General features: G+C 65.9%; 48 protein-coding genes. 17 read left to right on the top strand and 31 right to left on the bottom strand.

Annotated features, from left to right (window positions below; all coding sequences use genetic code 11):
- Positions 1-148 precede the first annotated feature (148 nt).
- From J2Y55_RS10135 to J2Y55_RS10115, 5 genes are all read right to left on the bottom strand, one after another.
- Positions 149-1,423, bottom strand: a complete 1,275-nt coding sequence (locus J2Y55_RS10135; RefSeq protein ID WP_310151644.1) for an acyl-CoA dehydrogenase family protein — start codon at positions 1,421-1,423, stop codon at positions 149-151.
- 12 nt (positions 1,424-1,435) lie between these two features.
- Positions 1,436-2,479: a phosphotransferase family protein gene (locus tag J2Y55_RS10130; protein ID WP_310151642.1), complete on the bottom strand. Its 1,044-nt coding sequence runs from the start codon at positions 2,477-2,479 to the stop codon at positions 1,436-1,438.
- A 62-nt stretch (positions 2,480-2,541) separates the two neighbouring features.
- Positions 2,542-4,107, bottom strand: coding sequence for a GMC family oxidoreductase (locus J2Y55_RS10125; protein ID WP_310151639.1), 1,566 nt, complete (start codon positions 4,105-4,107; stop codon positions 2,542-2,544).
- Between the two features lie 140 nt (positions 4,108-4,247).
- Complete coding sequence (locus J2Y55_RS10120) at positions 4,248-5,597, bottom strand: methyl-accepting chemotaxis protein (RefSeq protein WP_310151636.1); 1,350 nt, start codon at positions 5,595-5,597, stop codon at positions 4,248-4,250.
- A gap of 165 nt (positions 5,598-5,762) precedes the next feature.
- Positions 5,763-6,689, bottom strand: a complete 927-nt coding sequence (locus J2Y55_RS10115) for a LysR family transcriptional regulator (RefSeq protein WP_310151633.1) — start codon at positions 6,687-6,689, stop codon at positions 5,763-5,765.
- Positions 6,690-6,783: 94 nt separating this feature from the next.
- Here J2Y55_RS10115 and J2Y55_RS10110 point away from each other — a divergent pair, with 94 nt between their 5' ends.
- Positions 6,784-7,581, top strand: a complete 798-nt coding sequence (locus J2Y55_RS10110) for an NAD(P)H-dependent oxidoreductase (protein WP_310151630.1) — start codon at positions 6,784-6,786, stop codon at positions 7,579-7,581.
- A gap of 36 nt (positions 7,582-7,617) precedes the next feature.
- Here J2Y55_RS10110 and J2Y55_RS10105 read toward each other — a convergent pair whose 3' ends face one another.
- Entirely contained in the window at positions 7,618-8,856 is a 1,239-nt protein-coding gene (locus J2Y55_RS10105) for an aspartate kinase (protein WP_310151627.1), read from the bottom strand.
- A gap of 149 nt (positions 8,857-9,005) precedes the next feature.
- Between J2Y55_RS10105 and ubiG the strand changes: the two genes are divergently transcribed.
- On the top strand, positions 9,006-9,761 hold the full coding sequence (gene ubiG / locus J2Y55_RS10100) for a bifunctional 2-polyprenyl-6-hydroxyphenol methylase/3-demethylubiquinol 3-O-methyltransferase UbiG (protein ID WP_310151624.1): 756 nt from the start codon (positions 9,006-9,008) through the stop codon (positions 9,759-9,761).
- A 172-nt stretch (positions 9,762-9,933) separates the two neighbouring features.
- On the opposite strand, the gene J2Y55_RS10095 is transcribed toward ubiG, so the two are convergent.
- Complete coding sequence (locus J2Y55_RS10095) at positions 9,934-10,242, bottom strand: hypothetical protein (protein WP_310151622.1); 309 nt, start codon at positions 10,240-10,242, stop codon at positions 9,934-9,936.
- Positions 10,243-10,548: 306 nt separating this feature from the next.
- On the opposite strand from J2Y55_RS10095, the gene ccrA reads away from it, so the two are divergent.
- The 3 genes from ccrA (at position 10,549) to J2Y55_RS10080 (ending at position 14,894) form a co-directional block, all read left to right on the top strand.
- Positions 10,549-11,811, top strand: coding sequence for a crotonyl-CoA carboxylase/reductase (gene ccrA / locus J2Y55_RS10090; protein ID WP_310151617.1), 1,263 nt, complete (start codon positions 10,549-10,551; stop codon positions 11,809-11,811).
- Positions 11,812-12,153: 342 nt separating this feature from the next.
- On the top strand, positions 12,154-13,038 hold the full coding sequence (locus J2Y55_RS10085) for a DMT family transporter (RefSeq protein ID WP_310151614.1): 885 nt from the start codon (positions 12,154-12,156) through the stop codon (positions 13,036-13,038).
- 167 nt (positions 13,039-13,205) lie between these two features.
- On the top strand, positions 13,206-14,894 hold the full coding sequence (locus J2Y55_RS10080; RefSeq protein ID WP_404978874.1) for an acyl-CoA dehydrogenase family protein: 1,689 nt from the start codon (positions 13,206-13,208) through the stop codon (positions 14,892-14,894).
- Between the two features lie 57 nt (positions 14,895-14,951).
- Here the strand turns inward: J2Y55_RS10080 and J2Y55_RS10075 are convergent, their stop codons facing one another.
- Together J2Y55_RS10075 and J2Y55_RS10070 are read right to left on the bottom strand one after the other, a co-directional pair.
- Entirely contained in the window at positions 14,952-15,629 is a 678-nt protein-coding gene (locus J2Y55_RS10075; RefSeq protein ID WP_310151610.1) for a tetratricopeptide repeat protein, read from the bottom strand.
- Positions 15,630-15,718: 89 nt separating this feature from the next.
- Positions 15,719-16,726, bottom strand: a complete 1,008-nt coding sequence (locus J2Y55_RS10070; RefSeq protein WP_310151607.1) for a bile acid:sodium symporter family protein — start codon at positions 16,724-16,726, stop codon at positions 15,719-15,721.
- Between the two features lie 107 nt (positions 16,727-16,833).
- On the opposite strand from J2Y55_RS10070, the gene J2Y55_RS10065 reads away from it, so the two are divergent.
- Positions 16,834-17,733, top strand: coding sequence for a LysR family transcriptional regulator (locus tag J2Y55_RS10065; protein WP_310151604.1), 900 nt, complete (start codon positions 16,834-16,836; stop codon positions 17,731-17,733).
- 29 nt (positions 17,734-17,762) lie between these two features.
- On the opposite strand, the gene J2Y55_RS10060 is transcribed toward J2Y55_RS10065, so the two are convergent.
- The 4 genes from J2Y55_RS10060 to J2Y55_RS10045 all read right to left on the bottom strand — a co-directional run bounded on the left by J2Y55_RS10060 (position 17,763) and on the right by J2Y55_RS10045 (position 22,503).
- Positions 17,763-18,308, bottom strand: coding sequence for a cytochrome b (locus tag J2Y55_RS10060; RefSeq protein ID WP_310151601.1), 546 nt, complete (start codon positions 18,306-18,308; stop codon positions 17,763-17,765).
- A gap of 114 nt (positions 18,309-18,422) precedes the next feature.
- On the bottom strand, positions 18,423-19,736 hold the full coding sequence (locus J2Y55_RS10055) for a GDSL-type esterase/lipase family protein (protein ID WP_310151598.1): 1,314 nt from the start codon (positions 19,734-19,736) through the stop codon (positions 18,423-18,425).
- A 179-nt stretch (positions 19,737-19,915) separates the two neighbouring features.
- Positions 19,916-20,527: a hypothetical protein gene (locus tag J2Y55_RS10050; protein WP_310151595.1), complete on the bottom strand. Its 612-nt coding sequence runs from the start codon at positions 20,525-20,527 to the stop codon at positions 19,916-19,918.
- 2 nt (positions 20,528-20,529) lie between these two features.
- Positions 20,530-22,503: a bifunctional 2',3'-cyclic-nucleotide 2'-phosphodiesterase/3'-nucleotidase gene (locus J2Y55_RS10045; protein ID WP_310151592.1), complete on the bottom strand. Its 1,974-nt coding sequence runs from the start codon at positions 22,501-22,503 to the stop codon at positions 20,530-20,532.
- 114 nt (positions 22,504-22,617) lie between these two features.
- Here J2Y55_RS10045 and J2Y55_RS10040 point away from each other — a divergent pair, with 114 nt between their 5' ends.
- A complete protein-coding gene (locus J2Y55_RS10040; protein WP_310152031.1) occupies positions 22,618-23,244 on the top strand; it encodes a glutathione S-transferase family protein in 627 nt (208 codons plus the stop codon).
- Between the two features lie 5 nt (positions 23,245-23,249).
- On the opposite strand, the gene J2Y55_RS10035 is transcribed toward J2Y55_RS10040, so the two are convergent.
- The 3 genes from J2Y55_RS10035 to J2Y55_RS10025 form a co-directional block, all read right to left on the bottom strand.
- Positions 23,250-24,110, bottom strand: coding sequence for an HTD2 family dehydratase (locus tag J2Y55_RS10035; RefSeq protein ID WP_310151589.1), 861 nt, complete (start codon positions 24,108-24,110; stop codon positions 23,250-23,252).
- 195 nt (positions 24,111-24,305) lie between these two features.
- Positions 24,306-25,460, bottom strand: coding sequence for an acyl-CoA dehydrogenase family protein (locus tag J2Y55_RS10030; protein WP_310151586.1), 1,155 nt, complete (start codon positions 25,458-25,460; stop codon positions 24,306-24,308).
- Positions 25,461-25,491: 31 nt separating this feature from the next.
- Complete coding sequence (locus J2Y55_RS10025; protein WP_310151583.1) at positions 25,492-26,637, bottom strand: CaiB/BaiF CoA transferase family protein; 1,146 nt, start codon at positions 26,635-26,637, stop codon at positions 25,492-25,494.
- Positions 26,638-27,017: 380 nt separating this feature from the next.
- Between J2Y55_RS10025 and J2Y55_RS10020 the strand changes: the two genes are divergently transcribed.
- From J2Y55_RS10020 to J2Y55_RS09990, 7 genes are all read left to right on the top strand, one after another.
- On the top strand, positions 27,018-28,322 hold the full coding sequence (locus tag J2Y55_RS10020; RefSeq protein WP_310151580.1) for an ABC transporter substrate-binding protein: 1,305 nt from the start codon (positions 27,018-27,020) through the stop codon (positions 28,320-28,322).
- Between the two features lie 156 nt (positions 28,323-28,478).
- Positions 28,479-29,372: a branched-chain amino acid ABC transporter permease gene (locus J2Y55_RS10015; protein WP_310151577.1), complete on the top strand. Its 894-nt coding sequence runs from the start codon at positions 28,479-28,481 to the stop codon at positions 29,370-29,372.
- Complete coding sequence (locus J2Y55_RS10010) at positions 29,372-30,319, top strand: branched-chain amino acid ABC transporter permease (protein ID WP_310151573.1); 948 nt, start codon at positions 29,372-29,374, stop codon at positions 30,317-30,319. Before J2Y55_RS10015 ends, J2Y55_RS10010 begins: the two co-directional genes overlap by 1 nt.
- Positions 30,316-31,065, top strand: a complete 750-nt coding sequence (locus J2Y55_RS10005; RefSeq protein ID WP_310151569.1) for an ABC transporter ATP-binding protein — start codon at positions 30,316-30,318, stop codon at positions 31,063-31,065. The genes J2Y55_RS10010 and J2Y55_RS10005 overlap by 4 nt, the downstream gene beginning before the upstream one ends.
- Before the next feature lie 3 nt (positions 31,066-31,068).
- Positions 31,069-31,770: an ABC transporter ATP-binding protein gene (locus J2Y55_RS10000; RefSeq protein ID WP_310151566.1), complete on the top strand. Its 702-nt coding sequence runs from the start codon at positions 31,069-31,071 to the stop codon at positions 31,768-31,770.
- A 159-nt stretch (positions 31,771-31,929) separates the two neighbouring features.
- A complete protein-coding gene (locus J2Y55_RS09995; RefSeq protein ID WP_310151562.1) occupies positions 31,930-33,363 on the top strand; it encodes an aldehyde dehydrogenase family protein in 1,434 nt (477 codons plus the stop codon).
- A gap of 217 nt (positions 33,364-33,580) precedes the next feature.
- On the top strand, positions 33,581-34,306 hold the full coding sequence (locus J2Y55_RS09990; RefSeq protein ID WP_310151559.1) for a class I SAM-dependent methyltransferase: 726 nt from the start codon (positions 33,581-33,583) through the stop codon (positions 34,304-34,306).
- Here the strand turns inward: J2Y55_RS09990 and J2Y55_RS09985 are convergent.
- Both J2Y55_RS09985 and J2Y55_RS09980 read right to left on the bottom strand, forming a co-directional pair.
- Positions 34,293-35,417: a zinc-dependent alcohol dehydrogenase family protein gene (locus J2Y55_RS09985; protein ID WP_310151556.1), complete on the bottom strand. Its 1,125-nt coding sequence runs from the start codon at positions 35,415-35,417 to the stop codon at positions 34,293-34,295. The genes J2Y55_RS09990 and J2Y55_RS09985 overlap by 14 nt on opposite strands.
- A 197-nt stretch (positions 35,418-35,614) precedes the next feature.
- On the bottom strand, positions 35,615-36,577 hold the full coding sequence (locus J2Y55_RS09980; RefSeq protein WP_310151553.1) for a LysR family transcriptional regulator: 963 nt from the start codon (positions 36,575-36,577) through the stop codon (positions 35,615-35,617).
- Between the two features lie 450 nt (positions 36,578-37,027).
- Between J2Y55_RS09980 and J2Y55_RS09975 the strand changes: the two genes are divergently transcribed.
- Positions 37,028-38,044, top strand: coding sequence for an MBL fold metallo-hydrolase (locus J2Y55_RS09975; protein WP_404978881.1), 1,017 nt, complete (start codon positions 37,028-37,030; stop codon positions 38,042-38,044).
- Between the two features lie 168 nt (positions 38,045-38,212).
- On the opposite strand, the gene J2Y55_RS09970 is transcribed toward J2Y55_RS09975, so the two are convergent.
- The 13 genes from J2Y55_RS09970 to J2Y55_RS09910 form a co-directional block, all read right to left on the bottom strand.
- Positions 38,213-40,090: a bifunctional sugar phosphate isomerase/epimerase/4-hydroxyphenylpyruvate dioxygenase family protein gene (locus tag J2Y55_RS09970; RefSeq protein ID WP_310151546.1), complete on the bottom strand. Its 1,878-nt coding sequence runs from the start codon at positions 40,088-40,090 to the stop codon at positions 38,213-38,215.
- The gene (locus J2Y55_RS09965; RefSeq protein WP_310151542.1) at positions 40,087-41,148 is read right to left on the bottom strand and encodes a Gfo/Idh/MocA family protein; all 1,062 of its coding nucleotides are present in this window, start codon (positions 41,146-41,148) and stop codon (positions 40,087-40,089) included. The genes J2Y55_RS09970 and J2Y55_RS09965 overlap by 4 nt, the downstream gene beginning before the upstream one ends.
- Positions 41,145-41,882, bottom strand: coding sequence for an ABC transporter ATP-binding protein (locus J2Y55_RS09960; protein ID WP_310151538.1), 738 nt, complete (start codon positions 41,880-41,882; stop codon positions 41,145-41,147). The genes J2Y55_RS09965 and J2Y55_RS09960 overlap by 4 nt, the downstream gene beginning before the upstream one ends.
- A gap of 10 nt (positions 41,883-41,892) precedes the next feature.
- Positions 41,893-42,690: an ABC transporter ATP-binding protein gene (locus J2Y55_RS09955; RefSeq protein WP_310151534.1), complete on the bottom strand. Its 798-nt coding sequence runs from the start codon at positions 42,688-42,690 to the stop codon at positions 41,893-41,895.
- Entirely contained in the window at positions 42,690-43,715 is a 1,026-nt protein-coding gene (locus J2Y55_RS09950; protein WP_310151531.1) for a branched-chain amino acid ABC transporter permease, read from the bottom strand. Before J2Y55_RS09950 ends, J2Y55_RS09955 begins: the two co-directional genes overlap by 1 nt.
- Positions 43,712-44,590, bottom strand: a complete 879-nt coding sequence (locus tag J2Y55_RS09945) for a branched-chain amino acid ABC transporter permease (protein WP_310151529.1) — start codon at positions 44,588-44,590, stop codon at positions 43,712-43,714. Before J2Y55_RS09945 ends, J2Y55_RS09950 begins: the two co-directional genes overlap by 4 nt.
- A 187-nt stretch (positions 44,591-44,777) precedes the next feature.
- Positions 44,778-45,914, bottom strand: coding sequence for an ABC transporter substrate-binding protein (locus tag J2Y55_RS09940; RefSeq protein ID WP_310151526.1), 1,137 nt, complete (start codon positions 45,912-45,914; stop codon positions 44,778-44,780).
- Positions 45,915-45,975: 61 nt separating this feature from the next.
- On the bottom strand, positions 45,976-46,860 hold the full coding sequence (locus tag J2Y55_RS09935; RefSeq protein ID WP_310151523.1) for a shikimate dehydrogenase: 885 nt from the start codon (positions 46,858-46,860) through the stop codon (positions 45,976-45,978).
- A gap of 99 nt (positions 46,861-46,959) precedes the next feature.
- Complete coding sequence (locus tag J2Y55_RS09930; protein ID WP_310151521.1) at positions 46,960-47,904, bottom strand: LysR family transcriptional regulator; 945 nt, start codon at positions 47,902-47,904, stop codon at positions 46,960-46,962.
- Positions 47,905-48,150: 246 nt separating this feature from the next.
- Positions 48,151-49,128 (bottom strand): Csu type fimbrial protein, encoded by a 978-nt coding sequence (locus J2Y55_RS09925; RefSeq protein WP_310151519.1) that lies wholly within the window; start codon positions 49,126-49,128, stop codon positions 48,151-48,153.
- Complete coding sequence (locus tag J2Y55_RS09920) at positions 49,119-51,548, bottom strand: fimbria/pilus outer membrane usher protein (RefSeq protein WP_310151515.1); 2,430 nt, start codon at positions 51,546-51,548, stop codon at positions 49,119-49,121. The genes J2Y55_RS09925 and J2Y55_RS09920 overlap by 10 nt, the downstream gene beginning before the upstream one ends.
- Before the next feature lie 10 nt (positions 51,549-51,558).
- Positions 51,559-52,278 carry a fimbrial biogenesis chaperone gene (locus tag J2Y55_RS09915; protein ID WP_310151512.1) on the bottom strand — a complete coding sequence of 240 codons (720 nt, stop codon included), beginning with the start codon at positions 52,276-52,278 and terminating at the stop codon, positions 51,559-51,561.
- 131 nt (positions 52,279-52,409) lie between these two features.
- Positions 52,410-52,895 carry a Csu type fimbrial protein gene (locus tag J2Y55_RS09910; protein ID WP_310151510.1) on the bottom strand — a complete coding sequence of 162 codons (486 nt, stop codon included), beginning with the start codon at positions 52,893-52,895 and terminating at the stop codon, positions 52,410-52,412.
- A gap of 652 nt (positions 52,896-53,547) precedes the next feature.
- Between J2Y55_RS09910 and J2Y55_RS09905 the strand changes: the two genes are divergently transcribed.
- Together J2Y55_RS09905 and J2Y55_RS09900 are read left to right on the top strand one after the other, a co-directional pair.
- A complete protein-coding gene (locus tag J2Y55_RS09905) occupies positions 53,548-54,822 on the top strand; it encodes a hypothetical protein (RefSeq protein ID WP_310151508.1) in 1,275 nt (424 codons plus the stop codon).
- A 414-nt stretch (positions 54,823-55,236) separates the two neighbouring features.
- Positions 55,237-56,544 (top strand): ABC transporter substrate-binding protein, encoded by a 1,308-nt coding sequence (locus tag J2Y55_RS09900; protein ID WP_404978880.1) that lies wholly within the window; start codon positions 55,237-55,239, stop codon positions 56,542-56,544.
- Positions 56,545-56,598: the final 54 nt, after the last annotated feature.

Here is a 56,598-nt window from a genome sequence, read left to right as displayed (position 1 = left end):
TGGAACCTCCAGCCCTCATCCTGAGGAGCCGCGTAAGCGGCGTCTCGAAGGATGCTCCAGATGGTTCAGGAGTTTCCTGGGGCATCCTTCAAGACGCGGGCTACGCCCGCTCCTCAGGATGAGGGCTCGGGAGGTTTCCCAGCGGGCTCTAGGAGGCGGCCGGCTTCTGATAGGGCGTCTTGACGCCCTGCTCGGCGAAGGTCGAGCGGTTGGCGCCCTGGCGCTTCTTGATCTCGGCGCGGGCGATGGTGCGCAGATGCACCTCGTCGGGGCCGTCGATGAAGCGCAGCGCCCGGCCCCAGGAGTAGATGAAGGCGAGCGGCGTGTCGTTGGAGAGCCCGCCGGCGCCGAAGACCTGCATGGCGCGGTCGGCGATCCGGGTCTGGAGCCGGGTCGCGGCGACCTTGATGGCGGAGACCTCGACACGCGCCGCCTTGTTGCCCTGCGTGTCCATCATCCAGGCGGCGCGCAGGCAGAGCAGCCGGGCCTGGTCGATCTCCATGCGCCCCTCGGCGATCCAGTCCTGCACATTGGCGTAGTCGGCGAGCTGGCGGCTAAAGGCTTTTCGCTGCAGCGCCCGCTCGATCATCAGTTCGAGCGCGACCTCGCATTGGCCGATCGAGCGCATGCAATGGTGGATGCGCCCCGGGCCGAGCCGCGCCTGCGCCAGCGCGAAGCCCGCGCCTTCCTCGCCCAGAATATTGGCGGCGGGCACGCGGACTTGGGAAAAATCGGTCTCGGTGTGCCCTTCCGGTGAAAAATGGTTCAGCAGCGGCAGGTTGCGCATCACGGTGAGGCCGGGCGCATCCATCGGCACGATCACCATGGAATGGCGCTTATGCGGATCGGCCTCGGGGCGCGTATCGGATAGCCCCATCACGATGCAGAATTTGACGTTGGGGTGCAGCGCCCCGGTCGTCCACCATTTCCGGCCGGTGATGACGTAGTCGTCGCCGTCGCGGATGATCGTGGTCTGCAGATTGGTCGGGTCCGAAGAGGCGACGCCGGGTTCGGTGATGCCGACGCAGGAGCGGATCTCGCCATTCATCAATGGCACGAGCCAGCGCGAGCGCTGCTCCGCCGTTGCGAACATGTGCAGGATTTCCATGTTCCCGGTGTCGGGGGCGTTGCAGTTGAACACCTCCGAGGACCAGTAGATCCGCCCCATGATCTCGGCGAGCGGCGCATATTCGAGATTGCTCAGCCTTGTGCCGGGCTCGTCCGCTTTCAAGGCGGGCAGGAACAGGTTCCACAGGCCGGCCGCCTTGGCCTTGGCCTTCAAGCCGTCGATCAGCGCCATGGGATAGCGCCCGGCCTCGACCTCATGCTTCCAGGCGGCATCGGCCGGCTGGACATGGGCATCCATGAAATCCTGGAGCTTTGCCCGCAGGGCCTCGACCTTGTCGGAATAGGCGAAATCCATGGCGGTCCTCGTTCAGCTTTTGTCGTTGATCACGGCGTCAGCCCGCAGCGCGAAACTCTCCGCCATCGCGCCGACTGCGACCGCATTCTCTGCTGCCGCATTGCCCGATTTCGCGCGCGCCGCGATACCGTCGAGAATGACCGCGAAACGAAACAGCGAGAAGGCGAGATGGAAGCGCCCGGGCCCGCTGGCGCGCCCGGCGGCGGCGCAATAGCGCTCGAGATATTCGGCCTGCGTCGGGATGCCGAGCGCCGCGCGGTCGAGCCCGACGATGCCGGCATACATTGCCGGCGTCGAATGCCAGGGCAGGCAGGAGAAAGCGACGTCCGAGAGCGGGTGCCCCAGCGTCGCGAGCTCCCAGTCGAGCACGGCGACGATCTGCGGCTCGTCGGGCGCGAACATCAGATTGCCGAGCCGGAAATCGCCATGGACGATCGTCGTCTCCGCACTCTCGTCGAGATTCTCGCTCAGCCAATCGATGGCGCGGTCGATCGCCGGGATGGGCCGAGTCCTGGTTTCGCGCCATTGCCCGCCCCAGCGCCTGAGTTGGCGTGCATAATAGTTGCCGGGCTTGCCGAAATCGGTGAGCCCGGCCGCCTGCCAGTCGAAGGCATGCAGCGCAGCCAGCGTCTCGGCCATGGCAAAGTACATGGCGCGGCGATCATCACTGGATACACCGGGCAGGGCGGTGTCGTGGAAGACGCGGCCCTCCAGCCGTTCCATCAGATAGAAGGGCGTGCCGACGACGTCATCCTGCTCATGCAACAGCAGCACCGGCGGCACCGGCACGGCCGAGCCCGCCAATGCCTTGAGGATGCGGTATTCGCGGTCCACCGCATGGGCCGAGGGCAGCAAGGGGCCCGGCGGCTTCTTGCGCAGCACCAGCCGCGTGCCGGCATCCGGATAGGACAGAAAGAAGGTCGGGTTCGACTGACCGCCGCTGATCCGCTCCAGGCTTATCTGTCCGCCGGTCCGGCCGGGCAGGGCAGAGCGCAGGAAAGCGTCCAGCCGGGCGGGATCGAATTCAGGACTGGTGGAGGCTGGGCCGGTCGTCATGGCCGGCATCATCGTGAGGCCGGCGGGGGAGGTCAACGCGACGATCGGCGCAAGGCCGGATTTCAGCGTCCGGTGCCGCCGATCTCCGCTGCCATCTTCTCGGCGATCATCACCGTGCTCAGATGCGTGTTGGCGCGCACCACCTCCGGCATGATCGAGGCGTCGATCACCCGCAGGCCCGTGCAGCCGATCACGCGGCAATGCGGATCGACCACGCTGCGGGGATCGTCTGCTGCGCCCATCCGGCAGGTGCCGCTGGCGTGCTGCGCGTCCGAGCATTCTTCGAACAACCAGTCGTCGAGCTCGCTCGCGTCGAATGGCTGCTCGATCGAGCGTCCAGACAGCCCGTATTCGACGCGCGAGGCGATCGCCTTCATCGCCTCCGTTGCGGCCAGCGCCTCGACCCGGCGCACGCCGTCGCGCATGCGGATAAGGTCGCGCTCGTCGGAGAGCATGCGCTCATCCACTTGCGGATCGATGCCCGGATCCGTCGTGGTGATGCGGACGCGGCCCTGGCTGAAGGCCTGGTAGACCGAGACGGCGAGCCGCCCGAGCGTGAGGTCGCCGCCGCCGAAGGAGGCGAGGTTGCCGGCGATCACGATCATGTCGTTCTCGCTCGCGCCACCAAGGCCCGAGCCGTAGCGCAGGCAGCAATTGGTGTGGCGGTGCATCGGCGTGTCGACCATCGCCGTCTCCCTGAGGCGCAGGAACAGCGGCATGATCGGGTGGTCGAGCAGGTTTTCGCCGACCGGCAGATCGGCGATGACGGGGATGCCGAGCGAAGCCGAGAGCGCGGCCGGGCCAATGCCGGAGCGCTGCAGGATGGCGGGCGAATGGATCGCCCCCGCACAGAGAATGACCTCGCGGGTCGCGCGCGGCGAAAAGCTCTCGCCGCCGACGCGGACCTCGACGCCGCCGACATGCGGCCGGTTGCCCTCGACCTTGAGTCGGGAGACCAGGGCATTGCCGATGATGGTCAGGTTGGCGCGCCCGCGCGCCGGCTCCAGATAGCCGTCATTGGTCGAGACGCGGACGCCATTGCTGCTGTTGATCGCATAGGGAGAGGCGCCCGTGCCTTCCGGCGCATTGTGGTCCTCGCACCAGCCATAGCCGCAGGCGAGCGCCGCTTCCTTCAGAGCCCGGTCGACCCGGCCCCATTGCGCCTCGGGCGCGCGATAGACCGGGATCGGCCCGCTATCGCCATGCCAGGGCGCGCCGCCGAAATTCACATCGGTTTCGAGCCGGTTGAAAGAGGGCAGGACATCGGCCCAGCCCCAATCGGCGCAGCCTTGCGCCGCCCAGCGCTCGAAATCATCCGGTACGCCGCGAATCGCGATCTGGCCGTTGATGGTCGATGAGCCACCGACAGCCCGCCCGCGCCAGAGCAGCTTGGGCTCCTGCCGCTCGGTTCGGCGCGCCATCAGTTGCGGCCAGCGATAATCGTCGTCGGCGATCGCCCGCATCGGATTGGGGATGCGGATATGCTCCGGCGTCTCCGCCGTGCGAAAATCGCGCCCCGCTTCGAGCAGCAGCACGCGGACCGCCGGATTCTCGCTCAGCCGCGCGGCCATGACCGCGCCGGCCGAGCCCGCACCGATGATGATGTAGTCGTAGTCGCTCTCGATCATGGGGACTCCGCGAAGGGCGCGTCGCGGAGGATAGAGCATTGTCGGGCGAAGTGGACACCGGTCCGCGTGAAGACAATGCGATAAAACAAAGAGCTAGCGCATTGTCGAGCGAAGTGGAGAAAAGCGGAAATTCTCTAGCCTCAGGCCGCACGCAGGTTCGACAGGAAATGCGTGACGAGGTCGCTGATCATCCCGGCCGAAGCCTCGACCTGGACGGCGGCGCTGTCGAGCTCGATCGACATCTTGGTGACGTCGCCGATCGACATCCGCGCGGCCTGAGCCGAGAGCAGGCCTTCCTGCGTCCTGGTGGCGGCTTCCTGCGTGTTGACGGCCATCTCGTTCGTGGCGGCTGAGCGCTCCTGGACCGTCTGGGCGATCGAGGCAGAGGATTCCTCCAGCCGGGCGATGGTCAGGCTGATCGAGTTCACATGGGTGACGCAGGATTCGGTCGCCGACTGCACTTGCGCGATCTGCGTCGAGATCTCGGCGGTGGCGCTGGCGGTCTGGTGCGCCAGCGATTTGACCTCGCCGGCGACGACCGCGAAGCCCTTGCCGGCCTCGCCGGCGCGCGCCGCTTCGATGGTGGCGTTCAAGGCGAGCAGGTTGGTCTTGGTCGCGATCTGCTGGATCAGGGTCACGATCGAGCCGATACGGCCGGCAGCCTCCGCCAGCACGGCGATCGACGCGGTGACCTCGCGCGTATCGGCCACGGCCTGGCCGGTGATCGAGAAGCTCTGCTGCGCCTCGCTGCTGACATGGTCGAGTGCGCGCACCAGATCATTCGTCGCCGTCACCGTGCTGGTGATGCGCTGGGTGCAGTCGCGCGCCGCATCCTCCGCAAGCGTGGCTTCGCGGTCGGCCTGGCCGCTGCGGTAATGGCTGGTCGCGGCGTAGTTTCTTAAGGTGGTGGCCGCGGTTTTCAGGCTCTCCGAGAGCTGGACGATGTTGTTCTGGAAGGACGAGGCGGCCAGATGGAGCTGGTTCTCCCGCTGCGTCAGGTTGATTCGGCTCGCCCGTTGATGACAGGAGGTTGCGGCGATGGCGTCGCAAAGGATCAGCCGGGTCAGGGCGGCGCATTCCTCGATCACCTTGCGGCTGCTGAAGCGCCGGCGGCGACCGATTTCCTTGAAGAGCGGATCGATCAAGCGCAGCGTCGTGCCCAGCCGCGTGCGGATGCCCAGGGCGTCGCCGAACTCGGTCAAGGCCGCCTTGTTGAGGGAGGCGACGTAGTCCTCGCCGAATTCACCGCCGAACAAGGTCTTGAGGTGCTGTTCCTCGGCCTGGACGACCGCCTGCCGGTGCTCGGCGACATGGGGCTTCATGTCGGCGACCGAGCGCTCGAGATGGTCGCAATAGGCGTGGCAGGCATCGCCGGCCTTGGCGGAGAGGACCGGCAGCAGGGAACGGGCGATCGCGCGGGCCTGGTCGTCGACGCCGGATGCAAGCAGGAGACGCTCGACGGCGGTGCCGGTGATGGCGACAGGCTTCACTCCCGATGAATCGGTTTTCGGATGACGGTCCAAGGAATGCTGCAGCCTGAACGTTTGCCCAGCTCAGACAATCCCATCAAAGTCTTAATGAATCTCGGAGCGCGCCTGCACGTATTTTAAGCTGCGCCGTGCCTATGAATGAACCTGGAACCCTGGGCGGGGACCCTAGGGCCGCGGCGTTTCGATCCCCGGAATGCCGCCGATCTCGTGGGCGAGGAAGTCGACCAGCAGCCGGACCCGGGCGATGCCCGCGCGCTCGGGCACGATCAGCAGGCTCAGTGGCACGAAAGGTAGCGCGTAGTCGGGCAGGATCACCTCGAGCCGGCCGGTAGCCAGGAGATCGCCGACCAGCCACTGATGGGTCGGGCCGATGCCGCGCCCGGCGGCCAGGGCCTCGCGCGCGGCAAGCCCGTGGTCGACCCGGAACCGCCCACTGAGGGGCACGACATGGCGCGCGCCGTCCGGCCCTTGCAGGCTCAGCGTGTCGCTGCCCGCCACATTCGACATCCGGATGCCTTCATGGCCGGAGAGATCCTGCGGTGTCGTCGGCCTCCCGCGCGCCGCCAGATAATCCGGCGCCGCCACCAGCAGGCGCCGGCATTGGCCGAGAACCCTGAGCTTCATAGAGCTGTCGCTGAGCGGGCCCAGGCGCAGCGCGATGTCGACGCCTTCACGGACAAGGTCGACGCGTTCGTCGGTGAGGCTGAGATCGACCCCGATCTCGGGATAGCGATCCTGGAACGCGAAGATCAGCCGGCTGGCGTGCAGGACCCCGAACGCCGCGGTGCAGGAGATCCGGATCGTGCCGACCGGTGCGCCCCGCGTGCCTCGCGCCTCGTCGCCGGCCTGCTCGACCAGACGCAAGATCTGGACGCAGTCCGCATAGTAGCGGCCGCCTTCGTCGGTCAACGTGACGCGCCGGGTGGTCCGGCTCAGAAGCGGCACGCCGACGGCCTCCTCGAGCTCGCGCAGATGCCGGGTGATCGTCGACTGCCCGACCTCGAGCTCGCGCGCGACCGCCGACAGGCTGCCGCGCTCGGCGACGCGGACGAAGCTGCGCATGCGTTCGAGCGTGACGTCAGATCTATCCATTATCCGGCACAATCTTATGCATTGCCAACATCTAACGGATCGCATGGACCCTGGCTAGTTGAAGCGCCAATCAACCCACCGGGATCGCTGAACCATGAAAATCCTGCTTGTCTTCGCTCACCCCGAGCCGCGTTCGCTCAATGGCGCGCTGCGCGACGTCGCCATCGAGGAACTCGAGGCCCAGGGCCATGAGGTGCGGATGTCGGATCTCTATGCCGATGGCTGGAAATCCGAGATCGACCGTGCCGATTTCCCCGCGCTGGCACCCGACGCGCGGTTCAAGCCGGCGGCGGCCTCCGGAGAGGCTTTTGCCGGCAATTCTCTCACCGCTGACGTCAAGGCCGAGCAGGAGAAGCTGCTCTGGGCCGACACGCTGATCCTGCAGTTCCCGCTCTGGTGGTTCACCATGCCGGCGATCCTGAAAGGCTGGGTCGACCGGGTCTATGCCTATGGCTTCGCCTATGGCGTCGGCGAGCACAGCGATTCGCGCTGGGGCGACCGCTATGGCGAGGGTAAGCTCGCGGGAAAGCGCGCCATGCTGCTGGTGACCACCGGTGGTTGGGAGGAGCATTATTCGGATCGCGGCATCAACGGCCCGATCGACGACCTGCTGTTCCCGATCAATCACGGCATCCTGTACTACCCGGGCTACGATGTGCTGCCACCCTTCGTCGCTTACAGGGTCGATCGTCTCGACGAGGCCGGGTTCGCGGCGACAGCCGAGCGCCTGCGCGAGCGGATGCGCATGCTTGGCTCAACCCCGCCGATCCCTTATCGGCGGCAGAACGGCGGCGATTACCTGATCCCGAGCATGCAGCTGCGCCCCGAGCTGGGTGAGCCGGATGCGACAGGCTTTGCGCTGCATCTGAACGGCGCGGGCGCGGCCGGTTAGAACCAGCTCGCGCCGGCGCCGTGAAGGCCCGCAGGCCTACGCCGCGTCGAGCCCGTAGAGCGAGTGCAGCGTGCGCACCGCAAGCTCGGTATAGGCGGCGTCGATCAGCACCGAGAACTTGATCTCGGAGGTCGTGATCGCGCGGATGTTGATGCCCTTCTCGGCCAGCGCCCGGAAGGCGCGCGCCGCGACACCGGCATGGCTGCGCATGCCGACGCCAATCGCCGAGATCTTGACCACATCGGTCGCGCCCTGCAGCGCCTGATAGGCGATGTCGGCGTGCCGGCTTTCCAGCAGCGTCTTCGCCCGCTCGTAATCGGCGGTCGGCACGGTGAAGGTGATGTCGGTCGTCGCCTGGTCGTCGGAGACGACCTGGATGATCATGTCGACATTGATGTTGGCATCGGCGAGCGGGCCGAAGATCGCCGCCGCCACGCCGGGCTTGTCGGCGACGCGCCGGAGCGTGATCTGGGCTTCGTCGCGCGAAAACGCGATGCCGGTGACGATCTGCTGTTCCACGATGTCGTCCTCGTCGCAGATAAGAGTACCAGATTTCGGATTGTCGGGGTCGTCGAAGGAGGAGCGCACATAGGTCGGCACGCGCTGGACCATGGCGATCTCGACCGAGCGCACCTGCAGCACCTTGGAGCCGAGCGAGGCCATCTCCAGCATTTCCTCGAAGGAGACCTTGTCCATGCGCCGGGCCTTGGGCACGACGCGCGGATCGGTGGTGTAGACGCCGTCGACATCGGTGTAGATGTCGCAACGATCGGCCTTCAGCCCGGCCGCGAGTGCAACCGCGCTGGTGTCGGAGCCGCCGCGTCCCAGCGTGACGATACGGTTGGTCAAGGCGTGCACGCCCTGGAAGCCGGAGCAGACCGCGATCTCGCGGTTGCGGTCGAAGCCGGCGAGGATGCCGGCGGGCTCGACCGCCTCGATCCGCGAGGAGCCATGCGCGTCCGAGCCGTAGATCGGAATCTGCCAGCCCTGCCAGGAGCGGGCGGGGAGGCCGAGCTCCTGCAGCACAATCGCCATCAGGCCCGAAGTCACCTGCTCGCCCGAGGCGACGACGACATCGTATTCGGCCTGATCGTAGAGCGCCGAGGCTTCCTTGCACCAGCCGACCAATTCATTGGTCTTGCCGGACATCGCCGAGACCACGACCGCGACCTCATGGCCGGCGTCGAACTCGCGTTTGACGTGACGGGCGGCGTTCTTGATGCGCTCGACAGTGGCGACGGAGGTTCCGCCGAATTTCATCACCAGACGGGCCATGGCGGTCCAGAGGCTCTCAAATCAACAGTCCCGGACGAGCCGGGACGAAAGGTCACCCTCGCGCCCTACGCGAGGCCGGTGTAGATGACGGGCGGCGGCCGGACTGTCAATGCGAAGCAACCGGCTTCTGATCAAGAAGGAATAAAGCCATGGCGGCGACGGCTCAGCGCGACGGCTCGACGATCGATCCTGCCGAGGTCGCGCGTTTCGAGGCCATCGCCAAGACCTGGTGGGACCCGAAGGGGCCCATGGCGGTGCTGCACAAGTTCAACCCGGTGCGATTGGGCTTCGTTCGCGATCTGGCCTGCGCGCGCTTCTCGCGCGATCCCAAGACGCTGACGGCGCTGGACGGGCTGACCCTGGTCGATATCGGCTGCGGCGGCGGCGTGCTCTCCGAGCCCCTGGCGCGGCTGGGCGCGCAGGTGACCGGGCTCGATCCGGCGCCGACCAATGTCACGGTGGCGCGCGCCCACGCCCAGAAAAGCGGGCTTGCGATCGATTATCGCCAGGAGACGATCGAGGCGCTGGTCGCTGAGGGCGCGACCTTCGACATCGTGCTGGCGATGGAGGTCGTCGAGCATGTCGCCGATGTCGAGGCCTTCGTCACGGCTTGCTGCCAGGCGGTCAAGCCCGGCGGCCTCCTGGTGATGGCGACGCTCAACCGCACGCTGAAATCCTATGCGCTCGCCATCGTCGGCGCGGAATATGTGCTGCGCTGGCTGCCGCGCGGCACGCATGACTGGAACAAGTTCGTGACGCCCGATGAGCTTGGCGCGGCGATCGAGGCCGGCGGCCTCGAACTCGGCGAGAGCACCGGCGTGGTCTACAACCCGCTCGCCGACCGCTGGTCGGCCGCGCGCGACACCGACGTCAACTACATGCTGGCGGCCTACAGGCCGGCCTGAGCATTCAATTCACTCGGAACCGCTGCGTCATCCCGGACAAGCGGCGAAGCCGCGCCGATCCGGGATCCATCCTAGAGCGTCGAACTTTGAGCGTCGAACTTTGCGATGGATCCCGGGTCTGCGCTGCGCTTGCCCGGGATGACGCAGTGGTTCCGAGGCGCGCTGGAAAGCGCTACACCCAGCGGCGCAGCACGCCGCTTATCAGCAGCAGCGCCATGCCCGCGCTGGTGGCGACGATGGCGGCGGTCGCCTGCGGGCTGGTGCCGATCGCATAGCCCAGGCGCTTCCAGACCAGCGCGCCGACGAACGCGCCGATGAGCAGGATCACGGCGTTGAAGAAGACGCCGAAGCCGCCATCGCCGAGAATGGCGTCGGCGATCCAGGCCAACGCGAAGGCCGCGGTGACGATGATGGCGATCAGGACGAGCATTTGCGGCGTCGCCATATCGGGCAGGCCGAGCATCAGAGAAAGGGCGCGCATCGCGACGAATCCTGTTGGCGATTGAGCGATGCTAGGGCATCGGCCCGAAAAGTGGGAACCGGTTTTCGGGACAAGCCGATGCGAGATCAAAACCCTACAGCGTCCAACCGAATACGATATTCGGTCGGACGCTGTAGCATGCGGCAAGCGGCGGGCCGGGTGAAAATGCGGTTCGTTTTGCGCTGCAATATAATTCCTTAGGGGGATGGCGCAGCGCAGCATGACGCGGCATCATCGCCTGCCTAGCCAAGGGAGCAGTCGAGCGCGCGCGACAAGCCGCCGGCGAACAAGAACAGGGAGACGACGATGTCCAAGCCGCAGGCCGCGCTCAAGGATCTCTACGAATTGAACGAATTGCCGCCGCTCGGCCATGTGCCGGCCAACATGTACGCCTGGACGATTCGGCGCGAGCGCCACGGCCCGCCGATCGAGAGTTTCCAGATCGAGGTGATCCCGACCTGGGCGATCGGCGAGGAGGAGGTGCTGCTGCTCGTGATGGCCGGCGGCGTCAACTATAACGGCATCTGGGCGGGGCTGGGCCAGCCGATCTCGCCTTTCGACGTCCACAAGGGCTCGCTGCATGTCGCGGGTTCGGATTGCTCCGGCATCGTCTGGGCTGTCGGCACCAAGGTGAAGCGCTGGAAGGTCGGCGACGAGGTCATCGTCCATTGCAATCAGGATGATGGCGACGACGAGGAGTGCAATGGCGGCGACCCGATGTTCTCCTCATCCCAGCGCATCTGGGGTTATGAGACGCCGGATGGGTCCTTCGCCCAGTTCTGCCGGGTGCAGTCGCGCCAGCTGATGCAGAAGCCGAAGCATTTGGCCTGGGAGGAGGCCGCCTGCTACACGCTGACGCTCGCGACCGCCTATCGCATGCTCTTCGGCCACGCTCCCCACACCATCAAGCCCGGCGACAATGTGCTGATCTGGGGTGCGTCGGGCGGTCTCGGCGTCTTCGGCGTGCAGCTCTGTGCGGCGTCCGGCGCCAACGCCATCGGTGTCATCTCCGACGAGAGCAAGCGCGACTATGTGCTCGGCCTCGGCGCCAAGGGCGTGATCAACCGCAAGGATTTCAACTGCTGGGGCCAGATGCCCAAGGTCAACAGCCCCGAATACAACGAATGGACCAAGGAGGCCCGCAAGTTCGGCAAGGCGATCTGGGACATCACGGGCAAGAAGGATGTCGATATCGTCTTCGAGCATCCCGGCGAGGCGACTTTCCCAGTCTCATGTCTCGTCGCCAAGCGCGGCGGCATGATCGTGTTCTGCGCCGGCACTTCGGGCTTCAACATAACCTTCGACGCCCGCTATGTCTGGATGCGGCAGAAGCGCGTGCAGGGCTCGCATTTCGCCCATCTCAAACAGGCGAGTGCGGCGAACCAGTTTGTGCTCGACCGCCGCGTCGACCCGTGCATGTCGGAGGTCTTCCCCTGGGACAAGATCCCGCTCGCCCATCAGAAGATGTGGAAGAACGAGCATGCGCCGGGCAATATGGCGGTGCTGGTGACATCACCGCGCACGGGTCTGCGAACCTATGAGGATGTAGCGGAGGCGCTGGCGGGGTGAGGCAAGGCCCCGCTTCTGCGGCAGGCTGCATCGGGCGGCCCAACTCGGTTATCGGGCGATAGTGCCACCGGTCCCGATGGGACCGGCCGACACCGGCAGGTGCATTTCCCGTGCTGCGGTCCTACCGCACGTCCAATCCTATCGCACCCCCAATCTATCGCACTCCCAAGCGCCGGCAGCCCCAGAGGCTGACCAGGCTGATGAAGGTGATCGCGGTCAGGTAGAGCCCGGCATCGGTCCGATAGCGAGGTGTTTCGGCCCGCACATGGCTTGTGCGCGTCCGCATGGGGCGACAGGCCGGGCCGTCCGCTTTATCAGGCTGGCATCCGAAAGCCGGTTCCCATGCTCTCTTCCCCCCTGTTCCTGCGGTTCACGCCCGTCATCTTCACCTTCCTCTGGTCGTCAGGCTGGATCGTCGCCGGCTATTCGGCGCTCTATGCGGATCCGCTGACCTTCCTGGCCGTGCGCTTTGCCTGTGCCGGCGTGCTGCTCGCGGGTCTCGCCTTCCTGCTGCGCGCGCCCTGGCCCAAGGGGCGGCGCGCCATTATCGACTGCATCGTCACCGGCGTCCTGCTGCATGCGGCCTATCTCGGCGGCGTCTGGTGGGCGGTTCGCCATGGCTTGCCGGCCGGTATTTCCGGCCTGATCGCGGGCCTCCAGCCGATCCTGACCGCGCTGTTTGCGCCCATGCTGGTCGGCGAGCGCATCTCGCCTGTGCGCTGGGCCGGCATCCTGTGCGGCTTCATCGGCATCGCGCTGGTGCTGGAGCCCAAGATCGTCGGCGTCGATCCCGCCGTGCTCTGGGCCGTGCTGCTGCCGGTCGCGATCAATGTCCTGGGCATGTTCGCGGTGACCTTCGGCTCCTTCTACCAGAAGGCCCGCATCGTCTCCGGCGATCTGCGCACGGTCACGGCGGTGCAATACGCCACCGCCTTCGTCGTGACGCTGCCCTTCGCCTATGCGCTGGAGCCGATGCGCATCGAGTGGAACCTCACCATGATCCTGGTGCTGGCCTGGTCGGTCCTGGCGCTTTCGCTCGGCGGCATCGGGCTCTATCTGCTGATGATCCGGCGTGGAGCCGTCTCGCGCACCGCGACCTTCCTCTATCTCGTGCCCCCGACGGTCGCGGTCGAGGCCTGGATCCTCTTCGGCGAGGCGCTGTCGCCGGTGCAGATCGCCGGCATGGCGGTGACGGTCGCGGGCGTCGTGCTGGCGAGCCGAAAATAATCCACCGTCATTGCGAGCTGAGCCGAAGCAATCCAGGAGGACGAGCCCGACGCGTCCTCGACTGCGTCAATGCTGTCGCTCCTCGTCATCGCGTTTTGCGCCGAAAGAGGCATTTCTGATTTTCGAAAACTCGCCTTATGCTGCGTCGCAACAAAGGGAGAGAAATCATGAGCGCGAACGCCGCCGCCACATCCGGGATGCCCGACAGCGCGATCGATCTCATCGCCGCGGCCCTGCCGGGCTTCGAGACGCTGCTGGAGCAGGCGATCGCAGCCGTGCGCCAGAAGGTCACGAGCGACGGCAAGATTTCCTCCGCGAAGCTCGAAGCCGAACAGCATGCCGCTCACGGCCTCTCCTGGCTCGCGACCTATGTCATGGCGCTGCGCGAGATGAAGGCCTATGGCGAGCGCCTCCAGGCCGAGGGCCGCTACGGCGCGACCGAGGACTACGCCATCCGCATCGGCGCCGGCGAATATGCCGCCCAGATCTTCGGCGGCATCCCGATGAGCCAGGGTGAGATCGTGCGGCTCGGCGCGCTCGGGCTCCCGGCCAAGGCGATCACTGCGGCCCGCTCGGATGCAGCCGAGGCGCTGATCGCGGAAGGCAATACGCCTGAGAATCGCGCCCGCCTCGTTTCGCTGTTCAGCCAGGACCACGGCCTGATCAGCGTCGGCGATCCCGGCCTCGACGAGACGCTGGAAGCGATCCGCACCGAAATGCGCCGCTTCTGCACGGCGGAGGTGACGCCCCACGCGCATGAATGGCACCTCGAGAACGACTACATCCCGATGCCGGTGGTCGAGAAGATGGCCGAACTCGGCGTCTTTGGCCTGACCATCCCCGAGGAGTTCGGCGGCATGGGCCTCTCCAAGGTCTCGATGTGCGTCGTTTCGGAGGAGTTGTCGCGCGGCTATATCGGCGTCGGTTCGCTCGGCACGCGGTCCGAGATCGCGGCCGAGCTCATCCTCTGCGGCGGCACGGACGCACAGAAGGAAAAGTGGCTGCCCAAGCTCGCGGCCGGCGAGGTGCTGCCGACGGCTGTCTTCACCGAGCCCAACACCGGCTCTGACCTTGCCAGCCTGCGCACCAAGGCGGTCAGGGATGGCCAGGGGAATGCGGCCGTCTGGAAGGTCTCGGGCAACAAGACCTGGATCACCCATCCCGTCCGCGCCGACATCATGACGCTGCTGGTGCGCACTGATCCGGATGCGGCCGGCTATCGCGGCCTATCCATGCTGATCGCCGAGAAGCCGCGCGGCACGGACGAAGACCCGTTCCCGGTTGCAGGCCTGACCGGCGGCGAGATCGAGGTGCTCGGCTATCGCGGCATGAAGGAGTATGAGCTCGCCTTCGACGGCTTCGAGGTCAAGGCGGAAAACCTGCTCGGCGGCGTCGAGGGGCAGGGCTTCAAGCAATTGATGCAGACGTTCGAGGCCGCCCGCATCCAGACGGCGGCGCGGGCCGTCGGCGTGGCGCAGTCGGCCTTCGATCTCGGCCTGAAATACGCCCAGGACCGCATCCAGTTCGGCAAGCCCCTGATCGCCTTCCCGCGCGTCGCCGACAAGCTCGCCATGATGGCGGTCGAGATCCTGATCGCCCGCCAGCTCACCTATTTCGCCGCCCGCGAGAAGGACGCCGAGCGCCGCTGCGATCTCGAGGCCGGCATGGCCAAGCTGCTGGGCGCCCGTGTCGCCTGGGCCGCGGCCGACAACGCCCTGCAGATCCATGGCGGCAACGGCTTTGCGCTGGAATACCCGATCAGCCGCGTCCTCTGCGACGCGCGCATCCTCAACATCTTCGAGGGTGCGGCGGAGATCCAGGCGCAGGTGATCGCGCGCAGGCTGGTGGAGGGGTGAGGCGGTTGGAGCCGATTCAGCGCGCCGTTTCTCGTCTAAGAGTTGAGAGCAGGATCATCACGGCTTCTGCCGCAACGCCTCCTCGGCTTCCTTGAGGAGGGCGGCGAAGGTCGCGTTGCCGGGCGCTAGCCGGACCGCCTCGGCGAGGTCGCTGGCACCCTGTTTCAGATTATCGCTCCGCGCATGCGCCGCCCCCCGATAGGCCCAGGCCGTGGCTGCTTTCGCATCGAGCGAGATCGCGCGGTCCAGATCCTCGATCGCCCGCGTGAAGTCTGCCTTCAGGAAATAGGCAACGCCCCGGCTCTGCCATATCGCGGCCCGGTCGGGGACGAGCGTGCCGGCGCGTCCGAAATCCAGGATGGCCTGGTCGATCCTGCCGAGCTGGGTCAGCGCCAGGCCGCGATCATACAGGGCCGTGCCGAGCCCGGGATCCGCCGCCAGCGCTTCGTCATAGTCGGCGATCGCGCGCTGCGCTTCGCCGCTGCGAAGGAAGAGCAGGCCGCGATCGTTCAGCAATACTGCGAGTTCATGGCCGCTGAAGCGCTTCGAGGCGATCAGCTTCGTGCAGGCGTCGATCGCGGGCTGGCCGGTCGTCTTGTGGCAGAGCGTCTCGTCGGCGGGAGAAGCTGGGGTCTGCGCCCAGGCCCGGTCGAAACCAGGCTGAATGACGAGCGCCAGGCCGATGAAGAGGAGGGCGGCGAGAGCGGATATCAGCGACGAAGGCGGCAACGGCATGAAGTCCCGGCTGCTCTGGATGCGCTGCCCAACATACGGTCCTTCATGCCGCCGGCAAGCGCTGCCGGCGCCTGGCGGGTTCCCATCGCTCAGGCTTGGGCCGCCGCCGGCGCGCCTTCCACATCTTCCCGCAGCGCCGCCTTCGCATAGCGCTTCGCCAGCACGGCGCAGGCGATCAGCTGGATCTGGTGGAACAGCATCAGCGGCAGCACGATCAGGCCGACCGACTGGCCGGCGAAGAGGATGCTCGCCATCGGCAGGCCGCTCGCCAGGCTCTTCTTCGAGCCGCAGAAGACGATGGTGATCTCGTCGGGCCGGGAGAAGCCGAGCGCGCGCGAGAGCAGGCGGGTGCCCGCGAGCACGATCGCGAGCAGCAGCACATTCACCAGGACCAGCGCGCCGAGCTGCTCCAGATCGAGCTGGTGCCAGATGCCTTGCGTCACCCCCTCGCTGAAGGCGGTGTAGACGACGAGCAGGATCGAGCCGCGATCGACGAAGCCGAGCATGCGCTTGTGGCTGGCGATCCAGCCGCCGATCCAGGGCCGCAGCAGCTGGCCGGCGGCGAAGGGCAGGAGCAACTGCACCAGGATGTCGCCGACGGCGCCGGCCTGGAAACCGTGCCCCTGCGTGGTCAGGAGCAAAGCCGCCAGCAGCGGCGTGACCACGATGCCGATGAGGTTGGAGGCCGAGGCCGCGCAGAGCGCGGCCGGCACGTTGCCGCCGGCGATCGAGGTGAAGGCGATCGAGGACTGCACGGTGGATGGTAAAACCGAGAGGAAGATCAATCCCGTCCACAGGCCGGGCGTCAGCAGGGACGGCATCAGCAGGCGCAGGAGCAGGGCGATCGCGGGGAAGGCGAGGAAGGTCGCCGCCAGCACGAGGCTGTGCAGCCGCCAGTGGCGCAGGCCCTCCAGCGCTGCGCTGGGCGCAAGCCGCGTGCCATAGAGGAAGAACAGCAGGCCGATGGCGAGATTGGTGACGAGGCCGACGATATGGGCGCCCTCGCCATGAGCCGGCAGGACGGAGGCGAAGGCGACCGTGCCGAGCAGCGCCATGATGTAGGGGTCTGGCGCGAAGCGGGCGAGCAGGGATCGCATCGGGAGCACTCCTTGGTTGAGAGCCGCTATATCCCGCGTTCCCGCCTATGACGGAACGCCACATGATATGCTAATTGTCATTGCGTTTCGCAATGAAGGCGATGGCCATGCCGCACCCTTTCGACCCTGTCCTGCTACGCAGCTTCATCACGGTGGTGGAGGAGGGCGGCTTCACCCGGGCCGCCGCGCGCCTCAATCTCGGCCAGCCGACCGTCAGCCACCATGTCCGTCGGCTGGAGGCCACCGCCGGCCGCAGACTCCTGAACCGCGACACACATTCGCTGGAAACCACCGTCGACGGCGATGCGATGCTGGGCTTCGCCCGCCGCATCCTAGATGCCGATGCGCAGGCTCGGAGCTACTTCACCGGTGCCAAGACGCGCGAGAGGCTGCGTTTCGGCGCCTCGGAGGATTTCGTGCTCTCGGGCCTGCCCGATCTGCTGCGCGATTTCGTGCGTGGTCATCCGCTCGTCGACCTCGAACTGACGGTGGGGTTGAGTGAGACGCTCTACGAGACGCTGGATCACGGTGCGCTCGACCTGATCTTCTGCAAGCGCCGCGAGGGTGATGGCCGTGGCCGCTCGGTGCTGCGTGACGATCTCGCCTGGGTCGGTGCGGGGCAGGCACTCGATCCGGAGCAGCCCGTGCCGCTCGTGCTCTATCCGCCGCCCAGCGTCACCCGCGAGATCGCCATCGCGACGCTCGACCGCGCCGGCCGTTCCTGGCGCATCGCCTGCACCTCGGGCAGCCTGAGCGGGCTCGGCGCCGCCGTCTTCGCCGGCCTCGGCGTGATGCCCCATTCGCGCCGGCTGATGCCGCAGGGCCTCACCGACATATCGGCTGCAAGCGGCCTGCCGGCGCTCGGCCAGGTCGAGTTCGTCGTGGTCGGCTCGGCGCGCGTCCTGCGTGGCCCGGCGGCAGCGCTGGCCGATGCCCTGGTCGAGAGCCGGGGCAGGCTGACCCGGATGCGCTTGATGGCGGCGGCCAATGTCGCGGGCGGCGTTTAAGGCGCCGTCGTCTCCGGTCTCGCCCGCGCTTACGGTAGCATCCTGCGCAGCACGCCATCCTTGCGGACGAGATGGTGCCAGAGCGCCGCCAGCGCATGCACGGCGGCGAGGCCGATCAACGCATAGGCCGCCCATTCGTGGATTTCGCGGACGGGCCGCGACAGCGCACGGTCGACCGGCAATGCGAAGGGCGGGATTGCGAAGAGACCGAAATTCAGCCCCTGTCCGCGCATGATCGCATAGCCGAGGCCGATCGCCGGCACGGCGAACATCAGCAAGTAGAGGCCGAAATGGCCAAGCCCGGAGGCACGTTCGGTCAGCGGCGAAAGCTCGTTCGAGGGTGCTGGGCGATGGCCTTGTCGCCAAAAGATCCGCAGCAGGACCAGGGCCAGGATGGTGATGCCGATCACCTTGTGGGTCTCGACGATTCCGTGCTCCCAGCTCTTCGGAAAGGCGTCGACGACAAGGCCCAGAATGAAGGTGGCGACGATCAACAGCGCCATCGACCAGTGAAGCCCGCGCGCGACGCGGTCATAGGCCGGTGCTGTCTCGATCTTGGGTGAAGCTAACGTCATGGAGCAGGCCGCCTTCTTAATTTGGAATAGTTCCAAACTAGGTTCGGCAGCCATGCTTTGAAAGTTAAACTTTGCCCATGTTGCCGCGCCCAGGCGCGGCCTTGACGGAGGAGGCTATGGCTGCCGCTTCAGCCCCGGCACGACTGCTGCGGGATCGAAGGCGAGGCCCATCGCCTGGTAGCCTGTCCGGTTGGGATGGAGCTTGTCGCCGGGCCCGCCCGTCGTCGCTTCCGGCACAAACGCAGCCTTGAGGCCACCGCTCGCGGGATCGAGCGTCGCCGCGTCGAAATCGACCACGGCGTCGAAGCCGCCCGGGCTGCGGATGAAGGCGTTCAGGGCCTTGCGCTTCTCGTCCTGCTCGGGGTGGCCATGGGCCGGGCTCGTGCTGCCGAGGGCCGATACGACCGTCGCTCCCACCACACGGATGCCGCGCGCCCGCAGCTTGGCGATGCCGTCGCGCATGGCGTTCTGAACGGTCTCGGCTGCTGCGTTGCCGTTCCTGCTGAAATCATTGATGCCCTCGAGCCAGATCAGGCTGGTGACGCCCGAGAGCGAGAGCACGTCGCGCTCCAGCCGCTGGACGGCCGCCGGGCCGCCCGGAAAGGGTTTGGCCGGGGAATACTCGGCTGGCCCCGCGATCTGGTTGCCGCCGATGCCGGCATTCACCACGGCGACGCGGTTGACGCCGAAATGCTGGGCGAGGCGGCGCGCCAGCACGTCGGGCCAGCGATCGTCGCCGTTCATGGTCGAAGCCGTGCCGTCCGTGATCGAATCGCCGAAGGCGACCACCACCGGCGTGTCGGCCGGCGCCTGCATGTCGAGCGCATCGACGAAGAACCAGGAGGCGGTGGGGTTGATGAAGGCGTCCTCGCCTTCGTCTGCGCCCTTCGCCCCAGCGCGCGGCGCGGTGACATAGGAGGTCTGCAGCGCCTTGGCGTGCCAGGTCATCGGGCCGCTTTCGCCCGCGACATGCAGGGAGACCGCGAGCTTGCGGCCCTGCAGCAGCGGCGAGGCCGGGTCGCTCGCGAAGGGCAGCTCGACCGCGTCGCTCCAGGCCGATGCGCCCGGCTCCAGCGTCAAGGCGGCTTTGCCGGCGAAGGTCGCGGGCCGGTTGCTGCCGGGAACAAGCGCGGCCGAGCCGAGCTGGAGCCCGATATGGACATCATCGAAGGTCACGGGCCTCGTGCCAAAGGCATTGGTCAGGCGGATCCGGGCCTGTCGCCCCCACAGGCTCGGGCGCAGGATCAGGCGAAAGCTCTGATCGTTGGCGCCGGCGGCCGGATCGGGAAAGGCGAAGCGCTGGTCGGGCTGGGCGGACGGGTTCCCGATGGGGTAGGGACCCTGCGCCGAGGCGACCCAACTCGTCTTCCAGCTTAGGCCGGAGCCTTGCGCAAAGGCCTCGCCCGCCAATCCCGATAGAAGCGTCATGATTGCAAAGATTATCCGCAGCATGTGGTCCTCCCGATTTTTTTCGAGAGCATGCTGGCTCGGAGGAGATGCGGCAAGTCCTTGAGCTCACAAGTCCTCGGGCTCATCCGAGCAGTAGCGTGCCGTGCGCCCTTGGCGGCAACGGTTTCGCGCTAGCGCGACAACAACCTAACCCGCTCTCACGGCCAGTTCAGCCGGACCTCGACGACGACCGGCTTCACCGCCCGCATCCGTGCGTCGGCCGACGTGAACGGCCTGTCGCCCGAAATCGCCTCCATGGCCAGGAAGCCGGGCTCGGGATCGAACCGGAGCGACAATTCGCAGCCACCGTCGGGCTTGGCGAGGCGGCCGCCTTTCCAGTCCCCGGCATGGCCGCCCCAGTCCCAGCCGAAGCCCAGAATCTCGAAGGGGCGGCCATTGGCGGCTTCCACCTCGGCGAGCGTCATGCCCTGGCGGATCGGAGGCTGCGCGCCAGGCACATCGATGCGCCAGATGGCGCCCAGTGGGATGCTGATCGAGGCAGGCCGGCTGCGCGCCTTGCTGTCGTGCCAGAGCACCTGGAGCCGCCGTTTCGGGTCGCGCGGAAAGACGATCGTGCCCGCTTCGGTCATGCCCTCGCCGACATCGATCTCGGCGCGCGCGACATTCTGCTGTCCGAACGCCTTGACCAGCGCCGCCTCGTTGGCGGTGCGGGAGAAAGGGCCGATGCAACTCAGCACCTCGGGCTGCTGGGCAGCGCAAGTCGCTGCGAGAGGCAGGCAGAACGAGAGCGCGGCGGCAAAAGCCCGCACGCTCAGCCCCTCAACCGCCACTTCGCAAACCCCTCTCCGCCATCGCCCGCAGCCTCCGCCTTCAGCCCCGCCGGCAGCTTTCCGGCTGCGGCCGGCGAAGTCACGAAGGTGGCGTTGACGCTGGCCGGCAAGGGCGCGATCGCCCAGTTGCCGTCGGCCTTGGGGTCGATCGTCTTCTTGTCCAGGATGTAGCGCACGACCACGTCGCGGTTGAGGTCGGGCGCTTCCAGCACCACGGTCGTCTTGGTGCCCGGGAAATTGCCGCCGCCCGAGGCGCGGTAGTTGTTGGTGACGACGATGAACTCGGCGGCCTCGTCGATCGGCTTGTCCTGGAAGGCGAGGTCGACGATGCGGTGGGCGTCGGGCGCGACGAGCTTGCCGTCGCCGTCATAGCGCGAGGCCTTGGTGACATCGATGTGATAGGTCACGCCGTCGATCACGTCGAAATTGAAGGCCGGGAAGCCCTGATTGATCAGCGGCTGCTCCTCGGTCCTGGCAGGGTCGATGCGGTTGAAGATGCCGGCCGAGCGCTCCAGCCATTCGCGCACCTGGGCGCCGGTGATTTTCACGATCTGCACGGTGTTCGGGTAGAGATAGATGTCGGCGACGTTCTTCAGCGCCAGCGGCCCGGCGGGGATGTCGGTGAAGAAGGCCGGCCCCGCCCGCCCGCCGGATTTGAACGGCGCCGCGGCCGAGAGGATCGGTAGCGCCTTCATCGGCGTCTGCGCCATCAGCCCCTTGGCATAGGCCGCCTGGGCGTCGGTGACGATCTGGATCGAGGGATCGTCGGTGACCAGCGCGAAGAAGCTGTTGATCGGGCTCAAGGTCGCGCCCACCGGCTCGCGCATATAGCTCAGCGTCGCCTCGTGGTCGGTCTTCACGGAGGCGAGAATGGCGGCCTCGGCTGCGGCCTTGGGCACGATCTTGCGGTCGGGCGTGCGCTCGTAGATCGGCCGCGGCTCGACCTTGAAATCGGCGATCTGCCAGCGCTCGCCGCGTTTTTCGAGGTCGAGGTCGATGATGCCCAGATGCGAGCCCCAGAAGCCGGGCTGGCAGGCCGGTTTGCCATGCAGCGAGCCCTTGACGTTGTCGACGCCGGCAATGCCGTCGAAGGCCTTGCCGCCGGGGAAGACCAGATGCTGATGGCCGGTCAGGACGACGTCGATGCCGTCGAGCTTGGCCAGATGCAGCGCCGCGTTCTCCTCCATGCCCTTGCGCTCGCCGCCGGCGATGCCGGAATGGCAAAGCGCCACGACGATGTCGGGCGAGGCCTTCAGCAGCTCCGGCAGATGCTTCGTCGCCGCATTGACGATGTCCCCCGCGACCAGCTTGCCGTCGAGATTGGCCTTGTCCCATTGCATGATCTGCGGCGGCACGAAGCCGATCACGCCGATCTTGAGAACGTGCTGGGCGCCGGATTCGTCCTCGAAGCTCTGCTCGAACAATCGCCAGGGATCGACCAGCGGATAGCCGCTGGTCAGCTCGATATTGGCGCAGACCAGCGGGAATTCGGCCTTGGCGATGCCGTTGTCGAGGAATTCGAGCCCGTAATTGAACTCGTGATTGCCGAAGGTGCCGCAGGTATAGGGCAGGGCGTTCATGGCAGCCAGCATGGGGTGGGTGTCGCCGGCCTTCAGCCCCTTCTTGTAGGCGATGTAGTCGCCCAGCGACGAACCCTGCAGGAAGTCGCCATTGTCGAACAGCATGCTGTTCTTGACCTCGGCCTGGGCCGCCTTGATCAGGTTCGCGGTCTTGGCGAGGCCGACCGTGTCGTCGGCAGCATCGCGGAAATAGTCGTAAGGCACGACATTGACGTGCAGATCGGTCGTCTCGAGCAGGCGCAGCTTCAGCCGTGCGAGAGCTGGGGCAGGGACTTGGGCCTGGGCGGTGGCGATCGCGGGCAAGGCGGCGCTCGCGGCGATCGCCGCTCCGGCCTTCAGCGTGTCACGGCGGTTGAACTGCGTTTCGCGTGACATAGCCGGCTCCTGATCGCGTTGGGCGGACGGGACGCTAGCATTGCTGCGCGGGCGTGACACGTGGAAGATGGTGGCCGGCACCGCTGGAAAGGCGGCAATTCGACAAGGCGCGCGATGATCCTGATCGGCCAGTATGATTCCCCCTTCGTGCGGCGCGTCGCCATCGCTTTGAAGCTCTACGGCCTGCCCTTCGAGCATCGGCCCTGGTCGGTCTTCGGCGACGCCGACAAGATCCGCAGCCATAACCCGCTGACGCGCGTGCCGACGCTGGTGCTGGACGATGGCGAGGTGCTGGTCGACAGCCCGAGCATGATCGATTTTCTCGACAGTCTTGTGCCGGCGGAGCAGGCGCTGTTTCCGCGGCAGGAACCGGCCCGGCATCGCGCCGTGAAGGTCGCGGCGCTCGCCATGGGGCTCGCCGACAAGGCCGTCAGCCTGTTCTACGAGCAGCGCCTGCACCGGGAGATCTCGGATCTCTGGGCCGATAGGTGCCGTGTCCAGATCCTCGCCGTTCTCGGCGCCCTCGAAGCCGATCGCGCCGGCAGGCCGGGCGAATACTGGCTCAGTGGCGGGATCGGCCATGCCGATATCGCCGTTGCGGTCGCGCTGCGCTTTCTGGGCGAGGCGCATCCGGGACTGGTCTCCTGGGCACAGTATCCGGCGCTTGCCGCCCATGCGGCGCAGCACGAAGCACTGCCGCTGTTCCGGGAGATCTCCCAGCCCTTCATTCCGCCGTCCTGAGGCCTTCAGCCGGTGCGGCTGACGCCTTCCATGCGCAGGCGCCCATCGGCCCCCTCCGTCCAGGCCTTGATCGCGCCATCGGGCAGCCGCCTGGCCTTCACCGTGAAGGGCTCGCCCGCGATCAACGGGCTGACGCCGCGATAGTCGAACTTGATCGGTTCGCCGCCCGAGAGCGTCGCGATGATGTTGAGCATCAGCGTCGCCTGGATCGGCCCATGCACGACGAGGCCGGCATAGCCCTCTTCCTTCGTCACATAGGGGTGATCGTAATGGATGCGGTGGCTGTTGAAGGTGATCGCGGAATAACGGAACAGGAAGACCGGGCTCGACTCGACCTTCCAGGTGAGATCGGCGGCTTCCGGCTCGGTTGGGGCAGGCCTCTCGACTGGGGCGGGCGCAGCCGCCGGATCGCCCGGTTTTGCCGCCTCGCGATAGACGATGTTGTGGCGCTCGCGGAGCGCCACGCCGCGCTCCGTGACGATCTCATGGTTGACCGCGACGAAGCAGAGCGGTCCGGTGCGGCCTTCCTTGAAGCTGATATCGGCGATGCTGGAGCGGCGCGTCACCAGATCGCCTTCGCGCAAGGGGGCCAGCGTCTCGATCGTCCCGCCGGCCCACATCCGGCGCGGCAAGGGCACGGGCGGCAGGAACTCGCCCTTGGCGGCATGGCCGTCGCTGCCGATCGCGTTCATCGGCGAGATCGGCGGCGCCAGGCACCAATGCAAGGCGAGCGGCGCCTCGCCCGGAGCATAGGGCGCGAGATGCGGCGCGAAGGTCGCGGCGAAGCTTTGCACGAGACGCGGCGTCACGATGTCGGACGCCTCCATCGACTTGCCGATCCAGGTTTTCAGTTGGGTGAGGTTCATAGCGCGTCCTTGGATGAATGGGCGCGGGGAACCCTCTCCCGTAGGGAGAGGGCAGGGTGAGGGGTCGGCCCTTTGACCAGCCAAGCGATGGTCTCACCGCGGACGGTTCACGCTAACGATATCTGGCCTACACCTCACTCCTGCCCCTCTCCTTACAGGAGAGGGGTTCCCCGCGCCTTTTCTTCAAAATGGTCTTCAGTATGATCTGGGCATGCCCAGCACATGCTCGGCGAGATAGGACAGGATCAGATTGGTCGAGATCGGCGCGACCTGGTAGAGGCGGGTCTCGCGGAACTTACGCTCGATGTCGTATTCCTCGGCAAAGCCGAAGCCGCCATGGGTCTGGATACAGGCATTGGCCGCCTCAAAAGAGGCGTCCGCCGCCAGCATCTTGGCCATATTGGCTTCCGCCCCGCAGTTTTCGCCAGCCTCATAGAGCCTGACCGCCTCGCGCACCATCAATTCGGCCGCGCGCATATTGGCGTAAGCCCTGGCGATCGGGAACTGGATGCCCTGGTTCTGGCCGATCGGCCGGCCGAAGACCTGGCGCTCCCTGGCATAGCCGGAGGCCTTCTCGATGAACCATTTCGCGTCGCCGACGCATTCGGCGGCGATCAGGATGCGCTCGGCGTTCATGCCCGACAGGATGTAGCGGAAACCCTTGCCCTCCTCGCCGATCAGGTTTTCCGCCGGCACGCGGACATCGTCGAAGAACACCTCGGTGGTGGCGTGGTTCATCATCGTGCGGATCGGCGCGATGGTCAGGCCGGCCTTCAAGGCCTCGCGCATGTCGAGGACGAAGACGGAGAGACCTTCGGTGCGCTTGGCGACCTCCTCACGCGGCGTGGTGCGGGCGAGCAGCAGCATCAGGTCCGATTGCGCCGCCCGGCTCGTCCAGATCTTCTGGCCGTTGACGACGTAATGGTCGCCCTCGCGTCGCGCCGTCGTGCGCAGTGAGGTCGTGTCGGTGCCGCTCGTCGGTTCGGTGACGCCGAAGGCCTGCAAGCGCAATTCACCCGAGGCGATCCTGGGCAGATAGCTTTGCTTCTGTTCAGCTGAGCCGTGCCTGAGCAGCGTGCCCATGATGTACATCTGCGCATGGCAGGCCGCGCCGTTGCAGCCCTGGCGCTGGATCTCCTCCATGATCACGGTGGCGGCCGAGAGCGAGAGGCCCGCCCCGCCATATTCTTCCGGGATCAGCGCCGAGAGAAATCCGCTTTGCGTCAGCGCAGCGACGAACTCTGTCGGATAGGCCATCTCGCGATCGAGCTTGCGCCAGTATTCGCCGGGAAAGCCGGCGCAGAGTTTCGCGACGGCGTCGCGGATATCGGTGTGATCGGCGTCTTGCATCGAAGCGCTTCTCGTCTCGTCGAGGGAGGGGTCAGGCCGGGGAGGCGACGGCTTTGGGAGCGAACTCGGCCCGCAACGCCTCGTCATGCTCGCCGAGCGCCGGCACGCGCCGCATCGCGATGCGCTCGCCATCGACGATCACCGGCGGCGCCAGCACCTCGACGGGGCCGGCCGGCGTCTCCACCGTGAGCGTGGTCGCCGCAACATGCGCGATCAGGTCACCGACGCTGGAGACCGTGCCATAGGCGATGGCGTGACGGTCGAGCGCGGCTGCAACCTCGGCGAAGGGCCGCTTGCTCAGGATCGCCCCGATCGCTGCATCGAGCGCCTTGCGTTCGCGCACCCGCAGCACATTGCTGGCATAGCGCGGCTCCCTCGCCAGCGTCTCGCTGCCCAGCACCTCGCGCGCCAGGATCTGCCATTCGCGCTCGCTCTGGATCGAGATCAGGATATTGCCGTCGGCGGTGGCGAAGACGCCATAAGGCGCGATCGAGGGATGGGCGAGACCGACGCGCGGCGGCTCGATGCCGCCATAGCGGCGCGTCAGATAGGGCACGTTCATCAGGTCGCCGAGCGTGTCGAACAGCGAGAGCTGGATCGCCGAGCCCTGGCCGGTCCGCGCCCGCCTTAGCAGCGCCTCCAGGATCGCCGCATAGGCGGCCTGTCCCGTCGCGATGTCGGCGATCGAGACGCCGATGCGGGAGGGGCCGGAATCCTCGGTTCCGGTGATGGCCGAAAGCCCCGATTCCGCCTGCACCAGGAGGTCATAGGCCTTGCGGCTGTGATGCGGCGTGCCGGGCGCGTAACCGGAGATGTCGCAGGTGATCAGCTTGGGATAGCGCTGGCGCAATTCGGCGGCGCCCATGCCCAGACGTGTCGTCGCGCCGGGTGCAAGATTTTGGATGAAGACATCGGCTTGCGCCAACATGGCCTCGACCATGGCGCGGTCGTCCGCCTGCTTCAGGTCGACCCGGCAGGATTCCTTGCCGCGATTGATCCAGACGAAATAGGAGGAGAGGCCCAAGGCGTAGTCGTCATAGCCGCGCGCGAAATCGCCCTCGGCCCGCTCCAGCTTGATGACGCGTGCGCCCGCATCGGCGAGCTTGCAGGTTGCGGTCGGTACCGCCACCGCCTGCTCCAGCGCCACCACCAGAATTCCATCGAGAGCATTCGTCATCGCAAGCCAGTTTGCTGTTTCACTTGGGTCGCCCCTCAGCCCTCATCCTGAGGAGCAGTCGCAGACTGCGTCTCGAAGGATGTTCCAGCGCGTACTGAAGCATCCTTCGAGACGCCGCGTTCCGCGGCTCCTCAGGATGAGGGCTCGACAGGAAGGTCGGCCATTTCACGCACAGACGGGCCGTGCGCCGGCTCCCAAGTCAAATAGCGTTTTGCGATGGGGACCATAGCGAAATCCGGCCGGGCGGCGGCGTTCCATAGGTTCTCGCTATGGCCTTCATCGCTTTATCCTACTTGTGGCTTTGCCCCGCCCATGCGCCCCTTCCACCCAGTAGCGCGCCGCCAAGAGCGCGTTTCGTGAGGAATCCAGGGAGAAGACACATGGTCAGGATGAAGCTGGCGGCTGCGCTGTTTGCGGCAACGGCACTGCTGGGATTGCCGGCCGCCGCGCAGGAGAAGCCCAAGGAGCTGGTCGTGGGCATCGCGACCTTCCTGTCGGGGCCGGCCTCGGTATTCGGCGTGCCCGGCAAGGCCGCGGCGGATCTGTTCTTCGAGGAGATCAACGCCAAGGGCGGCATTTTGGGCGTGCCGGTGAAGCCGGTCTATGTCGATGAGGGCGCCGGCACCAACCAGCTGATCTCCGAATATCGTCGCGTCGTGCAGGATCAGGGCGCGCAAATCATGCTGGGCGCGATCTCGTCGGGCTCCTGCAATGCGCTCGCCCCCGTCGCCGAGGACCTCAAGGTCGTCAATGTGATGTGGGATTGCGGCACTCAGACCATCTTCGAAGAGGGCAAGTGGAAATACTCGGTCCGCACCCAAGGCCATGCCGGCGCCGAGATGATGGCGACGCTGCTCTACCTGATGAAGGTGAAGCCTGACTTCAAGACGGTCGCCGTGGTCAACCAGGACTATGCCTGGGGCCGTGAATCCTGGGCCTTGCTCCAGGCCGGCCTCAAGGCGCTGAAGCCCGATGTGAAGATCGTCGCCGAGCTCTTCCCGAAATTCGGCGCGCCCGATTTCTCGACCGAGATCACCAGGCTCTCGGCGTTGCGGCCCGATGTCGTGATCTCGACCTCCTGGGGCGGCGATCTCGACACCTTCGTGCAGCAGGCGGCGGCGCGCGGGCTGCTGAAGCAGTCGACCTTCGTGCTGCCTTTGGCCGAGAGCTCGCTGGAGCGGCTCGGTGCGGTCTTGCCGGAGGGCGTCATCGTCGGCTCGCGGGGCGACCACTATTTCCTGCATCCGAAATACAAGAACACCGCCGAGATGCAGTCTTTCGTGAAGGCCTACAAGGCCAAGACCGGCGCCTATCCGATCTATCCGACCTTCCACATGAACCAGGCCGTGACCGGTTTGGTGAAGGCCTATGAGAAGGCCGGAGCCGCGGCTGGCGGCAAATGGCCGAGCAAGGAGCAGGTCATCGCAGCCTTCGAGGGGCTGGAGTTCAAGTCGCTCACGGGGACGATCACAATCCGCTCGGACCATCAGGGATTGGAGGACCAGATGCTCGGCACGACCAAGCGCGTGCCGGAATACCCCTTCGCGGTCTATGACAAGATCGCGCTTTACCCCGGCAAGCTGGTGACCACGCCGCTCGGCGAGAAGTCGCTGGACTGGTTCGCCAAGGTCAAGCCGGAGCTGGTCAGCGACAAGTCGATCGAGACGTTCGACTACGTGAAGTGACGGCCTCGCTCTGAACCCTTGCCGTCATTGCGAGCGCAGCGAAGCAATCCAGACGTCTCGCTCGACGCCCCTGGATTGCTTCGTCGCTTTGCTCCTCGCAAAGACGGCGAGAGCTTGAATCGAAAACCCAAGAACGATCCCTAAATGCCTCCAGAAATGATCCTTCTCGCCGCGCTCGACGGCCTGGCCTATGGCTCGCTGATCTTCCTGGTCGCGGTCGGGCTGTCGCTGATTTTTGGCGTGCTCGGCGTGCTCAACGTTGCCCATGGCTCGTTCTACGCGATCGGTGCCTATGTCGCGGCCTCGGCCGTGCTGGCGGCGGCGGGGATGGGGCTGCCGGTCTGGCTGGCCTTCCCCCTGTTCCTGGTCTCGGCCATTCTCGTCGGCGTGGTCGTCGGCGGCACGGTCGAGGCGCTGCTGCTGCGGCGCATCTACGGCAAGGAGGAGGTGCTGCAGCTCCTCGTCACCTTCGCCGTCTTCATGATCCTCGAGGATGCGCAGAAAGTCGTCTTCGGCACGCAGCCGCTCTTCGCCAATGCGCCGATGAACTGGCTCGGCACCGTTGAGGTCTTCGGCATCTTCTACACCAGCTATCAGCTCATCCTGATCCCGCTGGTGGCGCTCGTCGTGCTGCTGGGCCTGCGCTGGTTCCTGCGTCGGACGAGCTTCGGGCGTGCCATCATCGCGGTGACGCAGGACCGCGAGGCGGCGATGGCGATGGGCATCGACGCCACCCGGATCTACCTCTTCACCTTCATCATCGGCGCGAGCCTGGCGGCGCTCGGCGGGGCGCTGTCTTCGGCCACCACCTCGCTCACACCCGGCATCGGTTCAGGCATGATCGTGCTGTCCTTCGCGGTCGCGGCCACGGCCGGGCTCGGCCGCATCGAGGGCGCGGCGGTGGCGGCGCTGATGATCGGGCTCGGGCGCTCGGCTGCGGTCTATTTCGCGCCGGAATTCGACGTGCTGATCCCCTATCTCATCATGGTCGTCGTGCTGCTGATCAAGCCGGAAGGCCTCTTCACCACCGTGCAGACGAGGAAGGTCTGATGTCGCGCCAATATCTCATCGGCGCGGGGCTCCTGATCGCGCTCGTCGCCTTCCCGCTGCTCTCACCCTGGTCGACGGTGATCCTGACGGTCGCGCTCTGCGAGGGGCTGGCGGCGCTCGGCATCCTGGTGCTGCTGCGCGCCGGCCAGGTCTCCTTCGGCCATGGGCTCTATTTCGCTTTCAGTGCCTATGTCGTCGCCTTCATGGCTGCAGCCCATCTCGGCCATGAAGTCCTGCTGCTGGTGCCGATCGCGACCGCAGCCTCCGGGCTCGTTGCGGCGCTGGTCGGCCTGTTCATCGTGCGCTACCGGGCGATCTTCTTCGGCATGCTGAACCTCGCCATCTCGATGGTGTTCTTCTCGCTCCTGGAGAAGCTGTTCTCGATCACCGGCGGGGCCGACGGCAAGCGCGTGCCGCGCCCGACGCTTCTGGGCATGACGCTGGAGCGCGAGGCTTTCGAATTCTGGATGTTCTACATCACCCTGGCGCTGGCTGCGGTCGCCGCGCTCTTCGTGGCGCGCTATCTCGCCTCGCCCGGCGGCAAGGCGCTGGAGGCGATCAAATCGAACGAGACCAGGCTCGAATATCTCGGCGTCTCCAGCCGCAAGGTGCTCTATGGCGCCCACCTGCTCTCGGGGCTGCTGGCGGGGCTGGGCGGGGCGATCATTGCGCTGGTCTCAGGCCACGTCACGCCGGAGCTGGCCTATTGGGTACGCTCGGGCGAGTTCGTCTTTATCGCCATTCTCGGCGGGGTCGGGGGCGTCGCCGGCCCGTTCCTGGGCGCGCTGATGTTCCAGATCATCCGCGGCTATGCGGCTGTCTATGCGCCCGAGACCTGGCACGCCGTGCTCGGCATCATGCTGCTCGTGATCATCTTCTTCGCGCCGAGCGGGCTCTACGGGCTGATCGCCGGCCGCAAGCGCGCCTCCGGGGAGGCGGCGCGATGAGCGAGTTCATCCTCGAAGCCCGCGACCTCGAACTGCGCTTCGGCGGCGTGCAGGCCGCCAATGGCGCGAGCATTCAGGTTCGCGCCAATGAGCGCATCGCCATCATCGGCCCCAACGGCGCCGGCAAGACCACCTTCATCAACCTCTGCACCGGCTACATCAAGCCGCAGTCGGGCAGGGTCATCTTCGCAGGCCAGGATGTCACCGCGCTCTCGCCGCGCGCGATCACCCGGCTCGGCATCGGCCGCTCCTTCCAGATCCCGCAGCTCTTCCTCGAGAACACGGTGATCGAGAACCTGTTGCTGGCGCTGAGCGCCCGCGAGGGCAGCTGGTCGCCTTTCCTCAAGCTCACCAGGCATCCAAAAATCGATGAGATGTGGGCACTGCTCGAGATCGTCGGGCTGAAGGACACCGGCCACCGCATCGTGCGCGAGCTGCCGGAAGGCATGCGCAAGCTGATCGACATCGCGGTCGCGCTCGCGCTCGAACCCAGGCTGATCTTCATGGACGAGCCGACCAGCGGCGTCTCCAGCCATGAGAAGTTCCAGGTCATGGACACGTTGACCCGCGCGCTCGACGCCCGCTCGACCACCGCGATCTTCGTCGAGCACGACATGGATGTGGTCGCGCGCTACGCCAATCGCGTCGCCGTCTGGTCTGGTGGCAGGATCGCACTGGAAGGCTCGCCCGAGGAGATCCTGAACCATCCGGAAGTCCGCGAGACCGTGATCGGAGTGGGGGTCTAGGCCATGCTCGAGATCAAGGGATTATCCGCCGAGATCGAGGGCGTGCAGGTTCTGCGCAAAGTCGATCTCTCGCTGACCGCAGGTGCGACGGTCGCCCTGATCGGACGCAACGGCGCCGGCAAGACCAGCCTGCTGCGCGCGATCATGGGCTTCATGAAGGTCTCAGGCGGCGCGATCGCCTTTGACGGCAGGCCGCTGCTGGAGGTGAAGCCGCATGAGCGGCCGCGGCTGGGCATAGGTTATGCGCCCGAAGATCGCCGCCTGTTCTCGACCTTCACCATCGAGGAGAATATCCGCCTGCCGGCTGAGGTGATGAAGCTCGGCGCGCCCGAGATCGCGCGGCGGCTCGCGGGCATCTACGCCGTGCTGCCGGAACTGGCGGATCTGCGCCATCGTCCTGCGGCGGGCCTCTCCGGCGGGCAGGGCAAGATGGCGGCGCTGGCGCGCGCGCTGATGATCGGTAATCGGGTGATCCTGCTCGACGAGCCGTTTCAGGGGCTGGCCCCGGTGCTGGCCAACCGCTATGCCGCTGCCCTGCGCACCCTGCGCGACAGCCATCCCGAGATCGCCTTGCTGATCACCGAATCCAACCCCAGCCTGCTGCGCAATTTCGCCGAGCGCGCCTATGCGATCGAGCGTGGCGAGGTCACCGAAGTCGAGGGTGGGCTCGCGGCGAGTTCGCTGGCGGCGGCGGGGATGCATTGAGCCAGAATTTCACCCATAAGCCCTCATCCTGAGGAGCTGCGAAGCAGCGTCTCGAAGGATGCTCCAGGAGGCGCCGGAACCATCTGGAGCATCCTTCGAGACGGCCGCTTTCGCGGCCTCCTCAGGATGAGGGCTGGAGTTAAAAGCGGAGAAACGCCCATGAATCAGCACTTCATCAACGGTCGCTATGTCGCTGGCCAGACGGGCGAAACCATCGCCAAGCTGGCGCCCGCGACGGGCGAGGAATTCGCCCGCATCGCCTGCGGCAACGCCGCTGACATCGACGCCGCGGTCAAGGCCGCCCACGCCGCCTTCGACGGCGCCTGGGGCAAATTGACGGCAGCCGAGCGCGGCCGATTGATTTCGAAGCTCGGGCTCAAGCTGCAGGACCATTTCGACGAGCTTGCCAGGCTGGAGGCGCGCGACACCGGCAAGCCGATGGCGCAGGCCAGGGCGGATATCGACGCGACCGCCCGCTATTTCGAATTCTATGGCGGCGCTGCCGACAAGGTGCATGGCCACGTCATTCCGTTCCTGAACGGCTACAGCGTCAGCGTGGTGCATGAGCCGCATGGCGTCACCGGCCATATCCTGCCCTGGAACTATCCGGCGCAGATGTTCGGCCGCTCGCTCACCGCCTCGCTCGCCATGGGCAACGCGGTCGTGCTGAAGCCGGCCGAGGATGCCTGCGCCACGGCCTTCCGCCTGGCCGAACTCGCAAGCGAGGTCGGCTTTCCCGACGGCGCGATCAACGTCGTCGCGGGGCGCGGCCATGAGGCCGGCGCGGCGCTCTGCTCGCATCCGGGCATCGCCTTCATGTCCTTCACCGGCTCGCCCGAGGTCGGCAAGATGGTGCAGCATGCCTGCGCCGACCACCTGATCCCCTGCACGCTCGAACTCGGCGGCAAATCGCCCCAGATCGTCTTTGACGACGCCGATTTCGATGCCGCGGTGCCGATCGTCTGCAAGGCGATCGTCCAGAACACCGGGCAGACCTGCTCGGCCGGCAGCCGCGTGCTGGTGCAGAAGACCGTCTATGACGAATTCGTCGGCGCGGTCGCCAAGCAGTTTTCGAAGCTGCGCGCCGGCACGCCGGAGATGGATCTCGATTGCGGCCCGGTGATCAACGCCAAGCAGCGCGGTCGCGTGCAGAGCTTCATCGACCAGGCGCGCGAGCAGGGCATCCCGGTGCTGGCGGAGGGACAGATCGCCCAGGGCGTGCCCAATGGCGGCTTCTACGTCACGCCGACACTGTTCGGCCAGGTGCCGCGCGGCAACCGGCTCGAGCAGGAGGAGGTCTTCGGGCCGGTGCTGTCCGCCTTCTCCTTCGAGGATGAGGAGGATGCCATCAAGCTGGCCAATTCGACCGATTATGGCCTCGTTGCCGCCGTCTGGACTAGGGATGGCGGCCGCCAGCAGCGCGTCTCGCGGCGCGTCCGGGCCGGCCAGGTCTTCATCAACGGCTATGGCGCCGGCGGTGGCATCGAATTGCCCTTCGGCGGCGCCGGCAAGAGCGGCCATGGCCGCGAGAAGGGTTTTATCGCGCTGGAGGAGTTCGCGGTCACCAAGACGATCGTGCACAAGCATGGCTAGAGCATTTTCGAGCGAAGTGGACACCGGTTCGCGTGAAGAAAATGCGATAAAATAAGGAGGTGGAGCGTTTCCGCGCTTCGGAGAAACGCGGAAAGGCTCCAGAGCGTTTTGCTTGCGGGCCGACGGCGAGGACTACTAAACGGCGTAGAGAGGCGGTGCAGGATCGGAAAACGCGACCTTGCGTCGGCTCGCCGTCAGAGCAACCATCGCCAGAATCATGAATAGACCCGTAGGCGACACCCTCGAGATCCTCGAAAGCCTCTTCGCACCGTTGCAGGGGCGGCGCGTGCTCGACATCGGCTGCGGTGGCGGCCATCTCATGCAGGGCCTCATCGAACGCGGCGCGCGCGTCGCCGGAATCGACATCGACGAGACTGCGGTTGAGGCGGCGCGGCTCGCGGTGCCGACGGCTTATGTGCAGAAGGCCGGCGCTGAGCAGTTGCCCTTCAACGACGCGACCATCCATGTCGCGATCTTCCTCAACAGTCTGCACCATCTGCCGGTGCCCAACATGCTGCTTGCTCTGGAAGAGGCGGCCCGCGTTGTCGGCAAGGGCGGCAGCGTCGTCGTCATCGAGCCCTTGTCCGAGGGCACGTTCTTCGATGCGCTGCGGCTGATCGAGGACGAGACGACGGTGCGCCAGGCCGCGCAGGATGCGATCATCCGCGCCGGGCGGCGCGGCATCCTGAGCGAGTGCCGATGCATGGAGTACGACCGCGTCGAGGCGTTTGCCGATGCCGCGGCCTTCATCGAGCGCGCCGTCGGGATCGATGCGACGCGCCGGAATCGGGCCAGGGAAGCACTGGAGAAGATGCTGGCCCGGTTCGAGACGCTCTCGGAGCGGGACGTGCGCGGCTATCTGCTGCGCCAGCCCCTGCGGCTGCACCATCTCAAGGTGCCGGTCGGACCGCCACCGGTCGTCAACCCGCTCACATACGGATGACGTGCCGGATCGTGCGGCCCTCGTTCAGCGCGTCGAAGCCTTCATTGATGCCGTCGAGCCCGCTCGTGCTGGTCAGCAGCTTGTCGACCGGCAGCTTGCCGCGCAGGTAAAGCTCGATGAAGCGCGGGATGTCGCGCACGGGGATGCAGGAGCCCACATAAGACCCCTTCAGCGTGCGTTCCTCGCCGACCAGCCTGACCGGCGAAAGCGAGAGCGTATGCGCCGGGTTGGCGAGGCCAGCCGTCGTGGTCGTGCCGCCGCGCCTAGTGATCTGATAGGCGAGGTCGAGCGCTTTCACCGAGCCGGCCATCTCCAGCCCATGATCGACGCCGCCCTTGGTCGCTGCCCGGATCGCCTCGATCACGCCGGGCTCGCCGGCATTGAACGTATCCGTCGCGCCCAGTTCGCGCGCGATCGCGAGCTTATCCTCCGCGAGATCGACCGCGATGACGCGCGAGGCGCCGCAGGCTGCCGCTCCCATCAGCGCGCTCAGGCCCACCCCGCCAAGGCCGACGACGGCGACCGTTTCGCCGGCGCGGACCTTGGCCGTGTTCACCGCTGCGCCGACGCCGGTCAGCACGGCACAGCCGAACAGGGCCGCGATCTCATGGGGGATGTCGGCCTCGATCTTCACCAGCGAATGGCGCGAGATCACCGCGTATTCGGCAAAGGCGGAGACGCCGACATGGTGATGCACCGGCTGACCCCTCGCGGAGAGCCTTCGTCCGCCGCCGATCAGTTCGCCGATGCCGTTGGCGGCGTTGCCGGGCTCGCACAGGGCAGGGCGCCCCTCGCTGCAAGGCGAGCAATGCCCGCAGGAGGGCACGAAGACCATGATGACGCGGTCGCCCTGCTTGAGGTCCTGCACGCCCGGGCCGGTCTCGACCACTTCGCCCGCCGCTTCATGGCCGAGCACCATGGGCACGGGGCGAGGGCGGTTGCCGTCGATCACCGAGAGATCGGAATGGCACAGCCCCGCTGCACGCACCCTGACCAGAACCTCGCCAGGGCCGGGCGGCGCGAGCTCGACCTCCTCGATCGACATCGGCTTGCTCAGCGCATAGGGCGCCGCGACGGGGCTGGCATTCAGGACGGCGGCACGGATTTTCAAGGCGTGTTTCCTCGATGGCTTTGTTGTTTCTGGCCTATGGCCCGACCACGTCATTGCGAGGAGCGGAGCGACGAAGCAATCCAGGGGGCCGTAGCGCGCGCCGCTCTGGATTGCTTCGCTGCGCTCGCAATGACGGCGTCGGCTCGCGACAGCGAGACTCAAGCCGCTGCGCCTTCCTGTCAAAGACGAAAACGCGATCAGCCATATAAGGCAGGCGGATCGCCATCCTCGCCCAGCGTCGCCGTCCAGCTTTCGTCGCTGACGAGCCCGCGCAGGATCTCCCAGGATAGCTGGCCGATGGCGCGCGCCGCCGCCGGCATCGGCCGCTCCGTCGAATAGGCGAGATAGACCTTGCGGTAGAGCGAGGGCTGCTCGATGCGCCAGGTCTGGAAGAGACCAGCCTTCTCCTGCGCGCGGACCGCCATGCGCGGCAGAATGCCGTAGCCCAGGCCGCGCTCGGCCAGCCGCTTGATCTGCGTATAGGATTCGATCTCGATCGCGGGCTGGATCGCGGCGCCGACGCTTAGCGCCGCCTCGTCGATCTGGTCGCGCAGGCCATGGCCGGTCCCGGGCAGGATGAGGTCGACAGCCGCGGCCTCGGTGAGCGTCACCGTGCCGCCGGGCGGCGTCTTCACTGCGTCGAGGGCGGGCGGGCCGAACAGGCAGAGCTCCTCGGTCAGGATATGGTGGATGCCGAGCCCCTTGGGGTCCGAGATCGCGTAGATCACGGCGAGATCGACCTCACCCCGGCGCAGCCAGTCGAGCACGAAACCGCTCATCGCCTCGGCGATTCGGATGCGCACGGCCGGGTAGCGCTCGCGCGCCGCCTGGATCAGGGGCACGCTGAACTGCTCGCTGACCGTGCCGGGCAGGCCGATGCGGACCTCGCCGCCGGGGGCTGCGGTCTCGCCGCGGACGCTGTCGCGCAATTGCGCAAACTCCGCCAGGATCGCCCGGGCGCGCAGCAGGAGCCGCTCGCCGGCCTCCGTCGGCAGTACGCCGCGCGTGCCGCGATGCAACAGTGCAACGCCGAGCTCGTCTTCCATATGGCGCAGATGCTGGCTCAGCGCCGGCTGCGCCACGCGCAACTTGGTGGCGGCCTTCGAGAACGAGCCCTGTTCGACGATCGCGGTGAAATAGCGAAGCTGGCGCAAATCCATTGCTGGGTTTCTCGGTTCCTGGCCGGCCGCTGAAGCCTATCTGACGTTGGTAGCGTCGCCCGCAGGCGATGGCCAGAGCGGGCCTGGCGCAATGGCATGCCAGGCTTCGCGCAGCGGTATGAATCGCCCGGTCGATTCCTGAAATTGGAACGATCACAGGCGTTTGGCGCGGTCACTTGAATCAGTTTGCGCGCCAGCGGAACGCCTCCTGCTCCAGCTTTCGCTTATGCCGGATAGAGCGAAGGGATATTGGTCGCGCCCTTGGGGCACGTGCATCCTCCGGCGCGAGGCAGGGCTTTCGAGAGGTATGGGTTTGAGACAAGGCCGCTCCAGGCCTCTTGCCTGGCAGGTCTCTTGCCCAGTGGGCCTCTTGCCCGGTCTCGGTCGACAAGAATGCCAGCGGGAATGCTGGAACTGTTTCACTCAGGAGGAAGCGCAATGTCCGAGGATATGATCCTACATCCCCATCCCAGCCTTGCCCAAGCCAGCTTCGCCCAAGCCAGCCGCCGCGGATTTCTGGGTGGCGCCGCTGCGCTTGCTGCGGGCGCCACGCTGCCATTCGGCGGCGCCGCCCTGGCCAAGGCGCCGTTGTCCAACACCCAGTCCGGCTATTTCTACCGCTTCATGCTGGGCACGGCCGAGGTCACGGTGGTCTCCGACGGGCCGCTGCCGCTCGGCGACCCCGGCGCTAGCTTCCTCGGCGTGCCCAAGGAAACCGTCTACGGCATGCTGGAGAACAACTTCCTGGCCAAGGACAATGTCGTCCTCGAACAGAACGTCCCGATCGTGAATTTCGGCGACAGGCTCGTCATGTTCGACACCGGCATGGGCTTCTCCAAGGCCTTCGGCCCGACCACGGGCCGCCTGCTGAAGAGCATGGCGGAAGCGGGCATCAAGCCGGAGGACATCGACGCCATCGTCATCAGCCACGCCCATATCGACCATATCGGCGGTATCTCCTCCCAGGACGGCAAGCCGCATTTCCCCAACGCGCAGATCTATATCAGCCAGATCGATTATGATTTCTGGCTTGACGATGCCCGGCTCGGCACGCCGTTCAAGGCCTTCGGCGAGCATGCCCGCGCCAATCTCAGGCCGGTGAAGGATCGCATCGTCTTCTTCAAGGATGGTCAGGAATTCCTGCCGGGCGTGCAGGCGATCGCGGCTCCCGGCCACTCGCCGGGGCACCACATCTTCAGGGTGGCTTCCGCAGGTAAATCCTTCGCCTTCCTCGGCGATCTGACGCATCACGCGATCCTGCTGACCGAGAAGCCCCGGCTTGAATTCGCCTATGATTTCGACCCGAAACAGGCGGTGGAATCGCGCGTGAAGCTGCTCACCATCCTGGCCGACGAGAAGACGCCGGTGATGTCCTATCACTTCGCCTGGCCGGGCTTCGGCAACCTCGCCAAGGCCGGAGACGGCTTCCGCTACTATCCGACGCCGATGCAGATGCTGCGGGGGTAGGGGGCTGTCATCCCGAGCGCGCTGCGGCATGAAATGCCGCGGCGCAGACACGGGACCGTCTTCAGAAGAAGGCGCTTTCTGCCTCCTTCAGAAGAAGGCGCTTTCTGCGTCATGCGATCCCGCATCTGCGCAGCGGCACTGCGCGCCGCAGCGCGTGCGGGATGACGCTCAGCTCTCTCTCAACGGCCGCGGCACCGTCACGGGGCGCGCCTCTCTTGCCTGCGAGGCGAGGCGGACGGCTGCGTTCACGGCGCCGAAGCCGGCATAGCCGCCGCGCCGCTCGACGATCTCGAAGAAGAAGCGCTGCGCGAAGACATGGGTGTAGACCTGCAGGAACTCGGCCTCGCCGTCGCGGTCATAGAGGATGTGGTGATCGCGCAAGGCGTCGATGAAGTCCGGATCGAGCCCGTGCCGCGCCTCCAGATCCTCGTAATAATTCTCGGGGATGTCGAGGAAGGAGAGGCCCGCGGCCCGCATCGCCGTCACCGCCGCGAAGATATCGGGCGCGCTGAAGGCGATATGCTGCACGCCCGAGCCGAAATGCTCGGAGACGAAGCGCGAGGACAGGGTCCGCGTCGCCTGCGAGCCGTTGAGCACGAAGCGCAATGAGCCGTCGGCGCTGACGATCGGACGGCTCTCGACGAGGCCGGCAGGATCGGCGATCGCGGTTTGCGGGATGCGCTCAAGATGGAAGAGCGAGGTGTAGAACAAGAGCCAGGACAGCATCTCCTCATAGTCCATCGACTGGGAGATGTGATCGACGCTTTGCAGGAGCGCGGGCGCAGGCACGGCGGCATCGGGCCTGGCGACGAAATCCTTCTCCCAGATATGGGCGAGTTCGCCGGTCGCTTGAGTAAAATAGATCAATGAGCCGCCGACGCCGCGGATGGCGGGGATATGCATCTCGCCGGGGCCGACCGGCTGCTCGAAGGCCGTGATCTTCAAATCCCGCGCCCGGGCCATGGTCTGCTCGACATCGTCGACGCGCAGGCAGATCGCGCAGACGCCGGGCCCATGCATGATCGCATGCGATTGGGCGAAGCCGTCCTTCTCGGTGTTGAGCACGAGGTTGATGCCGCCCTGGCTCCAGCGCGTCACCATCTTGCTGCGATGCGTGCCGGTCTGCCGGAAGCCCAACGCCTCGAACAAAGCCGCGAGATCGGCGGCCGTATCCTCGTCCAGCGCGAATTCGAGGAACTCGACGCCCTCGACATGCGCGCGCGGCGGCAGATGTGGCGCCGTCTGGTCGGCGAGCGCGATCAGCGAGCGCATGCCATCGGTCGCGAGCCGGCGGGCCGATCCCGCCCGGAACTGGTCGTTGAAGATTTCGTGCGAGAGCGGCCCGGAATAGCCCGTCGCCTCGACCGCTTTGACGAAATCGGCGACGGCCAGGTCGCCCTGGCCGGGAAAGCAGCGGAAATGCCGGCTCCAGCTCAGCACATCCATGTCGAGCTTGGGCGCATCGGCGAGCTGGACGAGGAAGATGCGATCGCCGGGGATCGAGGCGATCGGCTCTACCGGCGATTTGCGCGCCAGCGTGTGGAAGGAATCGAGGATCAGCCCGATGCGCTCATGGCCGGCGCGGCGCACGATCTCCCAGGCGTCGCGATAGTCGTTGACGTGGCGGCCCCAGGCGAGCGCCTCGAAGCCGACGCGCACGCCGAATTTCGCGGCCAGCTCGCCGAGTTCGCGCAGATCGGTCGCCGCACGATCGATGCCCCCCAGCGATTGCGGCGAGACATTCGAGCAGATCAGCATCAGCTCGGCGCCGAGCTCGTTCATGATCGCGAATTTGCGCTCGGCCCGGGCGAAGGTGCGCGCCCGCAGCGGTTCGGGCATGCCTTCGAAGTCGCGGAAGGGCTGGAAGGCCGAGATCGTCAGGCCGAGATCGGCGATCATCTTGCCGACATCGCGCGGGCTGCCGTCGAAGGTCAGGAAATCATTCTCGAAGACCTCGACCGCGTCGAACCCGGCCGCGGCGATGGCCTGTAGTTTCTCCGTGAGATCGCCGCTGAGCGAGACGGTCGCGATCGAGGTCGGGTTCATGCCGCTTGCGCCCTTGCCTGGTGGTCGATGGTGACGAGATGTCCACGTCGCGCAGCCTCACTGATGGCCTCGACGACCGCAAGTGTGCGGGTGGCGTCAGCGGCGTCGGTGATCGGCTGCTCGGTGCCTCGGATCACGGCGCAGAAATGGCGGAGCTGCTCGGCCAGGGGCTCGACAGGCGCGACCGCGCGGCTTTCCCGAAGCAAAGGCTCCCACCAGCCCTGCTTGCCCTCATAGCGCCAGAGCTCGAGCTTCGGCAGAGACAGCGAGCCCTCGCTGCCGGCGATCAGGTAGCAATGCCCGTCGCGCTGGGGATAGGCCTTGTTTTCGCCCGAGGACAGTTCCCAGCTCCAGGGCGCGGGCGTCGCGTCGGAGACGGTCGCCGTGCCGAGCGCGCCGTTAGTGAAGCGGAAGGTGAGGGCGGCAGTGTCCTCCACGGCAAAGCCGCGAGCGGCGTTCGAATTCATGGCCTGCACCGCGTCGATCTCGCCGCAGATGAAGCGCAGATTGTCGATGTCGTGGATCAGGTTGATCAGCACCGGGCCGCCCCCGGCTTCGCGCCGCCAGGCGACGTCGAAATAATCGTCGGGCTTGCGGATCAGGAACAGCGAGTTGATCGCGACCAGCCGGCCGATGCCGCCGTCCTGCACGATTTTGCGCGCCGCCTTGACGATCGGGTTATGGCGGCGGTGATGGCCGGCAAGGACCGGTATGCCGGTGCGGGCCTGCGCCTCGACCATCTTCTGCGCCGAGGCCACGCTCTCGGCCAGCGGCTTTTCGACCAGCACCGGAACGCCGGCTTCCAGGCAGGCGAGCGCGCCCGGCACATGCAAGATATTGGGCGTGGCGATGATCGCGCCATCGGGCGTCATCGCCGCCAGCATCGCCTCGGGCGAGGCAAACCAGGGCGTGCCGCGCTCGGCTGCGAGCGCCTTGGCTGCGTCTGTCGGGTCGCAGATCGCGGCGCAGGCGCAGTCCGGGGATGCGTCGAGGCGCTGCAGATGGGCTCGGCCGATAAGGCCCGCGCCGATGAGGGCAATGTTCAGCTTGGCGTTCACGCCGCCTCCGTCATCGCGCCGCCCAGGAAGAGCTGGCCGACGCGTGGATCGGCGAGGATCTCGGCCGCCGGGCCCTGCATTCGGGTCTGGCCAAGTTCGAGCACCAGCCCTTCATCGGAGATCTCCAGCGCCGAGCGGGCGTTCTGTTCGACCATCAGGATCGTCACGCCTTTCGACCGAAGCTCCATGAGAATCGCAAAAGTCTCCTGCACCAACATCGGTGAGAGGCCGATCGAGGGTTCGTCGATCAGCACGAGCTTGGGATCGAGCAGGAGGCCGCGCACGATCTCGAGCTGCTTCTGCTCGCCGCCCGAGAGGGTCGAGGCCTGGTTGTCGGCCTTGCGCCGCAAGGCCGGAAAGCGGTCGAGCGCGGCCTCCAGGCGCTTGGGCATGTCGGTGATATCGGAGCCGGCGGCGACGGCGCCCAGCTCGATATTGTGGCGCACCGAGAGCTCGGGGAAGATGTTGCGGCCCTGCGGCACATAGCAGATGCCGGCTTCCAGCAGCTTGCGCTGGTTCCAGTTGGTGATGTCGGCCCCCTCCAGTCGGATCTGGCCCTCGCGCACCTTGAGCAGGCCGAAGATCGCCTTGAACACGGTCGATTTGCCGGCACCGTTGGGGCCGATCACGGTGGTGATCGCAGCGCGCGGGATCTTGAAGGTCGTGCCGTTCAGGATGGTCATGGCGCCATAGCCGCCGACCACGCCGTCGAGTTCGAGGATGGGTGTGCTCATGACGCTCTCCTCAATGCCCGAGATAGGCTTCGATCACAGCCGGATTGGCCCTGACCTGCGCCGGCGTGCCCTCGGCCAGCACCTTGCCTTCGGCCAGTACGATCACCCGCGAGCACAGCGACATCACGAAATCCATGTTGTGCTCGATCACCACGAAGGTCGCGCCCTGTTCGGCGTTGATGGCGCGCAGCCGCTCCTTCAGGTCGCCAAGCATGGTCAGATTGACCCCGCCGGCCGGCTCGTCGAGCAGCACCAGGCGCGGGCCGGCCATGAAGGCCATGGCCGCGTCGAGCAGCTTTTGCTGGCCGTAGGAGAGCCCGCCCGCCTTTTCGTCGATCAGATGGCCGAGCTTGAAGAAGCTGATCATCTGATCGGCCTTCTTGGACAGCCCGGCGTCTCGTGCTCCGAAGAAGCGCGACAGCATCGAGCCCTCATGCTCCTGGCCCGCCAGGATCAGGTTCTCGCGCACCGAAAGCTCGGGGAAGACCTGCAGCAGCTGGAAGGTGCGGCTGACGCCGCGCCGGTTGAGCTCGGAAGGGCGCAGATTGGTGACGTCCCGGCCGTCGAGCTTGACCGAGCCTTCGCTCGGCTCGAGCTGGCCCAGGATGCAGTTGAACAGGGTCGACTTGCCGCAGCCATTGGGGCCGATGATGCCGAGGATCTCGCCTTCATTGACCGAGAAGGAGACCCCGTTGACGGCCTTGATGCCGCCGAAGGCCTTGTGCAGGTTGGTGACTTCCAGAACCTTGTTGGATTCCCGGACCTTGTTGGCTTCAACGACTTTGTTGGCTTCGAGAACCTGGGCCATCAGCGCGCTCCCGCCTTGCCGCTAAGCTTCGCCCAGCCGCGCTCCAGCAGTCCGCTCACCCCTTGCGGGCAGGCGATCAGCAGCAGCATGACGATGGTGGCGAAGATGATGAGATAGAGCGAACCGGCAAAGCGCAGCCATTCCGGCAGCACGACGCCGAGCAGCGCGCCGATGAAGGGCCCGAGCAGGTAGCCGGCGCCGCCCGCGACCACCATCAGCAGCAGGAAGAAGCTCTGCGACAGCGAGAAGGGCGAGGGGTCTATGAACTCGACCAGCGGCGCGTAGAGCGCGCCGGCAAAACCCGCATAGGCCGAGCCGATGGCGAAGGCGAGCAGCGTGTACATCCGCGTGTCGACGCCAAGGCTTGCCGCCCGGATCGGGTTCTCGCGCAAGGCGGTGAAGGCGCGGCCCCAGGGGCTGCGGATCATCCACCACAGCACGACGGCGAGGATGAAGGTGACGACGACGACGAAGCGGTGGAATTCGAGCGCGCCGAACAGCTTGATGCCGAAGAACTCCGGCCGGTTGATGTTGGAGATGCCGAAGACACCGCCGGTGAGCCATTGCTCGTTGCGCATGATCAGCCAGATCAGCGTCGAGAAGGCGAGCGTGACGAAGGCGAGGTAATGCGCCTTGACCCGTAGCGCCGGAAAGCCGAGCACGAGGCCGACGGCGAAGGTCAGGAGCCCCGACAGCGCGAAGGCGGCATACCAGGAGACGCCGTATTTCGTGGTCAGGATCGCGGTGGCATAGGCGCCGAGCCCCATGAAGGCGGCCTGCGCGAGCGACTTCAGCCCGGCATAGCCCAGCGTCAGGTTCAGCCCCGTCACCGCGACACTCATCACCAGCCAGAGCGACAGCACATAGGTGCCGTAGCGGCCCATGCCGACCGGGGCGAACCAGAGGATGACGGCGCCCGCTATCAGCGTGAGCAGCGAGCCGTCGACGAAAGCGGGCAGGGAGAGGCGGCTGCGCTGCGGCAGGCTCTCATGCTGCAGGCTCTCATGGGTTGCGGGCGCGGTCATACGCGGCGCTCCTCTTTGCGGCCCATCAGGCCTTCCGGCTTGAGCAGGATGACGACGACGAGCAGGACGAGCGGCACGGCGAGCCGGTATTGCGTCGAGATATAGGCGGCGGCCATTGAGTCGACGATGCCGACGATCAGCCCGCCGACGAGCGCGCCGCGGACCTGGTTGAAGCCGCCCACGATCGCCGCGATGAAGGCGAACAGGCCGATGACCTCGCCATTGGAGAATTTCGCCAGATAGATCGGCGAGATCAGCACGGAGGCAACGACCGCAAGCGCGGCGTTGATGACGAAGGTCAGCAGTACCATGCGCTCCACGGGGATGCCGAGAATCCGCGCGACCGTCGGATTCTGCGCCGTCGCCTGCATCTGGCGGCCGAGCCGGGTTCCGCCGACGAACCATTGCAGCGCCCAGATCACAGCGAAGGCGACCGCGATGATCGCCAGATGCTGCAGCGAGATCGAGGCGCCGAAGACCGAGATGGTCTGCGAGGGCACGAAGGAGGGGAAGTTCTGCGCCTCGGCTGAGAAGCCGTCCTTGGCGCTTTCCTTCATGATGATCGACAGCGCCATGGTCGCGATCGCGAGCGGCAGCACGCCATGCTTGATCATCGGATCGACCACCGCGATCTTGAAGCCGACGCCGAAGACCAGAAGGAAGGCGGCGATGCCGATCAGCGCGCCCAACCAGATCGGCGCGCCGAACAGCTTGATCGCGAGCAGGACGAGCACGGCCGGCAGCATGACGAACTCGCCCTGGGCGAAGTTGATCGTCTGCGAGGTCTGCCAGACCAGCGTGAAGCCGATGGCGGCGAGCGCATAGATCGCGCCCGTTGCGATGCCGGCGATGAGATAGGCGATGAATTCGGCCATGGCTTGGTGCCCTGCGATGGAGCGTCATGGTCGGGCCCGACCCGACCATCTCTGGATGAAGGCAGGCTCGTCGCCCTCACCGTCATTGCGAGGAGCGTAGCGACGAAGCAATCCAGGGGGAGGCGGAGCGCTGCCGCTCCCGGATTGCTTCGGCTCACGCTCGCAATGACGGGAGCGCGCTCGCGCCTTACGGCTTGAGCTTCGGCAAGGTGGCGTTGATCACCTGCTTGCCGTCGATCACCTCGGCGAGGAAGCTTTCGCGGTCGAGGTCGCCATTCTGCTCGATCGTGGTCTCCATCAGGATCCCGGGCTCCTCGGAGGGCTTGATCGTCGCGCCGCGCAGCGTGTCGGCGACGCCCTTCTTGTCGAACTTCTTCTGCTTCTCGGTCGCCCATTTGACCATGTAGACGGCCATATAGCCCTTCAGGCCGTTATGGTCGGGGGTGTAGTTGAATTTGGCGATGAACTTCTTGCCGAACTCCTGGAAGGCCGGGATCGGCGCCTCGATCGAGAGCCCGACATGGCCCTTGACGCCGTTGGCGGCTTCGCCCGCGAGCTCGATCACCTTGGCGCCGAGCAGCGTGGTCTCGCCGATCATCGGCTTGGTGATGCCCTGCTGCTTGGCGGCGCGCAGGAAGCGGGCGCTCTCCTCTTCGTTGAGATAGACGAAGACGGCGTCGGCATTGGCGTTCTTGATCTTGATCGCGTCGGCGGCGAAATCGGCCTGGCCCTGTTCGGTGGCGACATCGACGGCAACCTTGATGCCGGCCTTCTCCAGCTCGGGGATGATCGCGTCGCGCCCGCCCTTGCCGAAATCGTTATTGACCCAGACGACGGCGACGGAACCTGCCTTGACGGTGTTCTTCAGGTAATTGGCGATCTTGGGCATCGCAGCCGTCTGGCTGAGCGAGGTCCGGAAGATGTAAGGGTTGCCCTGCTTGGTGAAGCCAGCGGCCTCGCCCCCGACGATCTGGGCGATTTCGGCGCGCTGGGCGATCTGCATGGAGGCGCCGATCGGGCCGGAGAAGACCGGGCCGAGCACCGCATAGGTGCCCTCGTCGATGGCGCGCTGCACGGCGGCCCGGGTGTTCCCGGGATTGCTCTGGGTGTCGTAATGCACGATCTCGATCTGCTTGCCGAGAATGCCGCCCTTGGCGTTGATCTCGCCGACGGCAAGGTCGACGCCGCTCTTCCAGTTGGTGCCCGAGGTCGCGCCCGGGCCCGACAGCTCGATGACGTCGACGAGCTTGACCTTGTCCTGTGCCAGCGCCGGCAGGCCAAGGCCCGCTGTCAGCGCCGCTGCGATGATCCAATGCCTCTTCATGGTGTCGTCTCCTCCAGAGATCGGTTTGGTCTTGTGTCTCGCCCGGTTCTTCGGGTCGTCGTCAGGCTGCGCGGTGGGTGGCCTCCTGCGCCGCCAGGGTTTCGTCGAAGGCCTGGGCGATCGCGCTATGCGATGGCGCCTGGCCCGTAAACAGCGTGAAGGCGTCGATGGCCTGGTTGATGCTGAGCTCGCGCCCGGTCATCACCGTCGCGCCGGCGCTTTGAGCGGCTTTCAGCAGCGGTGTCCAGAGCGGATGATAGACCGCGTCCGCTACCCATTGAGATTTGTCGATGAGCCCGGCGGGGACGGGCGTGTCGCGGTTCGGCAGCATGCCGATCGGCGTGCCGTTGACGATGCCCGCCGCACCGCTGACGGCGGCCTCCACGCTGGTTGCGATTTCGACGGTTGCGTGCCGGCCAAGCTGCGCCGCCAGAGCCTTGGATTTGGCCGGGTCGAGATCGAACAGGCGCAGTGTCTTGACGCCGCAGGAGGCGAGCGCGAAGCCGATCGCCTTGCCGACGCCGCCGGTTCCGATGATCGCGACGGGCGCGTCGCCATCCCTGCGCTTCAGCGCGCGATAGGCCGTGGCGAAGCCGCTGGCGTCGGTGTTGTAGCCCGTGAGCAGGCCGTCCCGCGCCACGATGGTGTTAACCGCACCCATGGCGGCGGCCTCGGGCGCAAGCGCGTCGAGCAGCGGGATGACCGCTTCCTTGTAGGGGAAGGTGATGTTGAGGCCGGAAAAGCCGAGCCGGCGCACGCCGTCCAGGATCACCGCGAGATCGGCCTCCTTGGCGCCGGCGATGTCGATGAGGTGGTAATGCAGCGCCAAGCCGGCGGCACCAGCCGCGGCCTCGTGCATGGCGGGCGCGGCGGAATGCGCGATCGGCGAGCCGATCAGCCCGAGCAGCACGCGCTTCGTGCGGTTGGCTATGGGAAAAGCCGGCATATCGTCCCTCGCGGCTCGCTCGTCATCTCAGCAGGCGTTGCCGAGCGTCACATAGCCCGATCTGGCGGGATAACGCGATAACCAATCCATCGCCATTACCTAACCTGATGTTATTTTCGGCAGCGAGGATTGAGCGGCCAGTTGTGCGCGCGGCGTCACCACCGCGTTCATCTCCTCGCGCAGCAGCGCCACAAAGGTTTCGGCATAAAGCGAGGGCGCTTTGTCGTTCTTCACAGCGACATAGGTCTGGAACCGCGTCGGCTCGGCGATCGGGATCGTGGTGATGCCCTGCATCGAGCCATGCGCCACGGTGAACTGGTCGATCACCGCGATACCGAGCCCGGCGCGCACCAGCGAGCACACCGTCGTGCCGAAGCGCGCCTTGATGACCATGTCATAGGCCAGGCCCTGCTGCTTGAAGATCTCGGCCATGACCCGGCCATAGGGGTCGTTGGGGTCGATACCGATCAGCGGGTGCTGCACGATCTCGGCGGCGGAGATCGACGACCTGCCGGCGAGCGCATGCCCGTCTGGTACGATGCAGAGCAATTCGCCTTGGCTCAGCGGAACGAAATCGATGCCGGGATGGTCGAGCTTGTAGCTCATTGCCGCGATCTCGCCCTTGCCGAGCAGGAGATAGTCGAGCGCCTCCTCGATCTTCAGGATGTTGATGTCGAGCCTGAGATCGGGATGCTTGCGCCGCAGCCGCTCGATCGCGCGCGGCACCATGACATGGCAGATGCTCGGCACCGAGCCGATCCTGAGCTCGATGCCGCCGCCGCGCTCGATGCGGGCGAGCGTGTAATGCAGGTCGTCGACCTTCTTATAGACGCCGTTGATCTGCTCGAAGATGTCGTTGGCCTCGGGCGTCGGCACATAGCGCCCATGCCGGCGCTCGAACAGCTTGAGCCTGAGCGTGCGCTCGGTGTGCTTCATCAAGCGGCTGATGCCGGGCGCCGAGACATTGAGGAGTTTTGCCGCGCCCGAGATCGTGCCGGTGATCATGATGGCGCGGATCACCTCGATCTGGCGCAAGGTCAGCATGAATGGCGTTTCCCTCGAGTTTTTGCTTTTGCGCAAGCGGAGGCGAGGGCGGGGGTGGAGTCAAGCGGGACGACGTTCGAGTCTGAGCTTCTCGCCCCGACCTTAGCCGACGTTGCCGGTGGGGCGTCGGAACCCCCGGAATTGGCCCGTTGCCGACATCGGGAACGTCTGCTTCCGAGCGTTGCGGTTAGATGTCGTGTGGCAAAGCGGATTTCGAAATTCCGGCGCCATGAGGCTTCTTCGCGTTCAATAGGTCACCGACACCACAATCGTGTCGCTGTAGAGCCCGGGCGACGGGGTCGCTTGTACGGGCACGCGCCCATAGACCGTGGCAGTCTGGGCCACCCCGTTTCCTGTTGCCGAAAGCGTATCGCTACCCAGCGTCTGGCCAAAGGCCTGTGTTCGGGCCGCATTCCGATAGAGGCCGTAGGTCACGATCTCGCCTCCCTTGGTCATGCGCCGCAAGGTCGGATTGGTCGCCCCCGAGAGGCCGCCATCGAGGCCGATCTGGTACGACGTCCCATTGGTGCAAGTCGGAGCCAGCGTCGTGCTCGCATCATGCTGGGCGCTGAGGATGCCAAATGAGCCGAAGCTCAGATTGTTGGTGGTGACGCGGCAGGTCGCGGGCACATTGGCCGTGACCGCGAAGCTCGTCGTCTGCGAGTTCGTCAGCAGGTTGCACCCGAGCAGGAAGGACAGAAGCCCATAGCGGATCCGCGCATCGGTTCCGGTGAAGCTGCTGGAATAGGAGAGCGGGGCGACGGTCGCCTGGCCGCTATAGACGCGGCCAAAGATCGTCTGGTTGCGGCTGCCGCTGCCGCCTGCCGACAGGACGATATTGAAGCCCACCGGCGAGGCGCTTCCCCCCGGCCAGGCACCGGAGCCCCATGGCGATCCGGCGGAAGCATCGCTGAAGAGCCCATAGCGAAGCTGGTCGGCACCATTCAGCATGAAGCGATTGGCGGCGCTGGTGCCGCCACCCGAACCCGGCCCGAGGTCGAGACAGACCCCGACCGTCGAGAACGCAAGCCCAGTACACGATACCGTCGCCGTCGCGCTGGCATCCACCTGCGCATTGGCGGTCACGTCGATATCGCCGAAGGCCAGCGGCGTGATGCTCAACGAGCAGGACTGCGCCACAGCCGGAGCCTCGATCGACAGCAGGGCCAGCACGGCGACTGCCGGCAGGGCCAGGTAACGCCGGAAGAAGCGTCTTACCGACATGACACGGGCCCCAGCGTGACCTGCGTGGCCTGACGCGGTTCGAAGGAAAAACGGGCCCGGCATTCGCCCTTGTCGAGCTGGACCACGATGTCGTTGCCGGGCCCCAGATTCTCGACGAAGGCGCGACCGTCATAGCCAACGACGAATTCGAGTGCCGCCGCCGTCCCGCGCAGCCCGGGCTGAAGCGCGCCGCTCAGGCCTGCCCGGAGCGGCTTGCCGTCGGCGCCATGCAGGATGACGATCGCCGCGTTCGAGGCTGATCTGACACCGAAATCGACCACGACCCCGGCGCGGTCCGTCGGAGCCAAGACCTCCAGCGTCGTCTCGGCGAGCGAGGTCACGGGGAGCCCGCGAGGATCGATCGAAACCTTGTTGGACTGGTAGGATCGCAAGGTCGGAATCAGCGCGTTGCCGCTGGCGTTGGTGCGCGCGACGACGCGGTTCTCGTAAAGGACATCAACGTCGGGAGCTCCCGCCTTGGCAACCGCGAAGGCATCGTCGATGCGATTGCCCAGGAACAGATCGCCGCCGGCCAGCACGATGGAACCGTCGAGCTGGGCCGTTCCCGAGAGCCGATCGCTGGCCTGCGTCACGCCGGCTTCGACCTGGCCATAATTGCCGCGATAGGCGAGCGATGCCGAGCGTCGCTGCTGGCCGCCCTGGCCCTCGACATCGCGCACGCGCCAGCCGACGCTGCCGACCTCCTGCCGGAGCGGCTTGCTGACATCGGCCGCGAGCGCCCAGTTTGTGCCGGAGCGGCTCGTGCCTGTCGACGCGGTGATGTCGGCGCCGAAGGGGAAGGACAAGCCGGCGAAAATGCCGGCCGAGCGGCGATCGTCCAGATCGGTGAAAACAGTCGCGTAGAACGACCCGCCGCTCGGCAGCGCACGGGTATAGCTCGCATTGACGACGCGGTTCGAGCGTCCGACAGCCGGCTTCACATGCGCGAAGCCGAAGCTGACGCCGCCGCCCAGCATGGGTACGGGAAAGCCGACCGAGAGCCGGTCGAGCGCGCGCGGCGGCAGCAGGAGGCGCCCCCATGTGACGGCGTCCGCTGCCGAGGTTCCAGCCATCGCGACATAGCCCGCCAGGCCGTTCGCGCCGGGAAGGGCGGCGACCGGCGGCACCGTGACCGAGGCGAGGTCGCGATATGCGCCGAGGCTCCGCTGCGATGAGGCCAGGAATGAGACACCCCAGAGCTGCGTCTCAAAGGAAAGATGCGCCTGGCCACCCGTGGCGCCACCCTGCCAACTGCCCGCTCCGGCCGCGCTGATAAGGCCGAATCGGCCGAGACCGAACACGCCGCCGAGGCTCGCCGTGCCCAGCCCCTGCGTCGCCTCGGCATGCGCCAGCACCGTGACATTGTCGCTGACCCCGTAGCGGGCGCTACCGGAGCCGGCGATGTCGCCGCCATAAATGCTCGATCGCAGCCCGTATTGCAGCCGGGGCGCGCCGATCTCGGCGGAGAAGTCGAACAAGCCTGGGCGCAGCAGCTTGCTCGAGACGATGAAGGGCAGGTTCGCCTCGGTCTGCTGGCCCGACGCATCCCGCACGACGACATTCGCATTGCCGTTTCCCGACAGGATCGGGATGTTGGTGATGCGGAACGGACCGCTGCCGACATCCTGGGAGATCGTCTTGGTGCCGTTGACGAAGACATCGACGGTCGAGGGAACGGCTGCGCTGCCGGTGACGCTGGGTAGGGGCAAGGTGATCAGGTCCGGCCGCAACCCGAAATTGCGCTGGACCTGCAGCCCGCCCATGCGGATCGGCCGGGTCCAGGCCAGGCCGCCCGAGATCATGTCGCCGGCACGGTAAGTCAGCATGGTGCCGGGATCGGAATAGCTCCAGCTCGTTTCCAGCCGCAGCGCCTCTGTGCGCCCGCCGCCCAGCGACTGGTCGCTGACGATGCCCGTCTGTGACAGCACGCCGAACGGGCTGAAGACACGCGCATCGAGGTTCGCCGAAAGACTGGGATAGCGCCAGAAACTGCCGAATTTCTTGCCCTCGGAGCTGCCGAACAGTGTGTAGTTCAGCACGGCGCCGGTCCCGGCAGAACCGGCCGTCGGCGAAGGGACGTCCCTGGCTGCCGCGTCATAGGTCTTGGGCAGCCGGCCCGCCTGCGGCAGTCGGATATCGATCCTCTGGGCCGCCTCATCATAGCGATAGGTCAAAGCGGGGATCGCGGAGAGGGGCACATCCTCATCCCGCTGGAATACCTGGGGCACCCTGATGCCAAGTTCCTCGAGTTCCTTGCGGCGGGCCGAGATCTCGCCGTTCCCGCCCTGGTGAAAGGCTCCGATCAGCCCGATCGCCTGCCCGTCGAAGAGAACGTCGAGATGCAAGCCGCGTTCGGGGCGGCCATCGCCGGCTCGCCCTTCCGCAGCCCAGCAGGCATGACCGAACATCAGCAGAAGCACCGCCAACGCTCTACCGTGCCGTTTGCACGGGGAATGTTGCATGGAACGGACCAGTTTCGGTCATGCCGGAGATGGTGACGCTTGCACCGGATTTCGCCGGGCGCGCCGGCGTGGCGATATCCCACCGCATCGAAGACCTACCGAGGGAATACCCGAGCAGCCCCTTGCCCGCCGACAGCACCTGTCCCGACGCATCGCGCAGGGTCACGGCGGCCAGGCGAACGCGGGTGTCGCCGCTGTTGACGGCAGCCAGCGTCATGCCCCGGCCGTGCTGGCCGGCGCTCCAGCTTATGGCGGGAAGCGAGGCCGACTTTCCCGTGAAGAAGACGGGCACGAGATGGCGCATGACCAGCGCAACGGTCCCCGAGGCGCGCTTGGGTTTGGGCAACTCGTCGATGACGAGCCGGTAAGCCTCCTCCTTGTCCGGCGGCCGGCTGGCGACACGGATCACGCGCACCGTGTAGTCCTGGCGTGAACGCAGATCGACCAGGGGCGGGCTAGCGACGACATCGTTGGTCGGCTCGAGCCGCTCTACACCGTTCACCTGTGTCCAACGGAAGATTCGGAGCTGCGCGGTGATCGGCTCGACATCGGTGTTTCGCAGCGTGATCGTGGCGGTGGTCGCTGGCGCCGGCAGATCGAGCAGCACCGGCGCGACCTGCAGCGAGGCGGCGCTTGCCTGCCCCGCGAGGCTGGCCGCCAGGACGATGAGGGCGGATATGGTCTTCATCGCGTGTTTCCTTTCGAACTGGGCGCAAGAATCTGCCGGCGAACCGCTTGGCGGCCTCCATCATTGCGAAGCGATCGGTTGCGTTGGGTTCTGCTGCGATGCCGCGGCTCACGCGGCGGCGCGGTAGCCTCTCAATAGGTGACCGTCACCGTGATCGTGTCGGAATAGAGCGCGGGGCTCGGCGTGGTCTGAACAGGCACCCGGCCATAGACCGTGAAGCTCTGTCCGGAGCCGTTTCCGGTTCCCGCGACCGTATCGGTTCCGATCGTCGTGCCCCAGTTCAGTGTCCGGCTGGCGTCGCGAAACAACGAGTAGTTCACCAGCCCCCCGGTGCCGCTCATCTGACGTGTCGTAACGCTCGCGCCGTTCACACCCTGGTTGAGGCCGATCGTATAGGGCGTCGTGTTCGTGCACTGGACGGAGATTGTGCTCGTCGTGTCGATATTGGCAGCGAGGACGCCGACATTGCCGAAGTTAAGGTCCGTCGCGCTCGCAACGACGCATGCGGCCTGTATATTAATCTGTACTTGAAAGTTCCCGACTGCCGTTGCGGCTCTAGAATGAGACGAACACACCACGCAAAAAAACGCAGCGATGGCGATTTTTGGCAGGCTCATGGTGAAATCTCTTTCGATACCTACGATCATAGATTCCTACTGATGAAGGCTAGAGCGGGATGGTTAATGCATCGTGAAAAATGCAACCAAAAGTTGATTATTACAATCTGAAGGGGTGTGACCTGACCCCGTACAGGTCGATGGCTCCACGTTCGAACCTCACCTGAAAGACCGGGTCGCCATATCGCGGCACCGATGATGAGCCAATGCTTGCGGGCCTGGAGTGCTGCGCGAGCGAGCTTGCCGACGGGGATTGGCCCGTTGTCTTCCACGAGCACGGCCGGCGTCATCGCTCGTCCCGGTTTGCGCCCTACGAGTGATCGAGCAGCTCGAGATGAGCGATGACGTCGCTGGCGCCCTTGGCCGGCAGAGTCTCGACGAGCCCTCGAAGCGTCGGGTAAGCCGATAGCAGACGCTGCGAGATCAGGCCGGCCGACGATCGCATTGCGCTTCAATTGTAGGCGTCGTGGTAACGGGGCGTCGTTGCTATCGATGAGAGCTGTCATTACGATGCGGCAGGCTGCTCGGGATGAGGCTATCCTGTTGGTCAGCTCGCTCTGCGAAGGAGGTTTTCATGCCACTTCGAGGTCGCGTCGGACGGCATGTCAGCACCGGCGCCAACTGCCAGAACTGGAAGAGCGACCAGGAGGTCGTGATCGCCCTGCTGAACCGTATCCCGATCGCCGATGGCGGAACCGGGGGAGCCTTGGGCGGACGTATCATCGGCGGGTTTGCTAGCGACGCGCTGTACCAGGCTATCCTGAGCTTCGAGAAACGATATCCCCAGGGCAGGCCGACGGGCTTTGTCGAACCGAATGGGCCGGTGTTGAGGCAATTGGAGGGGTTGGCATCGCGTCCGCCACCCGCACCGCCCAAAAAGCCCGGACAATGGGACGCGATCACGACCAGATCCGTGTCGAAATCGTTGAATGCCGGTTTGGACGGCGACATGACGCTCAGCCATTCCGATGTCGTCAACATCATTCGCAGCACGCTCAGCGATGGCGTTATCACGCCCGATGAGATCAAAGACCTGATGACGATCCTGGCCGTCGCGAAGAGCCTGCAGCAGCGTTCCAAGACAATGCTGACGACGCTCGTCAATGCGATCCGCAAGACGGCGGTCGGCAAGGGGCCCTACAGGCTGGACACGGATCGGCAACTCTTTGCGGCCGGCATTATCTGCGATTTTCTCGAACGCCCGGGATCGAGCCGCTTTCCCTCCCTGGATCGATACGAGGTCGGCGTCGGCCTGCTGATGCGGATCGCCAATCCGGGTTTGATCAAGCAGGACCAGGCGAGCCTGTGCGGACCGGCCGCGCTGCTGTTCAGCGAAGCGGCCGACAACCCCGGCGCTTATGCCCGTTTCGCCATCGACCTCTACGAGAAGGGGCGGGCAAAGCTCAACCGGCTGGAGATCGCACCGGACGAGGACGTGCGGCACTATCGGCCGCCGTCGACGATGGATCACGTCGACTGGATGACCATGGCCAGCATCCGCGATTCCGAGAACTGGTTCTTGGATTATGATAACGCCGACAAGGAGTTCGCCGGCATCACCTTGCCCGGCGAACTGGCGGATTGGTTCCGGCGCGCGGGCTATTCCAAGGTCGAGCAGGACGCCAACATCGTCGCCAGCATGGGCCTCAGCGAAATCGACGATGCCAATCGGCTGTATGCGGACGGCTACCGCATTTGCCTCTTCATCGGCGCGAACATCCTGAGCGAAAAAGACCAGTCGAAAAGCTCGACCACTGCCGAGCATTGGGCCGTTCAGCGGTCGCTGATCGATCGGTCGAACGGCACGGTCAAGCTCAAGGTCTTCACCTGGGGCGATGGCGAGTATCAGATCCCGCACGGCAGCAAGACGCTGCCGGTCGGCGACTTCCTTGGCAATTTCTACGGTTACGTCGCGGGAAAACCATAGCGCGACATCCTCCGTTCGCTGTTTGCGAGCATCCGCCCCTCAAGACATGTCGGCGACGCGCAGCCTGGTCGATTCCATATGCCGGCCGGGGACGATCTCGGCTTGGTCGCGCGGCTCTAGCCTGATCATATTCAAGCAGTCGCTAAACTTGTGCGATGCGGCATAAGTTGCTGCGTTGCAGTGTTTTATCCGCGCTCCGCGGCGCTTGACATGTTTAGTGAATTGATATTCGCTAAACAAATCGCTGAACTTGGACGGCTCGTTCCGAGGCGGCGTGAGGAAACGTCCCGCGTCGGCCGTGCCCCTTCATTTGGCTGTGCCCTTCGCGGTCGCGCAGGTTCACCCGTCACCCCAATGACGGCTGGTGACGGCATGCCAAGGGAGGCCAAAAACATGAACATGATCAGAACATGGATGCTTGCCGCGACCATGGCCGGGAGCACGGCGCTGGCAGCGACGGGAGCTCAGGCGCAAGGCAAATCATTGACGTTGTGCTGGGCGGCCTGGGATCCGGCGAATGCGCTGGTGGAACTCTCCAAGGACTTCACCGCCAAGACCAATATCGCGATGAAGTTCGAGTTCGTGCCCTGGCCGAATTTCGCAGACCGCATGCTCAACGAGCTCAATTCCAAGGGCAAGCTCTGCGACCTGATCATCGGCGACTCGCAATGGATCGGCGGCTCCGCCGAGAACAAGCATTATGTGAAGCTGAACGATTTCTTCGCCAAGGAAGGCATCAAGATCGATGACTTCATGCCGGCGACCGTCACCGGCTATGCCGAGTGGCCGAAGAACACCCCGAATTACTGGGCGCTCCCGGCGATGGGCGACGCGCTCGGCTGGACCTACCGCAAGGACTGGTTCGCCAAGCCGGCGCTGCAGGCCGAGTTCAAGGCCAAGTACAACCGCGATCTCGCCGCGCCCAAGACGCAGACCGAGCTGAAGCAGGTCGCCGAGTTCTTCCAGGGCCGCGACGTCGACGGCAAGAAGGTCTATGGCGCCGCGATCTTCACCGAGCGCGGCTCGGAGGGCATCACCATGGGCGTCGCCAACGCGCTCTATCCCTTCGGTTTCCAATATCAGGATCCCAAGAAGCCTTACGCCATGGCCGGCTTCGTCAATTCCGAGGGCGCCGTGAAGGGGCTCGAATTCTATAAGTCGCTGTTCAAGTGCTGCACGCCGCCGGGCTACTCGAACGCCTATATGCAGGAGGGCCTCGACGCCTTCAAATCCGGCCAGGTGGCGATGCAGATGAACTGGTTCGCCTTTTTCCCCGGCCTGTTCAAGGATCCGAATGTCGGCGGCGACAAGATCGGCTTTTTCGTCAATCCGGGCGAGGCCGTCAAAGGCTCGCAGCTCGGCGGGCAGGGGCTCTCGGTGGTGGCGTACTCGGCCAACCAGACCGAAGCGCTTGCCTATATCAAATGGTTCGCCTCGCTCGAGGTGCAGAAGAAGTGGTGGGAGCTCGGCGGCTACACCTGCCATAAGGGTGTGCTGAACGATGCGGCCTTCCCCAAATCGGCGCCATTTGCCGCCGATTTCCTGGTTGCCATGGGGGAGGTCGTCGATTTCTGGGCCGAGCCGTCCTATGCCCAGCTCCTCCAAGCGATGCAGGCGCGCGTCCACGACTATGTCGTGGCGGATAAGGGCACGGCCAAGCAGGCGCTCGATCTGCTGATCCAGGATTGGACAAAGGTCTTCAAGGAAGACGGCAAGCTCTGAGCTGCTGGCTTCCGGCTCGCCCGAGCCACAGGCTGCGCCTCGCATGAGCAGGCG

It is taken from the genome of Allobosea sp. BE125, from assembly GCF_031456075.1.
GTDB lineage: Bacteria > Pseudomonadota > Alphaproteobacteria > Rhizobiales > Beijerinckiaceae > Allobosea.
Note: the sequence above shows the minus strand (reverse complement) of the source record. Positions and strands in the feature narration are given on the sequence as shown.

What these genes read in the sequence shown, in the direction of transcription:
- J2Y55_RS09930 (WP_310151521.1), bottom strand. Translation starts at nt 47,904, where the DNA reads ATGCTGACCTTGCGCCAGATCGAGGTGATCCGCGCCATCATGATCACC.
- J2Y55_RS10000 (WP_310151566.1), top strand. Translation starts at nt 31,069, where the DNA reads ATGCTCGAGATCAAGGGATTATCCGCCGAGATCGAGGGCGTGCAGGTT.
- J2Y55_RS09950 (WP_310151531.1), bottom strand. Translation starts at nt 43,715, where the DNA reads ATGACCGCGCCCGCAACCCATGAGAGCCTGCAGCATGAGAGCCTGCCG.
- J2Y55_RS10035 (WP_310151589.1), bottom strand. Translation starts at nt 24,110, where the DNA reads ATGAACCTCACCCAACTGAAAACCTGGATCGGCAAGTCGATGGAGGCG.
- J2Y55_RS09900 (WP_404978880.1), top strand. Translation starts at nt 55,237, where the DNA reads ATGCTTGCCGCGACCATGGCCGGGAGCACGGCGCTGGCAGCGACGGGA.
- J2Y55_RS10030 (WP_310151586.1), bottom strand. Translation starts at nt 25,460, where the DNA reads ATGCAAGACGCCGATCACACCGATATCCGCGACGCCGTCGCGAAACTC.
- J2Y55_RS10125 (WP_310151639.1), bottom strand. Translation starts at nt 4,107, where the DNA reads ATGATCGAGAGCGACTACGACTACATCATCATCGGTGCGGGCTCGGCC.
- J2Y55_RS09955 (WP_310151534.1), bottom strand. Translation starts at nt 42,690, where the DNA reads ATGGCCCAGGTTCTCGAAGCCAACAAAGTCGTTGAAGCCAACAAGGTC.
- J2Y55_RS09945 (WP_310151529.1), bottom strand. Translation starts at nt 44,590, where the DNA reads ATGGCCGAATTCATCGCCTATCTCATCGCCGGCATCGCAACGGGCGCG.
- J2Y55_RS09970 (WP_310151546.1), bottom strand. Translation starts at nt 40,090, where the DNA reads ATGAACCCGACCTCGATCGCGACCGTCTCGCTCAGCGGCGATCTCACG.
- J2Y55_RS10110 (WP_310151630.1), top strand. Translation starts at nt 6,784, where the DNA reads ATGAAAATCCTGCTTGTCTTCGCTCACCCCGAGCCGCGTTCGCTCAAT.
- J2Y55_RS09915 (WP_310151512.1), bottom strand. Translation starts at nt 52,278, where the DNA reads ATGAAGACCATATCCGCCCTCATCGTCCTGGCGGCCAGCCTCGCGGGG.
- J2Y55_RS09925 (WP_310151519.1), bottom strand. Translation starts at nt 49,128, where the DNA reads ATGTCGGTAAGACGCTTCTTCCGGCGTTACCTGGCCCTGCCGGCAGTC.
- ubiG (WP_310151624.1), top strand. Translation starts at nt 9,006, where the DNA reads ATGGCGGCGACGGCTCAGCGCGACGGCTCGACGATCGATCCTGCCGAG.
- J2Y55_RS09995 (WP_310151562.1), top strand. Translation starts at nt 31,930, where the DNA reads ATGAATCAGCACTTCATCAACGGTCGCTATGTCGCTGGCCAGACGGGC.
- J2Y55_RS10015 (WP_310151577.1), top strand. Translation starts at nt 28,479, where the DNA reads ATGATCCTTCTCGCCGCGCTCGACGGCCTGGCCTATGGCTCGCTGATC.
- J2Y55_RS10045 (WP_310151592.1), bottom strand. Translation starts at nt 22,503, where the DNA reads ATGTCACGCGAAACGCAGTTCAACCGCCGTGACACGCTGAAGGCCGGA.
- J2Y55_RS10085 (WP_310151614.1), top strand. Translation starts at nt 12,154, where the DNA reads ATGCTCTCTTCCCCCCTGTTCCTGCGGTTCACGCCCGTCATCTTCACC.
- J2Y55_RS09940 (WP_310151526.1), bottom strand. Translation starts at nt 45,914, where the DNA reads ATGAAGAGGCATTGGATCATCGCAGCGGCGCTGACAGCGGGCCTTGGC.
- J2Y55_RS09960 (WP_310151538.1), bottom strand. Translation starts at nt 41,882, where the DNA reads ATGAGCACACCCATCCTCGAACTCGACGGCGTGGTCGGCGGCTATGGC.
- J2Y55_RS10005 (WP_310151569.1), top strand. Translation starts at nt 30,316, where the DNA reads ATGAGCGAGTTCATCCTCGAAGCCCGCGACCTCGAACTGCGCTTCGGC.
- J2Y55_RS10055 (WP_310151598.1), bottom strand. Translation starts at nt 19,736, where the DNA reads ATGACGCTTCTATCGGGATTGGCGGGCGAGGCCTTTGCGCAAGGCTCC.
- J2Y55_RS10065 (WP_310151604.1), top strand. Translation starts at nt 16,834, where the DNA reads ATGCCGCACCCTTTCGACCCTGTCCTGCTACGCAGCTTCATCACGGTG.
- J2Y55_RS10025 (WP_310151583.1), bottom strand. Translation starts at nt 26,637, where the DNA reads ATGACGAATGCTCTCGATGGAATTCTGGTGGTGGCGCTGGAGCAGGCG.
- J2Y55_RS10105 (WP_310151627.1), bottom strand. Translation starts at nt 8,856, where the DNA reads ATGGCCCGTCTGGTGATGAAATTCGGCGGAACCTCCGTCGCCACTGTC.
- J2Y55_RS10010 (WP_310151573.1), top strand. Translation starts at nt 29,372, where the DNA reads ATGTCGCGCCAATATCTCATCGGCGCGGGGCTCCTGATCGCGCTCGTC.
- J2Y55_RS09975 (WP_404978881.1), top strand. Translation starts at nt 37,028, where the DNA reads ATGATCCTACATCCCCATCCCAGCCTTGCCCAAGCCAGCTTCGCCCAA.
- J2Y55_RS10115 (WP_310151633.1), bottom strand. Translation starts at nt 6,689, where the DNA reads ATGGATAGATCTGACGTCACGCTCGAACGCATGCGCAGCTTCGTCCGC.
- J2Y55_RS10060 (WP_310151601.1), bottom strand. Translation starts at nt 18,308, where the DNA reads ATGACGTTAGCTTCACCCAAGATCGAGACAGCACCGGCCTATGACCGC.
- J2Y55_RS09910 (WP_310151510.1), bottom strand. Translation starts at nt 52,895, where the DNA reads ATGAGCCTGCCAAAAATCGCCATCGCTGCGTTTTTTTGCGTGGTGTGT.
- J2Y55_RS09990 (WP_310151559.1), top strand. Translation starts at nt 33,581, where the DNA reads ATGAATAGACCCGTAGGCGACACCCTCGAGATCCTCGAAAGCCTCTTC.
- J2Y55_RS10070 (WP_310151607.1), bottom strand. Translation starts at nt 16,726, where the DNA reads ATGCGATCCCTGCTCGCCCGCTTCGCGCCAGACCCCTACATCATGGCG.
- J2Y55_RS10135 (WP_310151644.1), bottom strand. Translation starts at nt 1,423, where the DNA reads ATGGATTTCGCCTATTCCGACAAGGTCGAGGCCCTGCGGGCAAAGCTC.
- J2Y55_RS09935 (WP_310151523.1), bottom strand. Translation starts at nt 46,860, where the DNA reads ATGCCGGCTTTTCCCATAGCCAACCGCACGAAGCGCGTGCTGCTCGGG.
- J2Y55_RS10020 (WP_310151580.1), top strand. Translation starts at nt 27,018, where the DNA reads ATGGTCAGGATGAAGCTGGCGGCTGCGCTGTTTGCGGCAACGGCACTG.
- J2Y55_RS10080 (WP_404978874.1), top strand. Translation starts at nt 13,206, where the DNA reads ATGAGCGCGAACGCCGCCGCCACATCCGGGATGCCCGACAGCGCGATC.
- J2Y55_RS10040 (WP_310152031.1), top strand. Translation starts at nt 22,618, where the DNA reads ATGATCCTGATCGGCCAGTATGATTCCCCCTTCGTGCGGCGCGTCGCC.
- J2Y55_RS10075 (WP_310151610.1), bottom strand. Translation starts at nt 15,629, where the DNA reads ATGCCGTTGCCGCCTTCGTCGCTGATATCCGCTCTCGCCGCCCTCCTC.
- ccrA (WP_310151617.1), top strand. Translation starts at nt 10,549, where the DNA reads ATGTCCAAGCCGCAGGCCGCGCTCAAGGATCTCTACGAATTGAACGAA.
- J2Y55_RS10095 (WP_310151622.1), bottom strand. Translation starts at nt 10,242, where the DNA reads ATGCGCGCCCTTTCTCTGATGCTCGGCCTGCCCGATATGGCGACGCCG.
- J2Y55_RS10130 (WP_310151642.1), bottom strand. Translation starts at nt 2,479, where the DNA reads ATGACGACCGGCCCAGCCTCCACCAGTCCTGAATTCGATCCCGCCCGG.
- J2Y55_RS09980 (WP_310151553.1), bottom strand. Translation starts at nt 36,577, where the DNA reads ATGGATTTGCGCCAGCTTCGCTATTTCACCGCGATCGTCGAACAGGGC.